We start from the raw sequence: 43,308 nt of genomic DNA, 5'->3' as shown, positions 1-43,308 counted from the left end.
ACGAAGGTGTGCCAGGCGGCGGCGGGGAAGTGCAGGACCGGGCCGTCGGGGTCCTTGGAGTCGCGGACGTGGCCGGGGTGGGCGTCGTCCACCTCGATGCACTCGCCGCCGTCGGCGTTGCTGTAGCTGCTCTTCCGCCAGCGGCGGTTCTCTGCCGGGTGTATCAAGGGCCTGTCCTCTCGGGTCAGCCGGTGCCGAACCGGCCGGCGGTGACTGCGGTGACGAAGGTGTGCCAGGCGGCGGCGGGGAAGTGCAGGACCGGGCCGTCGGGGTCCTTGGAGTCGCGGACGTGGCCGGGGTGGGCGTCGTCCACCTCGATGCACTGGCCGCCGTCGTTGTTGCTGTAGCTGCTCTTGCGCCAACGGCGCGCCTCGGCCGGGGCGTTGAGGTCAGGGTGCATCAGAAGCCAGTCCTTCCAGCATCGATCTGATCGTGAGCTCGGAGTCCTGCGGGGGCAGTGCCTGAGCCCGTAGTAGATCGTAGAGCCACTGCCGCTCCGCGATGTCCGAGGTCGTCTCGAAGATTGTTCCCGCGCGGCTGCTCTCCTCGTACGCGAGCCGGTCGCCGCCCGGCAGCGTGAGCAGCGTCATCGAGGAAGCCTCGGAGTGCCCGCCGGACTTGAACGGGAGCACCTGCACGACCACGTTGGGCAGCGTGGCCGCGTCGAGGATCGCCCGCAGCTGCTCGGCCATCACCGCAGGGCCGCCGTAGAAACGCTGGAACGCGTACTCGTCCAGGATGAACCAGTACCGGCACTCCGAGCTGCGCAGCCGGAGCTGGAGGCCCATCCGGGCCCGGACCCGCTCCTCCACCTCCTCCTCCGGCGCGTAGGGGAGGCCACTGCGCAGCGCGTGCCGGGCGAACGCCTCGGTCTGGAGCAGGCCGTTCACGTTGGGGCTGTAGGACTCGTGGACGATTGCCTGGTCCGCGAGGGTCAGGAACTCCTGGTACTTCGCCGGGTGGTCCTCCCGCAGCGCCAGCGGGAGCAGCCGGACGAAGAGGCCGTCGGTCCGGAAGACCTGGTCCAGCATCTCCGACAGCCCCCGGGGCACCCTGACGTCCCCGTTCTCGACCCGGGACAGCGTGCTGACGGAGAAGTGCACCCCCTCGGCGAGCTTGACGAGGGACCAGCCGAGTTCCGCGCGCCGCCGTCGGATCTCGGCCCCGTAGAAGTGCCGCGCACTCCGAGACGGGTCGACTTCTCGCTCCGGGAAGCTCATGGCCTTCCCCTCCCTGTTGGGCGATCCGCACGCCACGGCCCCCGGGAACCCGCCGTCCGGCGTCCCGTCCACCGGGCGTCTGCGCCGTTCAGCTTAGCGGCGAAGCGTGACGCGACGAGTACGGAACGTGGTAATTCCCTTGGTGGGAAACCCCGCTGAGCGAGGGTCGGACCGCGCGGGCCCCGGCGCCCCGACCGGTCGACGCGCCGGGGATGACCTTTCCCCCGGCTCGGCGGTAGAACGGGGGCATGACCCCCGAACTGCTCGACCGCGCCCGGGCCGTCCTGCGCACCACGCCGGTGGTGGACGGCCACAACGACCTGCCGTGGGCGATGCGCGCCCAGGCCGGGTACGACCTCGACGCCGTCGACCTGACGGCCGACCAGAGCCACCGGCTGCACACCGACTTCGGCCGCCTGCGGGCGGGCGGGGTCGGCGCGCAGTTCTGGTCGGTGTACGTGCCCGCCGAACTGGCGGGCGACAGCGCGGTCAGCGCGACGCTGGAGCAGATCGACTTCGTCCGGGCGATGACCGAGCGCCACCCCGGGCACCTGCGGCTCGCGCTGACCGCCGACGACCTGGAGACCGCCCGCGCCGAGGGCCGGATCGCCTCGCTGATGGGCGCCGAGGGCGGCCACTCCATCAACTCCTCGCTGGCCACCCTGCGCGCGCTGTACGAGCTGGGCGTGCGCTACCTGACCCTCACCCACAACTCCAACGTGCCCTGGGCCGACTCCGCCACCGACGAGCCCGCGCACGGCGGGCTCACCGCGTTCGGCGAGGAGGTGGTCCGGGAGATGAACCGGCTCGGCATGCTGGTCGACCTCTCGCACGTCTCGGCCGACACCATGCGCGACGCGCTGCGGGTCTCCGAGGCCCCGGTGGTCTTCTCGCACTCCTCCGCCCGCGCCGTCTGCGACCACCCGCGCAACGTCCCGGACGACGTGCTGACCGCGCTGGCCGCCAACGGCGGCGTCGTGATGGCCACCTTCGTGCCCAAGTTCGTGCTGCCCGCCGCCATCGAGTGGACGCTCGCCGCCGACGCCAACATGCGCGCCAAGGGACTGCACCCGCTGGAGACCACCCCCGAGGCGATGGCCGTGCAGCGCGCCTACGAGGCCGAGCACCCCCGCCCGACCGCCACCGCCGCGACCGTCGCCGACCACCTCGACCACCTGCGGGAGGTGGCCGGCATCGACCACGTCGGCCTCGGCGGCGACTACGACGGCACCGCGTTCACCCCGTCCGGCCTGGAGGACGTCTCCGGCTACCCGGTGCTGGTCGCCGAACTGCTGCGCCGCGGCTGGTCCGAGGCCGACCTCGCCAAACTGACCTGGCACAACGCCGTCCGGGCGCTGCGCGGCGCCGAGACGGCCGCCAGCCGGCTGCGGGCCGAGCGCCGCCCCTCGATCGCCACCCGGGAGCAGCTGGACGGCGCATGAGCGACGGACTTGACCTCGCCCCTGGGGCAGGCCCGAACGTGGCCGGTGCGGAGGAGGAACGGCTGCTCACCACCGGTGAGTTCGCCCGACGCGGCCTGCTGTCGCCGAAGGCGCTGCGGCTGTACGACCGGCAGGGGCTGCTGCCGCCGGACCGGATCGACCCGGACAGCGGCTACCGCTACTACCGGCCGGAGCGGCTGGCCACCGCGCGGCTGATCGTCCGGCTGCGCGGCCTGGACATGCCGCTGGCCACCGTCGCCGAGGTGCTCGCCCTGCCGGGCCCCGCGGCGGCGGAGCGGGTCGCCGCGTACTGGGCCGCCGTCGAACGGCGGACCGCCTCGCAGCGGACGCTGGCCGACCACCTCCGCGTCCAACTGAGCGGACTCGAAGGGATCGACGAGATGTACCGGATCGAACAGCGGGACGTGCCCGAGCAGCTGGTGCTCACCGAGCAGCGCCGCGCCAAGCCGGAGGAGCTGGACTGCTTCATCCCGGAGGCCACCGCCCGGCTGGCGGCCGTCGCGGCGGCCCACGGCGGCGTCGCGGCTGCCCCGTTCGTGATCTACCACGGGCAGGTCGACGAGGACAACGACGGCCCGGTCGAGGTCTGCGTCCCGGTCGACCCGGCCCGCGCCGCGGGCCTGACCGCCGCGCACCGCGTCGAACCCGCGCACCGGGAGGCGTACACCAGGATCACCAAGGCGCAGGTCGAGTACCCGCAGATCCTCAGCGCCTACGACGCGGTCTGCGCCTGGACGGAACGGAACGGCAGCCCGCGTACCGGCGCGGGCCGGGAGGTCTACTTCGCCGACTGGGCCGCCGCCGCGCCGTCCGACCAGGTCTGCGACATCGCCTTCCCGATCGGGGGCTGAGCCGGCGTCAGAGCCTCGGCAGCTCGATCGCCGGGCAGCGGTCCATCACCATGTCCAGCCCGGCCGCGCGGGTGCGGGCGAAGGCGTCCTCGTCGACGACGCCGAGCTGGAACCAGACGGCCTTCGCGCCCGCCGCCACCGCCTGGTCGGCGACCGGGCCGGCCAGCGCGGAGTTCACGAACACGTCCACCACGTCCACCGGGAAGGGGACCTCGGCGAGCGAGGCGTAGCCCGGCTCGCCGAGCACCGTCTCGGCCTTCGGGTGCACCGGCACGATCCGCTTCCCGGCCCGCTGGAGCACCCGGGCCACGCCGTACGCGGCGCGCGCGGTGTTGTTCGACAGGCCGACCACGGCCCAGGTGTCGCCGGAGGAGGTGAGGATCTTCCGGACGGTGGCGTCGTCTCCGTAGCTCATGCCGCTGAGAACGGACGGCCGGGCCCGGGCATTCCGGGCCCGGCCGTCCGGGTGCGCCCGGGGGCTACTCCACGGGCGGGCGGCCCATCGCCCGGTACGTCCAGCCGGCGGCCCGCCAGGCCTCGCCGTCCAGCACGTTGCGGCCGTCCACCAGGTGGCGCTCGGCGACCACCGCGCCGACCTCCGCCGGGTCCAGCTCGCGGAACTCCTGCCACTCCGTCAGGTGCAGCACCACGTGCGCGCCCTCGGCGGCCTCCAGCGGGGTGGCCGCGTAGGACAGGCCGGGGAACATCTTGCGGGCGTTGTCCATCGCCTTCGGGTCGTAGACCGTGACCTGGGCGCCCTGGAGCTGGATCTGCCCGGCCACGTTCAGCGCGGGCGAGTCCCGGATGTCGTCCGAGTTCGGCTTGAACGCCGCGCCCAGCACCGCGACCCGGCGGCCCAGGAAGCCGCCGCCGCACTGCTCGCGGGCCAGCTCCACCATCCGGGAGCGGCGCCGCATGTTGATCGAGTCGACCTCGCGCAGGAAGGTCAGCGCCTGGTCCGCGCCCAGCTCCCCGGCCCGCGCCATGAACGCCCGGATGTCCTTGGGCAGGCAGCCGCCGCCGAAGCCCAGGCCCGCGTTCAGGAACTTCCGGCCGATCCGGTCGTCGTACGAGAGCGCCTTGGAGAGCTGCACCACGTCGGCGCCGGCGCTCTCGCAGACCTCCGCCATCGCGTTGATGAACGAGATCTTGGTGGCCAGGAAGGAGTTCGCGGCGGCCTTCACCAGCTCGGCGGTCGGGAAGTCGGTCACCACGAACGGCACCCCGTCCGAGATCGGCCCCGCGTACACCTCGCGCAGCACCCGCTCGGCGTGCTCGCTGCGCACGCCGACCACCAGCCGGTCCGGGTGCAGGGTGTCGCCGACCGCGAAGCCCTCGCGCAGGAACTCCGGGTTCCAGGCCAGCTCGGCCCCCGCCCCGACCGGGGCCAGCTCGGCCAGCCGGTCCGCCAGCCGGTTCGCCGAGCCCACCGGCACGGTCGACTTGCCGACCACCAGCACCGGCCGCTCCAGCAGCGGGGCCAGCGACTCCAGCGCGGAGTCCACGTAGCTCATGTCGGCCGCGAACTCGCCCTTGCGCTGCGGGGTGTTCACGCAGAGGAAGTGCACGTCGCCGAAGGCCGCGACCTCCTCCCAGGAGTCGGTGAACCGCAGCCGGCCGCTGGAGCCCTCGTGGCCCGCCACGTGCTTCAGCAGCAGCTCGGACAGCCCCGGCTCGTACATCGGCACCCGGCCCGCGGCCAGCGCCGTGAGCTTGTCCCGGTCCACGTCCAGCCCCAGGACCTCGAACCCGAGCTCCGCCATGCACGCGGCATGCGTCGCGCCCAGGTAGCCGGTGCCGATCACCGTGATGCGGGGAGCCACGCGCGTTCCCTTCGATCCGGGCCGTACCAGGGGTGAGCGACGGCCGCAGCCACTGATGGTAGCCGCACCGCCGGGCGCCGCGGATGCCCCGGTTTCGCGGTTTTCGCTCGAAGGTCTGTACGGAAGGTTCACAATGCCGCCATGACTTCCAAGGGGCGGGGCGGCGGGCCGGACGAGGACCCCGGTCCGCTGAGCATCTTCGGCCGCGACGAGCACGGGGGCGGCGGCGACGACGGTGACGGGAACCACGACGGCGGGGAGTCCGGCGCCGCGGCGGACGGACCGCGCCGTCGGCGGCGGGGGCGGCGGCTGCTGGTGTGGACGCTGGCGGTGCTGCTGGTGCTGGCGGGCGGGGCGTTCGGCGGGCTGCTGTGGGCGGCCGACCACTACGCCTCCTCGGTGCGGCGCATCCCGGACGCCTTCCCGACCGTACCGGCCGCCGAGCAGCCCCCGGCCGTCCCGCACACCGGCCAGACCTTCCTGCTGGTCGGCCTGGACGCCCGCTCCGACCAGCCGACCACCGGCAGGGACGCCAAGGCCCCGGCCTGGCAGGCGGGGGCCCAGCGCAGCGACACCATGATGCTGATGCACATCTCGGCGGACCGGAAGTCCGTCTCGCTGGTCTCCATCCCGCGCGACACCTGGGTGCCCGTCCCCGGCCACGGCAAGGCGAAGATCAACGCCGCCTACTCCTGGGGCGGCCCGGCGCTGACGGTCCAGACCGTCCAGGACCTCACCAAGATCAAGATCGACCACCTCGCGGTGATCGACTGGAACGGCTTCCGGGCCCTCACCGACGCGGTCGGCGGCGTCGACATCACCGTCCCGCGCACCATCGAGGCCAAGGGCGACGCCCGCGAGTGGCTGGCCGGCACCCACCACATGGACGGCGCCGAGGCGCTGCTCTACGTCCGCGAGCGCCACGGCCTGCCCAACGGAGACCTCGACCGCACCAAGCGCCAGCAGAACTTCCTGCGCGCCCTGATGCTCCGGACCATGGACTCCGGCACCCTCTCCAGCCCGGCCAAGCTCACCGGCCTGCTCGGCACCATCGGCGACGTCGCCAGCGTCGACGACCGCCTCAGCAACACCGACCTCTACGACCTGGCCTGGAGCCTGCGCGACGTCCGCCCCGACGGCGTCCACTTCATGAACGCCCCCTTCGGCGGCTTCGACACCATCGACGGCCAGGCGGTGGTCCTGATGGACGACGGCGCCGCGGGCGTGCTGTGGAACGCCATGCGCACCGACCGGATGGACGACTACCTCGCCCAGCACCGCACCAGCGCCGACACCCTCGGCGAGAACGTCAGCTGACCCGCCCGCCCCTGTTGCCCCGGTCACCTGCCGCCCGGGCGGCGGCGACCCTAGGATGAGCACTACTTAACGGTAATTAACGCGAGGGGCGAGCAACATGGCGGGCAACTCCGGGGCGGACTTCGACCTCTACCGGCTCGGCGAGGAGCACGAGATGCTCCGGGAGTCGGTGCGTGCGCTGGCGGAGGCGAAGATCGCTCCGTTCGCGGCGGCGGTGGACGAGGAGGGGCGTTTCCCGCAGGAGGCGTTGGACGCGTTGCGGGCGGCGGACCTGCACGCGGTGCACGTGCCGGAGGAGTACGGGGGTGCGGGGGCGGATGCGCTGGCGACGGTGCTGGTGATCGAGGAGGTGGCGCGGGTGTGCGCGTCGTCGTCGTTGATCCCGGCGGTGAACAAGCTGGGCTCGCTGCCGGTGCAGTTGTCGGGTTCGGAGGAGTTGAAGGCGAAGTACCTGGGGGCGCTGGCGCGCGGGGAGGGCATGTTCTCGTACTGCCTGTCGGAGCCGGAGGCGGGCTCGGACGCGGCGGGGATGCGGACGCGGGCGGTGCGCGACGGGGACTTCTGGGTGCTCAACGGGGTGAAGCGGTGGATCACCAACGCGGGCGTCTCCGAGTTCTACACGGTGATGGCCGTGACCGACCCCGAGAAGCGCTCCAAGGGCATCTCGGCGTTCGTGGTGGAGAAGGGCGACGCGGGGGTGTCGTTCGGCGCGCCCGAGAGGAAGCTGGGCATCAAGGGCTCGCCGACCCGCGAGGTGTACTTCGACGACGTGCGCGTCCCGGCGGAGCGGATGATCGGCGCGGAGGGCACGGGCTTCGCCACCGCGATGCGCACGCTGGACCACACCCGGGTGACCATCGCGGCGCAGGCGCTGGGCATCGCGCAGGGCGCGCTGGACTACGCCAAGGGCTACGTGAAGGAGCGGCGGCAGTTCGGCAAGCCGATCGGCGACTTCCAGGGCGTGCAGTTCATGCTGGCGGACATGGCGATGAAGCTGGAGGCGGCCCGGCAGCTCACCTACGCGGCGGCGGCGAAGTCGCAGCGCTCGGACGGGGACCTGACGTTCTTCGGGGCGGCGGCCAAGTGCTACGCGTCGGACGCGGCGATGGAGATCACGGTGGACGCGGTGCAGTTGCTGGGGGGTTACGGGTACACCCGGGACTACCCGGTGGAGCGGATGATGCGGGACGCGAAGATCACCCAGATCTACGAGGGCACCAACCAGGTCCAGCGCATCGTGATGGCCCGCAACCTCCCCTAGCGGCAGGGTTCCACCCGGCGCGGACCCGCGGCCTCACGACCGCGGGTCCGCGCCGGCCTGCTCGTGCACCCGCTGCCGCTCGCCGACCTTCCGGGCGGGGGCGCCGGCCCAGATCTCCCCGGGCCCGGTCGAGCGGGTGAGGACGGCGTTGGCGCCGACGACGGTGTCGGCCCCGACGGTCAGGGTGCCGCTCTTGCAGACGATCTTCGCGCCGGCGCAGACCACCACGCCGTCCTCCAGCACCACCCGCCGCATCGCGGAGAGCTCCTGCGGGACCCACGGGTCGGCCCGGCCGATGGTGACGCCGTTGTAGAGCGTGACGTTCGCGCCCAGGGTGGTGTACGGGTGCAGGACGGTGCCGAAGCCGCGGTGGAAGACCACCAGGCCGGGGCCGATCTCGGCGGCGGCCGGGACCTCCACCCCGTAGAGGGCCAGGGCCTCCTGGACCAGGCGGCCGACCAGCCGGCTGCGGCGGCGGTAGATGAGGGAGGTCACCAGCGACATGGCGGACATTGTCCCGCCGGCCGACCCGACGCGCCGCCAACGACGCGCCCCGCGACGGCAGTTCGGATTCGCCGTGCGAATTCCGGACGCCGCCCCGGGGCGCTCCCGCTCAGCGGGCGGTCACTTGGTGTCGGGGACGGGGGTGTCGTTCCTCATCGCGTCGAAGACCGCCTTGGACTTCGCCGCGTCCCACTTCACCGCGGACTCGCCGGTGGGGGTGTGGTAGTCGGCGTTTCCGATCGGGACGGTGATGGTCCTGCCCTCGCCGCCGGTGACGCCCTTCATGGCGAGGAACATCGAGCCGAGGTCGCTCAGCCCGGCGTCGTCGTCCACGATCACGGTGTCCAGCCCGGCCGAGACCAGCGGGTAGAAGGTGAACGGGTTGAGCAGGGTGGTCGGCGAGGCGGCCTGCTTGGCGAGGGCGCCGAGGAACTTCTGCTGGTTGCGCATCCGGCCGAGGTCCTGGTCGGCCATCTGGTGGCGCTGCCGGACGAAGGCCAGGGCCTGCTTGCCGTTCAGGGTCTGGGTGCCGGCCTGGAGGTCGAGGCCGGAGTCCTTGTCCTTGACCGGCTGGTCGATGGTCATCTCCACGCCGCCGACGGCGTCCACCAGGCCGACGAACCCGGCGAAGCCGATCTCCGCGTAGTGGTCGATCCGCAGGTCCATGCTGGTCTCGACGGTCTGCACCAGCAGCCGCCCGCCGCCCGCCGCGAAGGCCGCGTTGATCTTGCGGGTGGCGGCCGGGACGGTCTTGCCGCTGCCGGAGGTGTCCTGGTGGGCCGGGATCTGCACCCAGGAGTCGCGCGGGATCGACATCAGGGTGTTCCCGTTGTCCCCGATGTGCAGGATCATCATCGAGTCGCTGCGCTTGCCCTCGGCGGAGCCGGTGTGCAGGTCCTGCTCGTCGGCGTCGGTCAGGCCGGCCCGGCTGTCCGAGCCGACGATCAGCCAGTTGGTGCCCTTGCCGGCCGCCGGCCGGCCCGGGTAGTCGGCCAGCACGTTCTCGTGGTGCAGCTTGCCGTCCGCCCAGAAGTAGGTGCCGATCATGGTGACCAGCAGGGCGAGGACCAGGCCCAGCACCGAGTAGCCGACGACCTTCTTGCGCGAGCGGCGCGGCCGGGCCCCGGGCGCGGGCGCGGCCCCGCCGGGCCGGTTCCCGCCGGGCCGGTTCGTGCCGGGCCGGTTCGTGCCGGGGCCGGGCGGCTGCTGCCCGGGCGGCTGCTGCCCGTACGGGGGCTGGTCACCGCCGTACGGGGGCTGCCCGCCGTAGGGCTGCTGCCCGCCGTGCGGCTGCCGCCCCTCGGCGGGGTACCGGCCCGGGCCCGGCGGGCGGCCGGTGCTCGGACGGTCCTGCTGGGCGGGGCGGGAGAGCGGGACGCCCGCGCCGCGCGGATTCAGCTCCGGCGGCAGCGGCGGCTCGGCCGCCGGTCCGCTCCGGCCCCGCGCCGCGTCGCCCTGCCCGTGTGCGCCGCCCCCCGGGCGCTCCTGCCACGTGTTCATGGGGGAAGGATGCCCGAACCGGGGGCCGCGCAGTGGTCGAGGAGCCCCCGCGGGCCCCGTTGTGGCCGTTTTGATGCAGGGCGCGGACCGTTCCGGGCAGTGTTCACCAGGCGGGCACGGCCTTGACCCGCCGAAACCGGGCGTGTTTGCATGACGGCATGGAGCAGCTTCAGGTCCTCACCCGTCGGCGGCACGTCGACCACGGCCGGGTGTCCTGCTCGCTGTGTCGCGGCTGACGCTCCCGCCGCGCGCACTCACCCCAGGCGACCCGCGCCCCCGCCGCCCCTCTTCCCCCCCTTCTCCGGCCGCGCCCTGCCCGCGGCCGTACGCCCCGAGGTGACTCCATGGCCGTGATCCTGTCCGTCTCCGGTTCCCCGTCCGCGACCTCCCGCACCACCCGGCTGCTGCGCCACGTCGACCGCCGGCTCACCTCGCACGGCCACCGGGTGCGCGCCCTGGACGTCCGCTCGCTGCCCGCCGCCGCGCTGCTCGCCGCGGACACCTCGGACCCGGCGATAGCCCGGGCCGTCGAGCTGTTCGAGCAGGCCGACGGCGTGGTGGTCGGCACCCCGGTCTACAAGGCCGCCTACTCGGGCCTGCTGAAGGCCCTGCTCGACCTGCTGCCGCAGTACGCGCTGCGCGGCAAGACGGTGCTGCCGCTGGCCACCGGCGGCTCCACCGCGCACGTGCTGGCGGTGGACTACGCGCTGCGGCCGGTGCTGAACTCGATGGGCGCCGGGCACATCACCCAGGGCTGGTTCGTGCTGGACCGGCACATCGGGGTGCGCGAGGACGGCGGCACCGAGCTGGAGCGCGAGACCGAGACGCTGCTGACCCCGGTGGTGGACGCCTTCTCCGCCGCGCTCGCCCCCCGGGTGGAGTTCGCCGCCGCCGGCTGACCCCCCGTCAACCCACGTCCCCCGCCCGGGGCCCGGACCCTCAGACCGCACCGCGGCGACCCCTAGGGGAGAGGGCCCGGGCCCCGGACGCTTTCCCGGGACGCGGCTCAGCCCGGTGGAGGACGACCGGCCCCGCCCCCGGCTCCTAGCGTGGACCCACCCCCCAGCCCCACCTCCGGAGGTAGGGCTGGCCCCACCCCGAAGACGGATGCCTGCTGGATTCCGCGACCGGTGCGGCGACCGGAAGGCTGGGGGACGACGGGTGGACCCCAGAACGAGGAGCATTCAGTGACCACGGCAGCGAACGCCGCTCATCTCTCACACCTGCCGGAGCAGGCCGCCACGGCCGCCCAGGCCCGGCAGGTCACCAAGGCGTACGGCGCGGGGGAGACCCGGGTGACGGCACTGGACGCGGTCGACGTGGACATCCAGCGCGCTCGCTTCACCGCGATCATGGGCCCCTCGGGGTCCGGCAAGTCCACGCTGATGCACTGCCTGGCCGGGCTGGACACCGTCTCCGAGGGGCGGATCTGGATCGGCGACACCGAGATCACCGGGCTGAAGGACAAGCAGCTGACCAAGCTCCGCCGGGACAAGATCGGCTTCGTCTTCCAGGCGTTCAACCTGCTCCCCACGCTGAACGCGGTGGAGAACATCACGCTGCCGATGGACATCGCGGGCCGCAAGCCCGACCGGGCCTGGCTGGAGCAGGTGATCGACACCGTCGGCCTGTCCGGCCGGCTCAAGCACCGCCCCGGCCAGCTCTCCGGCGGCCAGCAGCAGCGCGTCGCGGTGGCCCGCGCGCTGGCCGCCCGCCCCGAGATCATCTTCGGCGACGAGCCCACGGGCAACCTGGACTCCCGCTCCGGCGCCGAGGTGCTCGGCTTCCTGCGCCGCTCGGTCGACGAACTCGGCCAGACCATCGTGATGGTGACGCACGACCCGGTCGCCGCCGGCCACGCGGACCGGGTGCTGTTCCTCGCCGACGGCCGGATCGTCGACGAGATGCACAACCCCACCGCCGACACCGTCCTGACCCGCATGCGCCGTTTCGACGGCAAGCGGACGAGCTGAGCCGGGGCCGGACGACATGCTGCTCAAGACCTCGCTGCGGAGCTTCTTCGCCCACAAGTGGCGCCTGGTGCTCTCCCTGCTCGCCGTGGTGCTCTCGGTCGCCTTCGTGGCCGGCACCCTGGTCTTCTACCACACCGCCACCGGCACCTTCGACCGGCTGTTCGCCTCCACCGCCTCCGACCTCTCGGTCTCCCGGGCGGAGGACAGGATGGCCGAGCGCGGCGGCCCCGCCGCGATCCCCACCGTCCCGGTCGAGACCCGGGCGAAGATCGCCGCCGAGCCCGGCGTCAAGGCCGCCCTCGGCCAGGTCATGACCTCCACCGCCACCCTGGTCGACCCGGCCACCCACAAGGTCGTCGGCCCGACCACCGGCGCCCCCACCCTCACCGGCAACTGGACGGACACCCCGCGCAACTCGGTCGACGTCACCTCGGGCCACGTCCCGCAGGGCCCCGACCAGATCGTGCTGGACGCCGACACCGCCCGGAAGTCCGGCCTCGGCCTCGGCTCCCGGCTGCGGATCGTCTCCGACCGCGGCGACCACGACTTCACCATCTCCGGCATCGCCACCTTCCGCACCACCAACCCCGGCGCCGCCCTCGCCTTCCTGGACACGCCCACCGCCCAGCAGGTCCTGCTCGGCACCGAGGCGTACACCTCCGTCGAGGTGTTCGGCGACGGCAGCCGCAGCGACGACCAGCTGAAGACCGCCGCACTGGCCGACCTCGGCAGCGGCTTCCAGGCCAGGACCGCCGCCGAGCAGCGGGCGGAGAACGCGGCGGACGTCGGCTCCTTCCTCGACTTCATGAAGTACGCGATGCTCGGCTTCGCCGTCCTGGCGGCCGGCGTCGGCGGCTTCCTGATCGTCAACACCTTCTCCATGCTGGTCACCCAGCGGACCCGGGAGATCGGCCTGCTGCGCGCCATCGGCGGCAGCCGCTCCCAGGTCAACCGCTCGGTGCTGACCGAGGGCCTGATCCTCGGCGTGCTCGGCTCCACCCTCGGCATCGGCGCCGGCCTCGGCCTGGCGCTCGGCCTGATCCAGCTGATGAAGGCCGCCGGGATGAACCTGGACGCCGGCGCGCTGGAGGTCACCTGGACGGTGCCCGCCGTGTCCTACGCGGTCGGCGTGCTGGTGACGCTGTTCGCGGCGTTCGTCCCGGCCCGCCGCGCCTCCCGGATCACCCCGATGGCCGCGCTGCTCGACCACGCCGCCCCGGCCGAGCCCCGGGCCGCCCGGGTCCGGATCGCCGTCGGCGCCCTGGTCACGCTGCTCGGCGCCGCCGCCCTGGTGGCCGCCGCCTCCGCCGCCGGCGCCACCGGCGGGCTGCTGATCGGCCTGGGCGTGCTCGCCACCCTGATCGGCGCCGTGGTGCTCGGCCCGCTGCTGGTCTCCGGCCTGCTCCGGCTGCTCGGCGGCGCGCTGCCCGCCTTGTTCGGCCCGGCCGGCCGCCTCGCCCAGCGGAACGTGATGCGCAACCCGCGGCGCACCGGCTCCACCGCCGCCGCCCTGATGATCGGCCTGGCCGTGGTGATCGGCGCCTCCGTGGTCACCTCCTCCATGGTCAGCTCGGCCACCGCCCAGATCGACAGGTCCGTCGGCGCCGACTACATCGTGGACGGCGGCCGCTCCGGCCTCACCCCGGCCATGGTCGACGCGGTCGGCCACACCGCGGGCATCGACCACGTCACCCGGCAGAAGGCCGTCCCGGCGGACCTCACCACCCCCGACGGCACCCGCACCGAGACGGTCCTGATCGCCGCCGACCCGAGCTTCACCCGGGACTTCCGGATGCCGCTCGCCTCCGGCAGCGCCGAGGGCGTCTTCACCGGCGGCCTCTCGGTCGACCAGAAGTTCGCCGACGCGCACCACCTGAGTGCGGGCGACACGATCACCGTCGACTACGGCGAGGGCCGCACCCGAGCCCTCCCGGTCGCCGCCGTCCTGAAGACCGGCAACCAGCTCTTCGACGGGAACTTCTTCACCGGCATCCCCACCGTCTCCGCCGCGCTGGACGGCCGACTGCCCGCGGACTCCGCGGTGTTCGCCGGGGCCGCGGCCGGGGCCGACAAGGGCGCGGTGCTCGCCGGCCTGCAGAAGTCGCTGGAGTCCTACCCGCAGCTGACGGTCAAGGACCAGGCCGGCTACAAGGACATGATCAGGTCCCAGGTCGACCAACTGCTTTACATGGTCTACGGCCTGCTCGGCCTGACGATCGTGGTCGCCGTGCTCGGCGTGGTCAACACCCTGGCCCTGTCGGTGATCGAGCGCACCCGGGAGATCGGTCTGCTGCGCGCCATCGGCCTCTCCCGCCGCCAACTGCGCCGGGTGGTCCGGCTCGAATCCGTGGTCATCGCCCTGTTCGGCGCCGTCCTCGGCACCGCGCTCGGCCTCTCCTGGGGCGTCACCGCCCGCTCCGTCCTGGCCGACCAGGGCCTGACCACCCTGACGGTCCCGGTCGGCACCGTGGCCTTCGTCCTGGTCGGCTCGGTGGTCATCGGCCTGGTCGCCGCCCTCGTCCCGGCCTTCCGCGCCGCCCGGATGAACGTGCTGGCCGCCATCGCCTCGGACTGACCCCCGGCCCGCCGCCGCCGCCCGCCCCCGGCTCCCCGGGGGCGGGCGGCGGCGCGCTCCGGCCGGTCGGCGGGCTCAGGACGGGCAGCTGATCGCGCTGCCGTTCGCCGCCCCGGCCACCGCCGCGGCCGTCGGCGTCGCTGCCGCCGTGGGGCCGGGCTGCTCGGCGGCCGGGACGGCCGAGGCGGCCGGGGCGGAGGCGGCGGCGGAGGCCCCGGTGGCGGCCGGGTCCGCCGGGGCGCGGTACGCGCTGCCCGCGACCACCTGGAAGGTCGGCCCCAGGTTCGGGACGGGGACGAGTTCGGCGTCGGGCAGCGCGGCGGCCAGGGTCTTCACCGACTCGTCCCAGCGCGGGTCGTAGCGGATCACCGTCCGGGTGGCGGCCGACCCGCCGCCGGGGGCGTTGGACGGCGTGCCGGTGGTGGCGAAGCCCGCCCTGCGCAGCTCGGCGTCCACCCGGGAACCCAGGCCCTGGACGCCCGTCCCGTTGAGCACCTGCACCCGGACCTGCTCCGGCGGAATCGTTCCGGCAACCGGCGGGGCACCCGCCGCCGTCACCGGCGGCGGGACGGCGGCGGGCGCGGCGGCCGGGGCGGCGGAGGCGGCGGCCGGGGCGGCGGAGGCGGCGGCCCCGGTCAGCGGCCGCCCGGCCCGGACCGCCTCGAACAGCGCCGCCGCGCCCTTCTCGTCCCACAGCACGGTGGAGCCCCAGCCCGGCACCTGGTGGTCCACCTCGGACAGCGGCACCGTGGCGAAGTCCGCGTTCGAGGCCGACAGGTCCTTCAACCGGCCCGCGAAGTCCAGCAGTTCGGCGTTGCCCAGGCCCTTGTCGACCTTCACCGAGCGCAGCACGGTGTCCAGCACCCCGGAGAGCTTCGCCGGGTCGAGCAGGGCGCCCCCGGCGGCCCGGTGCAGCAACTGCGCCAGGAACTCCTGCTGGCGGCGCATCCGCCCCAGGTCGGCGGAGCCGTCCACGTGCCGGGCCCGGACGTAGCGCAGCGCCCCCGCGCCGTCCAGCCGGGTGGTGCCGGCCGGCAGGTCCAGCCCCGAGTAGTCGTCCCGCAGCGGCTTGGCGGTGCACACCTCGACGCCGCCCAGGGCGTCCACGGTGGAGACGAAGGCGAGGAAGTTCACCTCGACGTAGTGGTCGATCCGCAGCCCGGTGTTCTGCTCGACGGTGCGCACCGCCAGCGGCGCCCCGCCCATCCCGTACGCCGCGTTGATCTTGCCCTTGGAGGCGGCCACCTGCCGGCCGGTGGCGGGGTCCTGGTGCGCCGGGATGTCCACGTAGGAGTCGCGCGGGACGGAAACCACGGTGGCCCGGCCGCCGTCCGCGGACAGCTGCACCACCATCATGGTGTCGGTGCAGTGGCAGGACTCGCCGCCCGCGTGCAGCACGTCCTTGAGGGTGGCCTCCGGGATGCCCGCGCGCTCGTCGGTGCCCACCACCAGGAAGGTCGCGGCGCCGTCGTCCGAGGGCCGGTCCGGGCCGCCGCCGATCGCGTCCACCCGGTCCAGCGAGGAGCCGACGCCGTTCAGCACCGCCCACCCGCCGCACGAGGTGGCCAGCACCGCGAAGGAGAGGGCGCCCGCCGCCCAGCGCCCCCGTCTCCGGCGCCCGGACCGCCGCTCCCCGGTCGGTGCGGGCAGGCGGACGGGCGGGCGCTGGTGGGGCATCTTCCGCATGCTAGGCGGGTCGGACGGGTGCGCCCGTCCGGCGCGCCGGACGGGGGAGGACCCCGTCTGACAGGCACGGGGCCGCGCCGGTACGCTCGGGCACGATGAACACCAAGGCTGCTGAGGAGCTGCCGGCGGTCTCCGTGATCATGCCGGTGCTCAACGAGGAACGTCACCTGCGCACCGCCGTCCGCCGCATCCTGGAACAGGAGTACGGCGGTGAGCTGGAGGTGGTGATCGCGCTGGGCCCGTCCGGGGACCGGACCGACGAGATCGCCGCCGAACTCGCCGCGGCCGACCCGCGGGTGCGCACCGTCCCCAACCCCACCGGCCGCACCCCGGCGGGCCTGAACGCGGCGATCCGGGCCAGCCGCCACCCGGTGGTCGTCCGGGTGGACGGCCACGGCCTGCTGACGCCGGGTTACATCGCCACCGCCGTCCGGCTGCTCGACGAGATGGACGCCGCCAACGTCGGCGGCGTCATGCACGCCGAGGGCGAGACCGACTGGGAGCACGCCGTCGCCGCCGCGATGACCTCCAGGATCGGCGTCGGCAACGCGGCCTTCCACACCGGCGGCCTGGCCGGCCCGGCCGACACCGTCTACCTCGGGGTGTTCCGCCGCTCGGTGCTGGAGCGGCAGGGCGGCTACAACGAGGAGTTCGTCCGCGCCCAGGACTGGGAGCTCAACTACCGCATCCGGCAGTCCGGCGGCCTGGTCTGGTTCACCCCCCAGCTCCGGGTCACCTACCGGCCCCGGCCGACCATGCGCGCCCTGGCCAAGCAGTACCGGGACTACGGCCGCTGGCGCCGGGTGGTCACCCGCTACCACCGCGGCTCGGTCAACCTGCGCTACCTGGCCCCGCCGGCCGCCCTGCTCGGCGTGCTGGCCGGCCTGCTGCTCGGCATCGCGCTGCACCCGGCGTTCCTGGCCCTCCCGGTCGGCTACCTCGCGGTGATCGCCTACGGCTGCCTGCGCGGCCCCCGGATGCCGCTCAAGGCCCGCCTGCTCCACCCGTTCGCCCTCGCCACCATGCACATGAGCTGGGGCTTCGGCTTCCTCACCTCCCCGCGCAAACTGGCCCGCCGGGTGATCGCCTCCACCCCGCCCGCCCCGATCGACCCGGTCACCGCCCCGGGCCCGTGACGCCCGGCGCCGGACGGTCCCCGGAACACCGGACGGGGGCCGTCCGCCCGCGCTAGGGTCGCGCCATGACGAGCAGCGCCCCCCGGATCGAGGCCACCGCCGACGTCGACCCGCGCGCCGTGATCGGCCCCGGCAGCACCGTCTGGCACCTCGCCCAGGTCCGCGAGGACGCCGAGATCGGCGCCGAGTGCATCATCGGCCGCGGCGCGTACGTCGGCCCCGGCGTGAAGCTCGGGGACCGGGTCAAACTGCAGAACCACGCCCTGGTGTACGAGCCCGCGGTGCTGGAGGACGGCGTCTTCGTCGGCCCCGCCGCCGTCCTCACCAACGACCTCTACCCGCGCTCCGTCGACCCCGACGGCCGGCTCAAGCGCGGCGACGACTGGCACGCCCGCGGCGTCACCCTCCGCGAGGGCTGCTCGGTCGGCGGACGCGCCGTCCTGGTCGCCGGCGTCACCGTCGGCCGCTGGGCCCTGGTCGCCGCCGGAGCCGTGGTCCACCGCGACGTCCCCGACTTCGCCCTGGTGGCCGGCGTCCCCGCCCGCCGGATCAAATGGGTCGGCCGGGCCGGCGAACCGCTCACCCCCACCGCCCCCGGCCGCTGGCGCTGCCCGCGCACCGGCGAGACCTACACCGAGACCGCCCCCGACACCCTCGCCCCGGACGCGTAGCGACCCGCCACCCGGCTCCGCCAGGGGCCCGGGGAACGGCGGGTCGGTGCCGCCGCGCGCCGGACGCCACCGGAGAGCCCGGGCCGCCGAGGGCCGGTGCGAACGGGAACCCGCAGCAGCGGAACGCCCCGGCACCCGCGGCGACCCCGAGCCCGTCGCTCTCCCCGACCTCGCGTCACTTCGCCTTCGCGGCGCAGACGTTGGTGTCGTCCGCCTGCACCCGCTGGATGTCCTTGGGCGCCTCGGTCGGCGCCGCCGACGCCGTGCTGCCCGCGCCGGTGAAGTCCTTGCCGAGCACCACGACGACGCCGTCCTTCGCGCCGAGCCTGCTGCCGGCCTGCACCGCCGTCGCGGGCAGCCCGAGGGCCGCGGCCACCGCCCGGGCCTCGTCCTCCTGCCCGGCCGGGTAGGTGACCGCGCTGCTCGCCGCCGCGTCCGCGTTGCTGCCCGCGACGGCCAGCTCGAAGCCCCCGGCCTGGAGCGCGCTGGCGGCCTTGCTCGCCTGGCCGGCGGTGCCGCTGCCGTTGCGGACGGTGACCTTGACGCCCGCCGCGTCGACCCGGGGCGCGGCGGGGGCGGAGGAGGCCGGGGCGGTGGGCTCGGGGGCGGCGCTCTGCTGCGGGACGTCGGTCAGCGAGCGGTCGGCGGCGATCATGCCGAACAGCTGCTGGGCGTCGTTCGGCTTGAGGACCAGCCGGTTGCTGTCCGTCGGGTCGTCGAGCACCGGCACCGTGGTGAAGGTGATGTTCTTGGTGTCGACCCGGGAGATGTCGAGCGCCAGGTCCTTCAGCTTGTTGACGCTGCCGATCCCGTCGTCGACGGTCAGCGCCTTGGTGGCGGCGTCGGCCAGGTCCCACAGCTTGCCGGGGTTGGTCAGGGTGTCGCTGCTCTTCATCTTGCGGATCATCGAGGAGATGAACTGCTGCTGCAGCGGGATGCGGGTCAGGTCGCCGCCCAGCCCCACCGCGTGCCGGGTGCGGACGAAGGCCAGCGCCTCCTCGCCCTGCACCACGTGCCGGCCCGCGGTCATCTTCAGGTGCGAGTACGGGTCGTCGATGTCGGTCGAGGCGCACACCTCGACGCCGCCGACGGCGGTCGAAAGCGTCTTCACCGCCTCGAAGTTGACCATCATGAAGTGGTTGATCCGGACGCCGGTCAGCTTCTCGACGGTCTTCCAGGTGCAGCCGGGGTCGCGGCCGTCCTGGCCCAGGCTGGTGTTGAACATCGCCCGGGCCTCGCCGGGGATGCTCTTGTCGCCCGCCTTGCAGTCCGGGACGGAGACCATCAGGTCGCGCGGGATGGACAGCACCGTCGCGTTCGAGCGGTCCTTGGAGATGTGGAACAGCAGCGTGGTGTCCGCGTGCCCGGCCGAGCCCTCGTCGCCGTACTCCCGGCCGAGGCCGACCCGGCTGTCGGTGCCGATCACCAGGATGTTCAGCGCGTCGGTCGCCTGCGGGCGCTCCGACTCCTCGCCGACCTGGACCTTCACCGAGGAGATGTTGTCGTTGAAGTGCTGGTAGACGTAGTACGCGCCGCCGCAGCCCGCGACCAGCACCAGGCCCAGCGAGCCCGCGGTCCACTTCAGGACCCGCCGCCCGCGCGAGGAGCGGCCCTTGCGCCGGGCCGCCCGCCCGCCGGGCACCGCCGTCGCGCCACGGGCCGTCGCGCCGCCCTTTGCCGCCGCGCTGCCCTTTGCTGCCGCGCTGTCCCCTGCCGCCGCGCTCCGGCGGGCGCCCGGCGGGCGGGCCGCGCCGCCGCGTTCGGCGCCGGCCGACCGGCCCGCGTCCAGGTCGAGCCGGAACTCGCCGGTCGCCGGGTCGAGCACCCACTGGTCGGCGGGGTCGACGCCGGGCGGGGTCGAGTCCGCCGAGTCGCCCCGGTTCCGGTGTCCGCTGTTCATCCCGGACACCCTAGACGAGCCCGGCCGCCGAACCGTCCGCGGTGTGATGCCCGTCACCCGGCGAAAGGGTGGAAAACGGCGGCGGCGCGCCCCGTCCGGCCGGTTCCGCCGGGCGGAGCGCGCCGTCGCCGCACTCCACTGCCATCGCCCCAGGACTACCCGCCCCGGCGGCCCGGGGACCTCACCCGAGGCGCAGAGTCACCCGTTCGGAGTCGATCCGGCTCTGCCACTGATCCTCCGTCAACTGCTCGGAGTTGCGGCACAGGACGACCGACGCGCCCGCCGCCAGCGGCGCCAGCAGGCCCGCCTCCAGGCCGGTCCAGTCGTCGAACGACAGCGTGGACAGCACCCGGCTGCCGCTGTCCAGGCCCAGCCGGGCCGCGCCCTCCCGGGCCAGCGCCACGGCCTGCTCGCCGGTCAGTTTCAGCGGCAGCCCGTCCACCACCGTCTCCAGCGCCACCGCCTGCGGGTCCACCGGCGAGTACGGGGCGAACCGGTCGCCCTGCCCGGGGACCTCCGCCGCGTAGTCCAGGAACCCGTCCGGCCGCTGCGGGAACCGCCCGCCCAGCGGGCGCAGCGCCAGCGCCACCCGCTCGCCCGAGCACTCCTGCGCCGCCGCCAGCCCGTCCGGCCCGGAGACCACCAGCTCGGCGTCCTTCGGCTCGCCCCGCGGCACCGCCACCACGCCCACCGACCAGCACGCCAGCAGCCACACCGCGCTCTGCCAGTGCGCCGGCAGCAGCAGCGCCGCCCGGTCGTCCGGCGAGGCGTTCAACTCGTCCTGCAACAGGTTGGCCGTCTTCGCCACCCAGTTGTCGAAGGTCTTCGCCGACAGCTCCACCCGTTCCCCGGTCGAGTCGTCGTAGAAGGTCACCAACGGGCGGGACGGGTCGGCAGCGGACCCCGGGCGCAGGAAGGCCTGCAGCAGCTCGGCGGGGGTGCGGGCGTCGGCAGCGAAAGGCGCAGTCATGGTGCACCCCAGCCTACGTCCTGCCCCCCGCCGGACGGGAGGGTGTCCGGCCCGTCGGACCGCCGCGTCGCGTTACGCTCGCCCCTGCCCCGCACCCGACCTCGAGGACGTACCGATGCCCGCCCAGACCCGGCAGTGGCGGCCCGGCTACCCCCTCGACCTCGGCCGGACCCTCTTCCCGCTCCAGCGCGGCACCGGCGACCCGGCCTTCCGGCGCACCCCCGACGGCGCCGTCTGGCGCGCCTCCCGCACCCCGGACGGGCCCGGCACCCTGCGCGTCCTCCAGCGCGCCGACGGCGTCGACGCCACCGGCTGGGGCCCCGGCGGCGGCTGGCTGCTCGAACAGCTCCCCGCCCTGCTCGGGGCCGACGACGACCCGGCCGGGCTCGCCCTCCCGCCCGGGCCGCTGCGCGAGGCCCAACGCTCCTGCCCCGGGCTCCGGTTGACCCGCACCGGCCTGGTCATGGAGTCCCTCGTCCCGGCGATCCTGGAGCAGAAGGTCACCACCGTGGAGGCCTACCGCGCCTGGCGCACCCTGCTCCACGACCACGGCACCCCGGCCCCCGGCCCCGCCGCCGACCTCGGCATGCGGACCGTCCCCTCGGCCCGCGACTGGACCCTCGTCCCCAGCTGGGCCTGGCACCGGGCCGGGGTCGACCCCAAGCGCTCGGCCACCGTGCTGCGCGCCGCCCGCCTCGCCGCCCGCCTCGAACAGGCCGCGGCGATGCCCCCGGCGGACGCCTTCGCCCGGCTCACCGCCGTCCCCGGCGTCGGCCCGTGGACCGCCGCCGAGACGCTCCAGCGCAGCAACGGCGACGCCGACGCGGTCTCGGTCGGCGACTTCCACCTCCCGCACACCGTCGGCTGGGCGCTGGCCGGCCGCCCCCGCAGCGACGACGCCCAGATGCTCGCCCTGCTGGAGCCCTACCGCCCGCACCGCCACCGCCTGTGCCGCATCCTCCCGCTCACCGGCGCCCGCCCCCCGAAGTACGGCCCCCGGCTGGCCCCCAACGACCACCGCGGACGGTAGGGCGGCTCCTCCGGGGGCGGTGGCCCGGGCCGCCGGAGAGCCCGCCCGGACCGCCTAGCGCGCGGTCAGAAACGCCTAGCGCACGGTCAGGAACGCCTCCGCGTCCCGCTCCTGACGCCCCCTCGGGGCCTCCGCCGCCCGGCCGACCGCGACCGCGCCCATCGGGTCCCAGCTCGGCGGGAGGTCGAGCGCGCCGCGGACGGTGTCGCGGCAGAACATCGTGGAGGACACCCAGGCCGAGCCGTACCCCTCACCGGTCAGGGCGACCAGCAGGTTCTGGACGGCCGCGCCGGCCGCCACCACGAACATCTCCCGCTCGGCGGCGGCCCGCCGCTCGTCCGGGTAGTCGTGGGAGCCGTCCGTCACCAGGCACGGGACGATCAAGTACGGTGCGCCGCGCAGCACTTCCCCGCGCGCGGTGCGCCGCGCGACGCGCTCCTCGCTCCAGCCGTCGAGCTCCCGCAGGTCGCGCTGCCAGGCACCGAGCATGGCGTCCAGCAGCCGGGTGCGGGCGTCCGCCGATTCGAGCAGGACGAACCGCCAGGGCGTGGTGTGGTGCGGGGCGGGGGCGGTGATCGCGGCGGCGACGGCCCGGCGCACCGCGCCGCCGTCGACCGGCTCGTCGGTGAAGGCGCGCACCGTCCGCCGGAGGGTGACCGCCGCGCGGACGGCCTCCGAGGTGCCGAGGCGGAACATGTCCTGCTCGGCGGGGCGGATCAGCGGGCGGGTGCCCTCCCCGTCCGCCGCGGTGACCAGGCCGTCCAGGCCGCGGACGACCGCCACCGGGGTGCCGGTGGCCTTGCCCTTGACCAGGTCGGCGGCGGCGGCGAGTTCGTCGGCGGTGGCGGTGACGGTCAGCCGCAGCTCGTTGCCGTGGCTGTCGACCCGGCCGCGGTGGTCCTCCAGCACGGGCAGCCCGGCGGCGCCGATCGCGACGTCGGTGAGCCCGTTGCGCCAGGGCCGGCCGAAGGTGTCGGTGACCAGCACGGCCAGCCGCCGCCCGGTCAGCTCCTGGAGCCGGGCGCGCAGCCGGCGGGCCGAGCCGTCCGGGTCGACCGGCAGCAGCAGGACCGTCCCGGGCGCGGTGTTGGACGCGTCGACACCGGCCGCGGCCATCACCAGGCCGTTGCGGTTCTCGACGATCCGGGCCGGGCCGCGCCGGGCCACCACCCGGACGGTCTCGGCGTCGATCGCGGCCTCCCGGTCGTCGGCGCGCACCAGCCGGCCCTCGGCCTTGGAGACCACCTTGGAGGTGACCACCACGACGTCGCCGTCCTCGAACCGGCCCGCCTTGGCGATCAGTTCGGCGAGGTCGTCGCCCGCCGCGATCTCCGGCAGCCCGGCGACCGGCAGCACCCGCAGCCCCCCGCCGCCGACGCCCCCGCTCATCCGGCGGCCCCGGCGACCTCGGCGGCCAGCGCCAGCGCGGCGCGCGCCATCTCGGCGGTGGCCTCGACCGAGCTCATCAGCAGCGGCACGGCCCGGCAGGCGATCCCGGCGGTCGCCACCTCGTCCACGGCGGCGGCGTCGGAGGTGTCCACCAGCCAGCCGTCCAGCAGCCCGCCGTCGCGGCGCGCGCCGTAGTGCCGGGCGACGGCCGCCGCGGTGGTCTGCACGCCGATGGCGGCGAGCACCTTGTCGGCCATGCCGCGCACCGGCGCGCCGCCGATGACGGGGGAGAGGCCGACCACGGGGGCGCTCGCGCCGGCGACCGCCTCGCGGATGCCGGGGACGGCCAGGATGGTGCCGATCGAGACCACCGGGTTGGACGGCGGCAGCAGCACCAGGTCGGCCTCGGCGATCGCCTCCAGCACGCCGGGCGCGGGCTTCGCGCTCTCGGCGCCGACCGGGACGATCGCCTCGGCGGCGACGGCGGCGTGCAGCCGGACCCAGTACTCCTGGAAGTGCACCACCCGCGGCCCGTCCGCGTCGGTGATCCGGACGTGGGTCTCGACCCGGTCGTCGCTCATCGGCAGCAGCCGCACGCCGGGCTGCCAGCGGTCGCACAGCGCCTCGGTGACGGCGGACAGCGGGTACCCGGCGGCCAGCATCTGGGTGCGGACGATGTGGGTGGCGAAGTCCCGGTCGCCGAGCCCGAACCACTCGGGCCCGACGCCGTACGCCTTCATCTCCTCCTTGATCGACCAGGTCTCGTCGGTGCGGCCCCAGCCCTGTTCCTCGTGGATGCCGCCGCCGAGGGTGTACATCACGGTGTCCAGGTCGGGGCAGACCTTCAGGCCGTAGAGGTGGATGTCGTCCCCGGTGTTCCCGATCACGGTGATCCGGTCCTCGGGGGTCAGGGCCGCCCGCAGTCCGCGCAGGAACCTGGCCCCGCCGATCCCACCCGCCAACGCAGTGATTCGCATGGCCTCATCCTGCCAGCGCGTCAGTGCACCCGGTGACGCTCCTGGTGCGCGGCGGCCTGCTCCGCGGCGGCCGGGTACCGGTTCATCTCGACCAGGCCGGGCGTGTAGAGGTGGACGGAGACCGCGGGCTCCAGCGAGGCGTTGACCATCTCGTGCAGGTAGCCGGTGGAGAACACCCGCAGGCCGCCGGGGGCCAGGGCGCGCGAGCCCTCGCCGCCGGCCGTCAACGAGCGCTCGGAGAGTTCGCCCTGGACGACGGTCATCACGCCGGAGGAGCGGCCGTGGTCGTGGAAGCCGCTGGACTGGCCGGGCAGCCAGCTGAGCAGCCACACCTCGTAGCCGGGGCCGGTCTCCAGCCGGGCGTACCAGCGGGTCAGCGCGTCGTAGCGGACCAGCGGCTCCCAGCGGGCCCGGTCGGCGGCGATCTCGCGCACCAGCCGGGCGTAGCCGCCGAGCGTGGTGGGGTGCGCGGGCAGGTCGGTGCGGGCCAGGTGCGGGAAGGCCAGCGGGTCGCCCGCGATGGACACGTCGCTCAGGCCGTCGGCCCAGCGGGGCGCGGCGGGAGCGGCGGGGGAGAGGGTGGCGGGAGCGGTGGGCGCGGGAAAACGCCTGCGGTCGCGGTTGCGCTTGCGGAGTCGGGGCATTCGCACGGTGACGTCCTCGGGTTCGGCTGCGGACTTGGGATCAGCCGGGGCCGCGAGGACGTTCAAGGGGGGACTGTCGCGCGGTCGGCCTCTGTTCCGGGGCGGCGCGCGGTGGGACGCGAGCGCCTAGATACAGCGGAGACAGCGGCGACAACACGAGGAGTTCGCGGCAGCACCGAGGAGCGCCTGGCGGCGCCGGTCGGTGGAGGTGGCCGGGAACTCTGACATGCGGGCAAGCACACCGCAAGCGACCCTCCAGTGTCAAGGCGGACTGACGGACATTCGGGTCACATCGGCCCTGAACCACCGGATGGGGTGATAAGCGCCCATTAAGGTTTCGAAGCTAAAGACTCCGGGAAGGGACGCCCTGAGATCGCCCCGGACCGTCCCGGTCGGGAGCGGCGTGCGGCCTGATGGCTGGTCAGGAACCAGGCGTGATGTCCGGGTTGTCCGGATATGTACACTATTCGTAGTGGCTTGGTTCCGGGGAGTGAATCCTCGGCCCAATACCAGAGCTCGGCTTGACTGGGCCAGAGTGACGCAACTGTAATTTCTCTCGTGTCGTTCCGCCGCACCGGCAACGGCAACACCACGGGGACGCCAAGAGGGGCAGAGGAGGCGCGCCAGAATGAGCGAGCTCTTTGAGCTGTTGATCGGTGAGGGCATCGAGGAAGACGAAGAGGAACTCGGCTGGCAGGAGCGCGCGTTGTGCGCCCAGACCGACCCGGAGTCCTTCTTCCCCGAGAAGGGCGGCTCCACCCGGGAGGCCAAGAAGGTCTGCCTGGCGTGCGAGGTCCGGGCCGAGTGCCTGGAGTACGCCCTCGCCAACGACGAGCGGTTCGGCATCTGGGGGGGCCTCTCCGAGCGCGAGCGCCGCCGCCTCAAGAAGAGCGCGGTCTGACCCCCGCAGCACGTCCGGGCATCCGGACACCCGGGCCCGTCCCGGCCCGTGTCGGCGCCTCACCGGTCAGGTGGGGCGCTTTCGCGTTCCCGGGCCCCCGCGGCGACCGGACGCGGTACCCGCTGCACCGTCTCTTCACACCCGCCGGGGAGGATCGCGCCACCCGGAGCCGTTAGTGTGGTGCGTCATCTGCCGTCAAACCCGAACCGGTGGTCCGCGCACCCGATGACTGTCTACAGCCACCAGAGCGGCTTCTCCGCTGCCAGGCCGCCCGCCTACCCGCGCCACTTGGTCACCGCCGTGATCGTCTCGCACGACGGCGCCCGCTGGCTGCCGCAGGCGCTCGCCGGACTGCTCGGCCAGGACCGGCAGGTCCAGCGGATCCTCGCGGTGGACACCGGCTCCACCGACAACTCGCCCCAGCTGCTCGCCGACACCCTCGGCGACTGGCTCCCCGGGAGCGGCCCGCAGATCCTCGGCCGCCGGGTCGGCTTCGGCCGCGCCGTCGGCGAAGCCGTCGCCGGCAGCCACCCGCTGCGCCCCGAGGACCTCTCCTACAGCCTCGACCCGTCCGGCTACGACCCGGTCACCGGCGGCTGGGACGACTTCGGCGACCCGCTCGGCGGCGAGGACGACCTCGGCCGCGGCGGACCGCGCGAGACCCAGCCGGTCGAGTGGCTCTGGCTGCTGCACGACGACTGCGAACCGCAGACCGACGCCCTGCGCCGCCTGCTCCAGGTCGCCGACTCCACCCCGACCGCCGCCGTGGTCGGCCCCAAGCTCCGCTCCTGGTACGACCGCAGGCAGCTGCTCGAGGTCGGCGTCACCATCGCCCGCTCCGGGCGGCGCTGGACCGGCCTCGACCGCCGCGAGCAGGACCAGGGCCAGCACGACCAGGTCCGCCCGGTGCTCGCCGTCTCCACCGCCGGCATGCTGGTCCGCCGCGACGTGTTCGAGGAACTCGGCGGATTCGACCGGGCGTTGCCGCTGATGCGGGACGACACCGACTTCTGCTGGCGGGTCAACGCGGCCGGCCACCGGGTGGTGGTCGCCCCCGACGCGGTGCTCCGGCACGCCGAGGCCGCCAGCCGCGAACGCCGCGCCATCGACTGCGCCTCCGCCCACCCGCACCGGGTCGACAAGTCCGGCGCCGTCTACACCCTGCTCGCCAACTCCAAGGGCCTGCTCTTCCCGTACGTCCTGCTCCGGCTGGTCCTCGGCACCCTGCTCCGGGTGGTCGTCAACCTGGTCGGCAAGGACCCCCGGCAGGCCTACGACGAGATCGCCGGCCTCGGCCACGAACTGCTCCGCCTGCCACGGCTGATGGCCGCCCGGGCGCGCCGCCGCCGGACCCGCTCGGTGGACTCGCTGGACGACCGCACGCTGTTCCCCGCCCCCGGCGCCACCGTCCGGCTCGCCGTCGAGAACGTCGTCGGCTCGCTCGGCATCGGCGGCCCCGACGAGGCCGGCGCCGGCCGGCACGGCTCGGTCGAGTCCGGCCCCGGCGACGACGACACCGACGACCTGGTGGTCGAACAGTTCGCCCTGCTCAAGAAGCTGGTGCGCCGCCCGGCCCCGGTGCTGTTCGCCGCGCTGCTGCTGTTCGCGCTCGCCGCCTGCCGCAACCTGATCGGCTCCGGCCTCCTCCAGGGCGGCGCCCTGCTGCCCGCCTCGGACGGCGCGGCCGGCCTGTGGGACGTGTACGCCGCGCCCTGGCACGGCATCGGCACCGGCTCCACCGCCGACGGCCCGCCCTACCTCGCGGTGCTCGCGATCCTCTCCTGGGCGCTGTTCGACCACGCCGACCTCGCGCTCACCCTGCTCGTGGTGCTCTCGGTCCCGCTCGCCGCGGTCAGCGCCTACCTGGTCTCCCGCCCGCTGATCGCCTCCAAGGCCGTCCGCGCCTGGGCCAGCGCCACCTACGCGGTGCTGCCCGCCGCCACCGGCGCGCTCGCCCAGGGCCGGATCGGCACCGCGGTGCTCGCCGTGCTGCTGCCCCCGCTGGCCCGCGCCGCCGCGATCACCGCCGGCCTCGGCATCCGCAAGGAGACCGCCGCCAAGGGCGCCCGCCCCGGCTGGCGGTCCGCCTGGATGACCGTGCTGATGCTCACCGTCAGCACCGCCTTCGTCCCGCTCACCTGGGCCATCGCCGTCCCGCTCTGCCTGGCCGCGCTGCTGCACGCGGTGCTCCGCGGCGGCGCGTTCGGCTCCGGCGCGCAGGCGGTGCGGCTGCTCGGCCTGCGCGTCGTGGTGATCCTCGGCGTGCCGCTGCTGGTGCTCGCCCCCTGGTCGCTCCAGGTCCTCGCCCACCCCTCCCGGCTGCTGCTGGAGGCCGGCGTCCCCGGCTTCAACGGCCCCGCCGCCGACCCGCTCGGCCTGGTCCTGGTCAACCCCGGCGGCGCCGGCACGCCCCCGGTCTGGCTGTCCGCCGGCGTGGTGCTCGCCGCCCTCGCCGCGCTGCTGCGCGCCGACCGCCGCCGCGCCGTGCTGGCCGCCTGGGGCGCCGCCGCCGCCGGGCTGCTGTTCTCGGTCGCGGTGGCCGGCACCGCCGTCACCCCCGCCTCCGGCGGCCCGCAGACCGCCGCCTGGGCCGGCCCCGCCACCCTGCTGGCCGGGGTCGCGCTGCTCGCCGCCGCCGCGATCGGCGCCGACGGCGCCAACACCCGGGTCTCCGGCATCGCCTTCGGCTGGCGCCAGCCGGTCGCCGCCCTGGTGCTCGCCGCCGCCGTGCTCGCCCCGGTCGGCACCGCCGTCTGGTGGGCCGTCACCGGCGCCGACGGCCCGCTGCGGCGCGGCAGCGACGCCCAGGTCCCGGCGTTCATCGCCGAGTCCGGCACCACCACCGACCGCTCCCGCACCCTGGTCGTCACCGGCGACGCCGAGGGCACCGCCGTCCGGTACGCGCTGGTGCGCGGCGCCGGCCTGACCACCGGCCAGGCCGAGGGCACCGTGGACAGCGCCGCCGACGGACAGCTCTCCCCGCTCACCGCCAAGCTGCTGGCCGGCTCCGGCGGCGACCTGGCCCGCACCCTGGCCGGGTACGGCATCAGCTACGTCGAGGTGAAGGACCCGGTGATCGCCAAGGTCCGCGACGTGCTGGACACCACCCCCGGCGTCACCCGGCTCAGCCTCGACAACGGCGTCGGCCTGTGGCAGATCACCAGCGTCCCCGGCACCCGGGCGCAGATCACCAGCCCCGGCACCGTCCCGGTGGTCGTCCCGGCCGGCGCGCACGACATCTGGACCACCGTCCCGGCCGGACCGGCCGGCCGGCAGCTCCGGCTGGCCGAACAGGCCGACGGCGGCTGGCAGGCCACCCTGAACGGCAAGCCGCTCAAGGCCGTCACCGTCGACGGCTGGGCCCAGGGCTTCACCCTCCCCGCCGAGGGCGGCCGGCTCGACGTCACCCGCGCCGGCGCCGCCGCCCACACCGCCTGGGTCTGGGGCCGGCTCGCGCTCGGCGCGGTCGTCCTGGTCCTCGCCCTGCCCGGACGCCGCAACACCAACGACGACGACATCCCCGAGGAGGTCGTCGCCGCCCAGGCGCTGGCCGCCCAGGTCCAGGCCCAGGCGCCCGCCCCCGGCAGCCGCCGGGCCCGCCGCCTCGCCGAACGCGGCGAGGGCGAGGACCCGCAGGCCGAGCCCGGCGTCTACGCCCCCGGCGTCCCGGCCCAGCAGAGCGCCGAAGCCGACCCGGAGCCCTACCGGCCCGAACCCGAGCCGTTCGCCGACCCGTACCAGGCCGATCCCTACCAGGCCGACCCGTACCAGGCGGACCCGTACCAGCAGCAGGGCTACCCGTCCGACGGCTACGGCTACGACTACACCCGGCACCAGCCCGTCGGCGCGCCCCCGCAGGGCGACGGCCACGACCAGTACGGCCAGCAGCAGGCGTACGGCTACGACACCCCGCCCGCCCAGGGCTGGACCGACCCGTACGCCGCCGGCTACCCGCAGCAGGACGAGCAGCAGCAGCCCTGGCTGCCCGAACAGCAGCAGCCCACCACCTACTACGACCCCAACGACCCCTACGGCGGCCAACCGCGGCAGCCCGGGGCGGGGAGCTGACCGCGATGAAGAAGCCCACCCTGAAGGCGCCCAAGCTCAAGGCACCCGACCTGAGCTCCGTGGCCGGCGGCAGCCGCACCGGCCAGTCCCTGCTGGCCGGCGTGGCCGTGCTCGGCCTGGTGTTCGGCATCGCCGAACTGCGCGCCCCGGCCACCTCCGCCGCCACCGGCGGCGGCAAGCGCACCACCGCCCAGGTCGAGCGCGCCGCGCTGGTCTGCCCGCCGCCGATGCAGGGCGTCACCGGCTCCACCACGCTCACCCTGTTCAGCCCGGAGGGCGGCACCGGCAGCGCCGGCACCGGCCTGCTCGCCGACGCCACCGCCGACAACGTGCTCGCCGCGCAGAACCCCGCGCAGCCCGCCCCGTCCGCCCCGGCCGCCCCGTCGGACGCCGCCTCCGCGGCGGCCCCGGGCGGACCGCCCTCCGGCAGCCCGGCCGCCGCCGTCGACGCCCGGATCTCGCTGGCCAAGCCCGGCCTCCCGGCCACCGGCCCCGCCGCCAACGGCGACACCGCCCCCGGCAGCTTCGCGATCGCCACCGGCAACCTCGCCCCCGGCTTCACCGCCACCCAGCTGACCAGCTCCGAGCAGGGCGGCGCCGGCCTGTCCGGCGCCGACTGCCTGCCCTCCGGCACCAGCTTCTGGTTCTCCGGCGCCAGCACCACGAGCAACCGGGTCGACTACGTCACCCTGGTCAACGCCGACAGCCTCCCCGCCGTCGTCGACCTGCGGATGTACGGCGACAAGGGCCCGATCGACAACGAACTCGCCACCGGCATCTCGATCGCCCCCGGCAAGACCGAGACGATGAGCCTCGCCAGCCTCACCAAGGGCCCCGTCGACAACCTCGCCCTGCACGTGGTCACCCGCAGCGGTCGGATCGCCGCCGGCGTCCACGCCATCGACACCGGCAAGGGCAGCGACTGGCTCGAACCCTCCGCCGACCCCGCCGCGAGCGTCGTCATCCCCGGCATCCCCGACGACGTCACCACCGCCCACCTGGTGATCGCCACCGACTCCGCCGACGACGCCGACCTCAAGGTCCAGCTCTCCGGCAAGAACGGCTGGTTCACCCCTGCGGGCAACGAGACCGTGCACGTCAAGGCCGGCATGACCGCCGCCCTCGACTTCCAGTTCACCGAGCAGACCCGCGAGGGCGCCAGCGCCGTCCGGCTCACCCCCACCAGCGACAGCCACCCCACCCCGATCGTGGCCGGCCTGCGCGTCGACCGCGAGAACAAGGGCAGGACCGAGGCCGCCTGGCTGGCCGGCGGCAACCCGATCGGCGCCCGCGCCTCCGTCGCCGACAACCGGGCCGGCCAGACCAAGCTGTTCCTCACCGCCACCGACAGCGACGCCAAGGTCAAGGTCACCAGCTCGGCCGGCGCGAGCGGCGGCACCCCGGTCAGCAAGGACGTCGACGTCCCCGCCGGCACCACGGTCGGCGTCGACGGCATCGACCCCGCCGGCGCGAACGGCCCCTACGCCCTGACCCTGCAGACCCTCGGCGGCGGCCCGGTTCTCGCCGCCCGCCAGATCACCGTCCCGGCCAAGGACGTGCCCGCCTTCACCACCCAGCAGTTCCGCGACGACCACGCCACCGTGCAGGTCCCGCAGGTGGCCGCCGACCCCGGGGTCGTGCTCGGGCGATGAGCCCGGTGGGGCCCCCGCCCGGGGGCCCTACTCCTCGCCGTAGCGCGGATCGATCGCGTCCGGCGAGAGCCCGAGCAGCTCCGCGACCTGCTCGATCAGGATCTCGTGGACCAGCGCCGCCCGGTCCTCCTTGGACTTGGCCCGGATCTCCACCGGCCGCCGGTAGACCATGATCCGGCTGCGCCGCCCCGCCGCGCCCGGAACCGCCCGGCCCAGCGGCACGGTGTCGGGCTCCGGCTCGCCCTTGGCGGGCAGCGGGACCTCCAGCACGGCGAACTCCACGTCCTCCAGCTGGGGCCAGCGCCGCACCAGGCGCTCCATCGACTCCCGGACGTAGTCGTCGAAGAGCTCGGAGCGGGTCAGCGAGATGGGCACCTGCGGCGGGGCCAGCGGCCCGCGCATGCCGCGGCCGTGCCGGTCGCGGTGCTTGCGGCGGCCGGAACCGGGCGGGGACGGGGGTGTCGAGCTGTCCATAGCAGTGTCGAGCGTAGTCCCTGGATGCCCGGAAGTGGACCACTCCAGCACGGCGCGTAACGGCGAGCGGACACGCGAGCCGGGGGCGGGTCTTCGCGGGCCGGTCCCACTTGCGGTACCGTCCACCCTCGTGAGCTCTGTACGTCGTTGTTCGCGCACCGCGTGCGGCCGTCCGGCCGTGGCGACGCTGACGTACGTCTACGCGGACTCCACCGCGGTGCTCGGCCCGCTGGCGACCTACGCGGAGCCGCACTGCTACGACCTGTGCGCCGAGCACGCCGAGCGCCTGACCGCCCCCCGCGGCTGGGACGTGGTCCGCCTGGCCGGCGACACCGGCCCGCTGCGGCGCAGCAGCGACGACCTAGAGGCGCTGGCCAACGCGGTCCGCGAGGCGGCCCGCCCGCAGGAGCGCACGCCGCGTCAGGGACCGCCCCCCGAGGGCGAGTCGGGCCGCCGCGGCCACCTGCGGGTGCTGCGCTCCCCGGAGAGCTGACCCCGCGCGTCGCGGCGGCTCCACCGGGGCCCGGTACGCTGCCCCTCTGCGGCTCGGACAGGCTGGCGCCGGTGCCGTCCGCAGCACGTCGCAGCACACACACGGGAGCATTCTGGTGCGGGACCTCAAGCAGCTTGTGAAGGCGTACGACGTCCGGGGCGTCGTGCCGGACCAGTGGGACGAGTCGCTGGCGCACGCCTTCGGCGCTGCCTTCGTCGAGGTGGTCGGCGGCAGCGCGGTGGTCGTGGGCCACGACATGCGGCCGTCCTCGCCCGCACTGTCCCGGGCGTTCGCCGAGGGCGCGGCCTCCCGCGGCGCCGACGTGGTGGAGATCGGGCTCTGCTCCACCGACCAGCTGTACTACGCCAGCGGCAGCCTGGACCTGCCCGGCGCGATGTTCACCGCCTCGCACAACCCGGCCCGGTACAACGGCATCAAGCTGTGCCGCGCGGGCGCCGCCCCGGTCGGCCAGGACACCGGCCTGTCGGACGTCCGCGAACTGGTCGAGTCCTGGCTGGACGAGGACGGCGCGGTGCACGTCCCGGCCTCCGGCGCCGCCGTCGGCGCGCTGTCCGCCCGGGAGACCCTGGGCGGCTACGCCGAGCACCTGCGCAAGCTGGTCGACCTGACCGCGATCCGCCCGCTCAAGGTCGCGGTGGACGCCGGCAACGGCATGGGCGGCCACACCGTGCCCACCGTCCTCGACGGCCTGCCGCTGGAGGTCGTCCCGATGTACTTCGAGCTGGACGGCACCTTCCCGAACCACGAGGCCAACCCGCTCGACCCGGCCAACCTGGTCGACCTCCAGGCCAAGGTCCGCGAGGTCGGCGCCGACCTCGGCCTGGCCTTCGACGGCGACGCCGACCGCTGCTTCGTCATCGACGAGAACGGCGACCCGGTCTCCCCGTCCGCGATCACCGCCCTGGTCGCCGAGCGCGAGATCGCCCGCGCCCAGGCCGGCGGCGAGGCCCACCCGACCGTCATCCACAACCTGATCACCTCCTGGACGGTGCCCGAGGTGGTCCGCGACCTGGGCGGCGTCCCGGTCCGCACCCGGGTCGGCCACTCCTTCATCAAGCAGGAGATGGCCGTCACCGACGCGGTCTTCGGCGGCGAGCACTCCGCGCACTACTACTTCCGCGACTTCTGGCGCGCCGACACCGGCATGCTGGCCGCCCTGCACGTGCTGGCCGCGCTCGGCGGGCAGGACGGCCCGCTCTCCGCGCTGACCGCCCAGTACGAGCGGTACGCCGCCTCCGGCGAGATCAACTCCACCGTCGCCGACCAGGCCGCCGTCACCGCCGAGGTGCGCGCCGCCTACGCCGGCCTGCCGGGCGTCACCACCGACGAACTGGACGGCCTGACCGTGGCCGGCCCGGACTGGTGGTTCAACCTGCGCGCCTCCAACACCGAACCGCTGCTGCGCCTGAACGCCGAGGCCAAGGACCCGGCGAAGATGGCCGAACTGCGCGACGGCGTGCTGGCCATCGTCCGCGGCTGACCCGGGGCGTCCCCGCCCCCGTCAGCCCGCCGCTGACTTTTCGGGTGCCCCGGCCGGTAGGGTTGCCACCGGCCGGGGTACTGCTGTGTCACCGGCTTCCCGTACCGCCGTCCTTCCCGAGCCCCGGAGTCCGACCGCCATGAGCCTGCCGTCCTTCCTGCTGGAGATCCTGGTCTGCCCGGAGTGCCGCTCCCCGCTCGACGAGGAGACCGAGGGCGAGGTGCACGAGCTGCGCTGCACCGGCGAGGGCTGCGGCCTGGTCTACCCGGTGCGCGACGGCATCCCGGTCCTGCTGGTGGACGAGGCCCGCCGCCCGTCCTGACCCCTGCCCCGCCAGCCGTTGGAGGCCAGCCGCCATGTTCGACGACTCCCTGCTGGACGACCCGGCCGCCGTGCAGCGCGCCGACCGCCGACGCGAACTGCTGGCCCTGGCCGGGGCGGGCGCCCGGATAAGGATCGCCCTGCGCCGGGCCGACGCCGCCGGCGTCAACACGCTGAACCCGGACGGACGGCCCCGCGCGGTGCTGGTCGCCGGGCACGGCGGGGTGCTGACCGCGGCCGCCGTGCTCGCGGCGCTGGCCCTGCCCAGCTGCCAGGTGTGGCCGCTGCCGCCCGCCGACGCCCGCCCCGGCGGATACGCCTTCACCGACGGCGAGACCTGGCAACTCCCGGGCTGGGCCAACGCGTTGGACCTGATCGTGGTGGCCAGCGCGGGCGGCCGCGAGGGTGGCCTGATCAACCTGGCCGAGCAGGCGTACGCCCGCGGCTGCGCGATCGCGGTGATCGCCCCCGAGGGCTCCGAACTGTTCGAGGCGGCGCTCCAGGTGCGCGCCCTGCCGCTGCCGTTCGAGCCCAGCGCGGTGGAGCCGGACGGCACCGACGCCGAACCCGACCTCCCGGCCGAGGACCCGGCCGCGCTGTGGGCCTTCCTGGCCCCGCTGCTCACCCTGGCCGACCGGATCGGCGCCGCCCAGCTCGCCCCCGGCTCGCTGGAGGCCGCCGCCGACCGCCTCGACGAGGTCGCGGTGCGCTGCCGCCCCGACGCCCAGTCGTACGACAACCCGGCGAAGTCCCTGGCCGCCCGGCTCGCCGAGACCGTCCCGCTGCTCTGGTCCGAGGGCGCCCCGGCCGCCGCCGCGGGGGAGCGGTTCGCGGCGGCCCTGGCCGACCGGGCCGGGCTCCCCGCGCTGACCGCCCGCCTCCCGCAGGCGCTGACCGCCCACCGCGGCATGTTCACCGGCCGGCTCGGCGCCGGGGCCGACCCGGACGACTTCTTCCGCGACCGGGTCGACGAACCGGTGCCGCTCCAGCTCCAGGTGCTGATGCTCCGCCACACCCCCGGCGTGGCCGAACTGGAGCAGCCCGGCTGGCCGGTGGCCCGGGCCCGCCGCCTGGCCGCCGCCCACGAGGTGCGGTGCACCGAGCACGCCTCCAGCCTGGAGGACCCGGTGCAGGCGCTGGCCGAACTGATCGGCCTGACCGACTTCGCCGCGGTGTACCTGGGCCTGGCCACCCGGGGCTGACACGGTATCGTCCCTTCGTCAGTCAAGGCCCGGCAAAGCCCCGGGCCCTCGCGGAGGGATGTACGGGGTTGAGCACCGAAGGCGGCACCAAGGCACTGGTCGCGGCACTGGCCGCGAACCTGGGGATCGCGGTCAGCAAGTTCGTGGCGTTCGCGTTCTCCGGTTCGTCCTCGATGCTCGCCGAGGGCGTGCACTCGGTCGCCGACTCCGGCAACCAGGTGCTGCTGCTGATCGGCGGCAAGCGCTCCCAGCGGGCCGCCACCGAGGAGCACCCCTTCGGCTACGGCCGCGAGCGGTACGTGTACGGCTTCCTGGTCTCGATCGTGCTGTTCAGCCTCGGCGGCATGTTCGCGATCTACGAGGGCTACGAGAAGATCGCCCACCCGCACGAGCTGGAGAACTGGTACTGGCCGGTCGGCGTGCTGGTCTTCGCCATCCTGCTGGAGGGCTACTCCTTCCTCACCGCCTACCGGGAGGCGTCGAAGGACAAGGGCAGCCACGGCTGGTCCGCGTACATCCGCCGGGCCAAGGCCCCCGAGCTGCCGGTCGTCCTGCTGGAGGACTCCGGCGCGCTGGTCGGCCTGGTGCTGGCGCTGCTCGGCGTCGGCCTGACCACCCTCACCGGGGACGCGGTCTGGGACGGCATCGGCACCCTGTGCATCGGCCTGCTGCTGGTGGTCATCGCGCTGGTGCTGGCGCTGGAGACCAAGTCGCTGCTGATCGGCGAGTCCGCGGCCGCCGAGGTGGTCACCAAGATCCGCGCGGCGCTGGTCGACCACGACACCGTCACCTCGGTGATCCACATGCGCACCCTGCACGTCGGCCCCGAGGAACTGCTGGTCGCCGCCAAGATCGGCGTCAACGCGGAGGACAGCGCCGCGGTGGTCGCCGAGGCGATCGACCACGCCGAGGCCCGGGTCCGCAAGGCCGTCCCGATCGCCCGCGCGATCTACCTGGAGCCCGACGTCTACTCCGAGGAGAAGGCCCTGGCGGGCCCCGACGCCGACGCGACTCCGGGCGGACCGGGCCCGAACGCCCACTGAGCCGCGCCCGATCGGTGTAGATTCGTCAGCAGTGCCAAACGTCGCTGCTGATGGCGGTCGATCGGAGCGGGGCTCCGGTCGAGGGAGAGAGGTCCTCCGACGGATTGTGCCGCAGCAGAGGGTCGCTCCCGCGCGCCCTCTGCCGCTCAGCACACCCGTAACCAGGCCCACCCCACGAGGAGTTCGCATGTCGAACCAGCCCACCGGCGACTTCAAGGTCGCCGATCTCTCCCTGGCGCCGTTCGGTCGCAAGGAGATCCAGCTCGCCGAGCACGAGATGCCGGGTCTGATGTCGATCCGCGCCGAGTACGCCGCCTCGCAGCCGCTCGCCGGGGCCCGGATCACGGGGTCGCTGCACATGACGGTGCAGACCGCGGTGCTGATCGAGACCCTGACCGCGCTGGGCGCCGAGGTGCGCTGGTGCTCGTGCAACATCTTCTCCACCCAGGACCACGCCGCCGCCGCGATCGCGGTCGGCCCGGAGGGCACCCCCGAGGACCCCAAGGGCGTGCCGGTGTTCGCGTGGAAGGGCGAGAGCCTGGAGGAGTACTGGTGGTGCACCGAGCAGGCGCTGACCTGGCCCGACGGGCAGACCCCGAACATGATCCTGGACGACGGCGGTGACGCCACCCTCCTGATCCACAAGGGCGTCGAGTTCGAGAAGGCCGGCGCCGCGCCGTCGCCCGACACCGCGGACAACGACGAGTTCCGGATCATCCTGGAGCTGCTGAACCGCACCCTGGTCGAGTCCCCGCAGAAGTGGACCGAGGTCGCCGCCACGATCAAGGGCGTCACCGAGGAGACCACCACCGGCGTCCACCGCCTGTACGAGATGCACCGCGACGGCAAGCTGCTGTTCCCGGCGATCAACGTCAACGACTCGGTGACCAAGTCGAAGTTCGACAACAAGTACGGCTGCCGGCACTCGCTGATCGACGGCATCAACCGCGCCACCGACGTGCTGATCGGCGGCAAGGTCGCCGTCGTCTGCGGCTACGGCGACGTGGGCAAGGGCTGCGCCGAGTCGCTGCGCGGCCAGGGCGCCCGGGTGATCGTCACCGAGATCGACCCGATCTGCGCGCTGCAGGCGGCGATGGACGGCTACCAGGTCACCACCCTGGACGACGTGGTGGGGATCGCGGACATCTTCGTCACCACGACGGGCAACAAGGACATCATCATGGCTTCGCACATGGAGCGGATGAAGCACCAGGCCATCGTCGGCAACATCGGCCACTTCGACAACGAGATCGACATGGCCGGCCTGGCCAAGCTCCCCGGCGTGGTGAAGACCGAGGTCAAGCCGCAGGTCCACGAGTGGCGCAAGGCCGACGGCAAGACGATCATCGTGCTCTCCGAGGGCCGCCTGCTCAACCTCGGCAACGCGACCGGCCACCCGTCGTTCGTGATGTCGAACTCCTTCGCGAACCAGACCATCGCGCAGATCGAGCTGTTCACCAAGCCCGAGCAGTACCCGGTGGGCGTGTACGTGCTGCCCAAGCACCTGGACGAGAAGGTCGCCCGCCTCCACCTCGACGCCCTGGGCGTCAAGCTGACCACCCTGAGCCAGGACCAGGCCGACTACATCGGCGTCCCGGTCGAGGGCCCGTACAAGTCCGAGCAGTACCGCTACTGACACCCTCGTTCGAACGGCGGACGGCCGGTGCACCACGGAGGTGCACCGGCCGTCCGCCGTTCCCGGGGCGGCAAGGGCCGAAAGAGGAGGGCCTAGCGCACCGCCTCGGCGGCCCACCCCGAGACGTCCTGGCCCAGCGCCCGGACCCGGTCCAGCAGGCCCTCCCGGCCGCCCACCGCCGAGAAGTCGACCGGCAGGGCGTACGTCGACAGGCAGACCCGCACGCTGTCCGCCGCCACCCGGCAGGTCTGCTTCGTGTCGCCCGGTTCCAGGTCCGTCGGCCTCGGGTACCCCTGCGGCTCCTCCGCGTCCGGAGTCGCCGTGATCGTGAGCGGCCCGCCCCCGGCGTCGACGAAGTTCAGCTCGGCGCTCCACCAGTCCAGGCTCCGCACGGTCTCCCGCGTGAACATCACCGACGTCCGCCGGAAGCTCTCCGGCAAACCGGAGACCACCACCGGCAGCGGCACCGCGCGGTGGCCGACCACCACCGACTCCGCGATCCTCCGCAGCAGCCCGTCCCGCTCCGCCAGATCGAGGTACGTCCCCGCCAGCGACACCCAGCGACCGTCCGGGACCTGCCAGTACAGCGTCACCGAGTCCCCGAAACTCCCGCCGGAGACCGTCTCGGTGTACGCCCGGCCCCCGCCCACCGGTGCCGCGTCCGCCAGGACCGGTCCGTCCGCCTGCGCACGCGGAGGGTCCGGCAGCTGGCCCGCGGGGAGGACCTTCAGGTACAGGTTCCACCGGAGGGTGTCGCCGCCCAGCGTCCTCGCGGACACCTCGCCGCCGGGAAAGTACTCCAGCTCGTTGATCTCCTCCGGCAGCCAGCCGAAGTCCGCCTCCGTGGTGAGCGTCTCCCGCCCGCCCGGCACCGCCGGCACCGTCAGCGGGGCGCCCAGCAGCTGCGGCAGCGGCGGCGCCGACCGGGTCGGCAGCGCCGGACCCGCCGGACGAGCCGACCCCCCGCCGCCCTCCGGCAGCAGCGACAGCCCTGCGCCCGCCAGCACCGCCGCCACCGCGGCCACCATCGTCAACCGGTGCCGCGTCCGCCGCGCCCGGCCCGTCCGCACCGCCAGCGCCGCGTCCACCGTGCTCGGCGGAGACTGGTCCACCAGCTCCGCCAGCCGCGTGCTCAGCCCCTCGTCCCCGTTCATCCCCTGATCCCTTCCGCCCGCAGTGACGAAGAACGCCGCAGCGACTCCAGCGCCCGCGAACTCTGACTCTTCACGTTGCCGCTGGAACACCCCAGCTCGGCCGCGGTCTGCTCGACCGTGAGATCGCAGTAGTAGCGCAGCACCACCGTCGCCCGCTGCCGGGGCGGCAGCGCCGCCAACGCCTCCCGCAGGTCCAGCGACACCGCCAGGTCGGGGCCCGGGGACGGCGCCCCCTCCGGCAGCCGCGCCGCCGTCCTGGTCCGCCGCCACCACGCCGTCCGCTGCTCCGCCAGGAAGGTGTTCACCAGCACCGTCCGCGCGTAGCCGTCCCGGTTCTCCGCCCGGCTCGCCCGGCCCCAGTGGGTGTACAGCTTGGTGATGCTCTCCTGCACCAGGTCGTCCGCACGGTGCCAGTCCGCGCACAGCAGGTACGCGACCTTCCGCAGCCAGACCGCCCTGGACGCCACGAACGCGGTGAACTCCTCGTCCCGCGCCAGCTCCGCCATCCCGGCAGCCCCTCCCTCCCCAAGACCGGTGGCACGGCCGCGCCACCGCCCCCCTGATGCGGCCCGCCCCGGCAAAGGTTGCACACCGGATTACGTAGGCTTCCCCCCATGCCGAACGGCCGCTACTCCCTCCACGACCCGCACGACGGAACCCCGCTCGGCGAGGAACGCTTCCAGTGCGCCCCCGGCCCGGCCGGCTGGCGCTACGTCGCCAAGCGCTACCGCCCCGACGGCACCGTCCAGGGCACCACCGACCTCACCCTGGACGCCCGGCACCGCCCGATCCGGCTCGAACTCCGCTCCGGCGGCTGGCAGGTCCGTGGCGGCGCGCTGGACGGCGTGCACTGGGTCCGCGCCGCCGCCTCCGGCACCGCCCCCGGCGAGGCCGTCGAAGCGGTCGAGGGCGAGGACCGGGCGCACGCCTTCACCGGCGACTCCCCGGCCTTCCTGGTCGCCACCGCCCGGCTGCTCGCCCTCGACCCCGGCGGCAGCGCCCGGATCCGCCTGGTCTCCTTCACCGGCGACGCCCTCGCCCCCCGCACCCTCGACCAGGGCTGGCAGCTCCACTCCGTCCAGGACCACCCCACCGACAGCGGGCCGCTCCCCGTCGAGCACTACCGGGTCACCGACCTCGACACCGGCGAGGTCCGCGACCTCCACCTCACCGGGGACGTCCTGCTCGGCGCCCCCGGGATCGAACTCGAAGAACTCGACTCCCCGCCCAACCCGCGCCGCCCGCCCGGGGCCTGAGCCCACCGGGGCGGTCGGGTACGGGCTCAGGCCGGGGGCGCGAACCCGGTGCCCGGAGCGGGCTCGGCCGGTGCGGCGGGTGCGGGCGCGGGCGCGGGCGGTGCGGCGGGCGGGGCGACCGGCGCGGCGGGTGCGGTAGGCGGGACGGGTGTGGTAGGCGGGACGGGCGCGGGCTTCCCGAACTCCACCGGCGGCGCCGGCTGCACCGGTGCGGCCCCGTACCCCGCCGGCACCGAGTGACCGCCCTGCGCCGGGTAGGCCGCGAACGCCGCGGCCGACGCCCGCTCCCACTCCCGGCGCTGCCGCTCCATCGACACCGCGCCCAGGTACACCAGCGACGGCAGCCCCGCCGGTACCGGCCACCCCGTCCGCTGCGCCATCTCCGCGGCCAGCCGGTCGCCCAGCCCGGCCGCCACCGGCTGGTCCAACTCGTGCATCCGGCCCAGCACCTGACGCGACGACAGCCACAGCCGGTCCGGCACCGCCGACAGGTCCAGCGCCACCAGGTCCGCGCCCAGCGCGTGCATCACCTGCGGCGGCACCGGCGGCACCGAGCCCTGGTCCCGGGCGCTCTGCGGCAGCCGCTCGCGGACCACCATCGTCCCGCCGAAGATGTCGCCGAGCCGGCGCCCCTGCACCGAGATCAGCGCGGACAGCACCGCGGGCAGCGCGAACAGCCCGAAGTCGATCACCCCGACCAGCCCCCGCACCAGCGCGTGCCGGAACCGGATCGGACCGCCGTCCGTCCGCACCACCCGAAGCCCCAGCGTGACCTTCCCCAGCGACCGCCCGTGCGACAGCGTCTCGACCAGCACCGGCAGCAGCACCGTGCAGAACACGAGCACCGAGATCTGGAACGCCACCGCGGCGGCCATCTCCAGGTCGGAGAGCCCCAGCATCAGGCCCACGCTCAGGACGAAGTACGCCACGACGTACAGGACCCAGTCCAGCAGCCGGGCCAGGGCCCGCGACGGCAGCTGCGCCGTCCGCAGCCCCAGGACGACCGCCTCGCCGGTCACCAGTTCGCTCACGCCATCCACCCGCTCCGCTCCACGGCCCGCCGGCGACCCGCGTCGCGCGATCCGACCCCCTCGATCAACAGCGGCAAACATAAGGCCGCCCGCCCCCCGCAGGTAACCCCGGGCCGACGCTTCCGGGCTGCCCCGCCCCACCGCCCGCCGGCTCTGGCAAGCTAAGCCCCGCAACCAGCCCGGCCGCACACCCACCAGTGCCCGCGGTCCGCCCCACCGCGCCCCCGGAGAGAGCCGCCATGGACCTGGACGTCTTCGTCGCCGCCCACCAGGCGGAATGGCACCGGCTGGAGGTCCTCAGCGGTCGCCGCCGGCTCACCGGCGAGGAGTCCGACGAGCTGATCACCCTCTACCAGCGCGCCACCAGCCACCTCGCCCAGGTCCAGGCCGCCGCCCCGCACCCCGGCATCGAGGGCCGGCTCACCACCCTGGTCGTCCGCGGCCGCAACGCCGTCGCCGGCGCCCGCGCCTCCTCCTGGCGCGACGCCGCCCACTACTTCACCGCCGGCTTCCCTGCGATCCTCTACCGCGCCCGCCGCTGGTGGCTCACCGTCGCGGCGGTCTCCTTCCTGCTGAGCGCGGTGATCGCCTGGTGGACCGGCACCCACCCCGAGATCATCAAGTCCCTGCTGACCCCCGAGCAGTACGAGCAGCTCACCAAGCCCGGCGGCGAGTTCGAGACCTACTACACCGAGCACCCCTCGGCGAACTTCGCCGCCCAGGTGTGGACCAACAACGCCTGGGTCGCCGCCCAGTGCCTGATCTCGGCCGTCCTGCTCGGCCTCCCGGTCCTGTACATCCTGCTGGTCAACGTCCTCAACCTCGGCACCGGCATCGGCACCATGGCCTCCGCCGACCACCTCCAGCTCTTCCTCGGCCTGCTGATCCCGCACGGCCTGCTCGAAATCACCGCCATCTTCGTCGCCGGCGCCCTCAGCCTCCGCCTCGGCTGGACCGTCATCGACCCCGGCCCCCGCACCCGCACCGTGGCCCTCGCCGAAGAGGGCCGCGCGGTCATCGGCTCCGTCATCGGCCTCGCCGCCGTCCTCATGGTCACCGGCTTCATCGAGGGCTTCGTCACCGGCTCCGCCCTCCCCAGCTGGCTCCGCATCGGCATCGGCCTCGTCGTCGAAGCCCTCTTCCTCGTCTACGCCCTGGTCCTCGGCAAGCGCGCCGCCCTGGCCGGCGAGACCGGCGACGTCGAAGTCGCCGACCGCGCCGACCACCAGCCGATGGTCGGCTGACCACCGCGGCGTGGCGCGGTCACGGGCGCCCCGCCAAACCTGGTAGCCTGATGATCAACCCGGCGGGACCATTGACGTGATCCCCATGGGCTAGTAGGTTTGAACGGTTGGGAGGGACTGGACATACAGTCCGCCCGAGCGTAGTGTCTATGACACGGCCGAAGCGAGGCAGCGCGTCCGCGAGGATGCTGGCCCGGTTCCGGCAAAACCCCGAAGCTGAGCAGTGCAGAGCTTTTGATAAGGTCTGCAGCGAAGTCGAAGGAATTCCCACTCCAGCGGGAATGGAAATCAGAGCGAAAAACCTCTGGTAAGCTGGAAACACGAAAGAACGAAGCGCCCGGAGGGTTCGCAGGAATGCGGCTCGAAGGAAGCGTCCGTTCCTTGAGAACTCAACAGCGTGCCAAAAGTCAACGCCAGATATGTTGACATCCCCGGCCTCGAC

At 74.3% G+C, this 43,308-nt stretch carries 38 protein-coding genes; 21 read left to right on the top strand and 17 right to left on the bottom strand.

Translation table 11 applies throughout. The features are described 5' to 3' along the window. The 3 genes from ACIP60_RS36915 to ACIP60_RS36905 form a co-directional block, all read right to left on the bottom strand. On the bottom strand, nucleotides 1-167 hold a 167-nt coding region (locus tag ACIP60_RS36915; protein WP_400693622.1), incomplete at its 3' end, for a DUF397 domain-containing protein. A 17-nt stretch (nucleotides 168-184) separates the two neighbouring features. Further along, complete coding sequence (locus tag ACIP60_RS36910; protein ID WP_400693569.1) at nucleotides 185-400, bottom strand: DUF397 domain-containing protein; 216 nt, start codon at nucleotides 398-400, stop codon at nucleotides 185-187. Then, the gene (locus ACIP60_RS36905; protein ID WP_400693567.1) at nucleotides 390-1,220 is read right to left on the bottom strand and encodes a Scr1 family TA system antitoxin-like transcriptional regulator; all 831 of its coding nucleotides are present in this window, start codon (nucleotides 1,218-1,220) and stop codon (nucleotides 390-392) included. Before ACIP60_RS36905 ends, ACIP60_RS36910 begins: the two co-directional genes overlap by 11 nt. 248 nt (nucleotides 1,221-1,468) lie before the next feature. Between ACIP60_RS36905 and ACIP60_RS36900 the strand changes: the two genes are divergently transcribed. Both ACIP60_RS36900 and ACIP60_RS36895 read left to right on the top strand, forming a co-directional pair. After that, on the top strand, nucleotides 1,469-2,662 hold the full coding sequence (locus ACIP60_RS36900) for a dipeptidase (RefSeq protein WP_400693564.1): 1,194 nt from the start codon (nucleotides 1,469-1,471) through the stop codon (nucleotides 2,660-2,662). Further along, complete coding sequence (locus tag ACIP60_RS36895; protein WP_400693562.1) at nucleotides 2,659-3,534, top strand: MerR family transcriptional regulator; 876 nt, start codon at nucleotides 2,659-2,661, stop codon at nucleotides 3,532-3,534. Before ACIP60_RS36900 ends, ACIP60_RS36895 begins: the two co-directional genes overlap by 4 nt. Nucleotides 3,535-3,541: 7 nt before the next feature. Here ACIP60_RS36895 and ACIP60_RS36890 read toward each other — a convergent pair whose 3' ends face one another. Together ACIP60_RS36890 and ACIP60_RS36885 are read right to left on the bottom strand one after the other, a co-directional pair. Then, nucleotides 3,542-3,949 carry a CoA-binding protein gene (locus tag ACIP60_RS36890; protein WP_400693560.1) on the bottom strand — a complete coding sequence of 136 codons (408 nt, stop codon included), beginning with the start codon at nucleotides 3,947-3,949 and terminating at the stop codon, nucleotides 3,542-3,544. A 64-nt stretch (nucleotides 3,950-4,013) separates the two neighbouring features. After that, on the bottom strand, nucleotides 4,014-5,357 hold the full coding sequence (locus tag ACIP60_RS36885; protein ID WP_400693557.1) for a UDP-glucose dehydrogenase family protein: 1,344 nt from the start codon (nucleotides 5,355-5,357) through the stop codon (nucleotides 4,014-4,016). Nucleotides 5,358-5,498: 141 nt separating this feature from the next. Between ACIP60_RS36885 and ACIP60_RS36880 the strand changes: the two genes are divergently transcribed. Both ACIP60_RS36880 and ACIP60_RS36875 read left to right on the top strand, forming a co-directional pair. Further along, on the top strand, nucleotides 5,499-6,674 hold the full coding sequence (locus ACIP60_RS36880; protein WP_400693555.1) for an LCP family protein: 1,176 nt from the start codon (nucleotides 5,499-5,501) through the stop codon (nucleotides 6,672-6,674). 97 nt (nucleotides 6,675-6,771) lie between these two features. Further along, the gene (locus tag ACIP60_RS36875) at nucleotides 6,772-7,935 is read left to right on the top strand and encodes an acyl-CoA dehydrogenase family protein (RefSeq protein WP_400693552.1); all 1,164 of its coding nucleotides are present in this window, start codon (nucleotides 6,772-6,774) and stop codon (nucleotides 7,933-7,935) included. Between the two features lie 33 nt (nucleotides 7,936-7,968). On the opposite strand, the gene ACIP60_RS36870 is transcribed toward ACIP60_RS36875, so the two are convergent. After that, nucleotides 7,969-8,439, bottom strand: a complete 471-nt coding sequence (locus ACIP60_RS36870; RefSeq protein WP_111557088.1) for a serine O-acetyltransferase — start codon at nucleotides 8,437-8,439, stop codon at nucleotides 7,969-7,971. 120 nt (nucleotides 8,440-8,559) lie between these two features. Beyond that, the gene (locus ACIP60_RS36865; RefSeq protein WP_400693549.1) at nucleotides 8,560-9,939 is read right to left on the bottom strand and encodes an LCP family protein; all 1,380 of its coding nucleotides are present in this window, start codon (nucleotides 9,937-9,939) and stop codon (nucleotides 8,560-8,562) included. Nucleotides 9,940-10,283: 344 nt separating this feature from the next. On the opposite strand from ACIP60_RS36865, the gene ssuE reads away from it, so the two are divergent. From ssuE to ACIP60_RS36850, 3 genes are all read left to right on the top strand, one after another. Beyond that, entirely contained in the window at nucleotides 10,284-10,838 is a 555-nt protein-coding gene (gene ssuE / locus ACIP60_RS36860; RefSeq protein WP_100837995.1) for an NADPH-dependent FMN reductase, read from the top strand. Nucleotides 10,839-11,126: 288 nt separating this feature from the next. Further along, nucleotides 11,127-11,912, top strand: coding sequence for an ABC transporter ATP-binding protein (locus ACIP60_RS36855; protein ID WP_400693545.1), 786 nt, complete (start codon nucleotides 11,127-11,129; stop codon nucleotides 11,910-11,912). Nucleotides 11,913-11,928: 16 nt separating this feature from the next. Next, on the top strand, nucleotides 11,929-14,487 hold the full coding sequence (locus ACIP60_RS36850; RefSeq protein WP_400693542.1) for an ABC transporter permease: 2,559 nt from the start codon (nucleotides 11,929-11,931) through the stop codon (nucleotides 14,485-14,487). Between the two features lie 75 nt (nucleotides 14,488-14,562). Here ACIP60_RS36850 and ACIP60_RS36845 read toward each other — a convergent pair whose 3' ends face one another. Then, nucleotides 14,563-16,164: an LCP family protein gene (locus ACIP60_RS36845; RefSeq protein WP_400693539.1), complete on the bottom strand. Its 1,602-nt coding sequence runs from the start codon at nucleotides 16,162-16,164 to the stop codon at nucleotides 14,563-14,565. A 104-nt stretch (nucleotides 16,165-16,268) separates the two neighbouring features. Between ACIP60_RS36845 and ACIP60_RS36840 the strand changes: the two genes are divergently transcribed. Next, nucleotides 16,269-17,309, top strand: a complete 1,041-nt coding sequence (locus tag ACIP60_RS36840) for a glycosyltransferase family 2 protein (RefSeq protein WP_400693536.1) — start codon at nucleotides 16,269-16,271, stop codon at nucleotides 17,307-17,309. A gap of 65 nt (nucleotides 17,310-17,374) precedes the next feature. Next, nucleotides 17,375-17,980, top strand: a complete 606-nt coding sequence (locus ACIP60_RS36835; protein ID WP_400693534.1) for an acyltransferase — start codon at nucleotides 17,375-17,377, stop codon at nucleotides 17,978-17,980. Nucleotides 17,981-18,155: 175 nt separating this feature from the next. Here the strand turns inward: ACIP60_RS36835 and ACIP60_RS36830 are convergent, their stop codons facing one another. Both ACIP60_RS36830 and ACIP60_RS36825 read right to left on the bottom strand, forming a co-directional pair. Then, the gene (locus tag ACIP60_RS36830) at nucleotides 18,156-19,880 is read right to left on the bottom strand and encodes an LCP family protein (protein ID WP_400693531.1); all 1,725 of its coding nucleotides are present in this window, start codon (nucleotides 19,878-19,880) and stop codon (nucleotides 18,156-18,158) included. 181 nt (nucleotides 19,881-20,061) lie between these two features. Further along, the gene (locus ACIP60_RS36825; protein WP_400693528.1) at nucleotides 20,062-20,850 is read right to left on the bottom strand and encodes a TIGR03089 family protein; all 789 of its coding nucleotides are present in this window, start codon (nucleotides 20,848-20,850) and stop codon (nucleotides 20,062-20,064) included. A gap of 115 nt (nucleotides 20,851-20,965) precedes the next feature. Between ACIP60_RS36825 and ACIP60_RS36820 the strand changes: the two genes are divergently transcribed. Next, nucleotides 20,966-21,880, top strand: a complete 915-nt coding sequence (locus tag ACIP60_RS36820; protein ID WP_400693526.1) for a DNA-3-methyladenine glycosylase family protein — start codon at nucleotides 20,966-20,968, stop codon at nucleotides 21,878-21,880. A gap of 75 nt (nucleotides 21,881-21,955) precedes the next feature. On the opposite strand, the gene ACIP60_RS36815 is transcribed toward ACIP60_RS36820, so the two are convergent. From ACIP60_RS36815 to ACIP60_RS36805, 3 genes are read right to left on the bottom strand one after another with little or no spacing between them, the layout of a single operon-like run. Continuing rightward, nucleotides 21,956-23,269 (bottom strand): coenzyme F420-0:L-glutamate ligase, encoded by a 1,314-nt coding sequence (locus tag ACIP60_RS36815; protein ID WP_400693523.1) that lies wholly within the window; start codon nucleotides 23,267-23,269, stop codon nucleotides 21,956-21,958. Further along, nucleotides 23,266-24,246 (bottom strand): 2-phospho-L-lactate transferase, encoded by a 981-nt coding sequence (cofD, locus tag ACIP60_RS36810; protein ID WP_400693520.1) that lies wholly within the window; start codon nucleotides 24,244-24,246, stop codon nucleotides 23,266-23,268. Before cofD ends, ACIP60_RS36815 begins: the two co-directional genes overlap by 4 nt. 20 nt (nucleotides 24,247-24,266) lie before the next feature. Continuing rightward, the gene (locus ACIP60_RS36805) at nucleotides 24,267-24,782 is read right to left on the bottom strand and encodes a cysteine dioxygenase (RefSeq protein WP_400693619.1); all 516 of its coding nucleotides are present in this window, start codon (nucleotides 24,780-24,782) and stop codon (nucleotides 24,267-24,269) included. A 736-nt stretch (nucleotides 24,783-25,518) separates the two neighbouring features. Between ACIP60_RS36805 and ACIP60_RS36800 the strand changes: the two genes are divergently transcribed. The 3 genes from ACIP60_RS36800 to ACIP60_RS36790 all read left to right on the top strand — a co-directional run bounded on the left by ACIP60_RS36800 (nucleotide 25,519) and on the right by ACIP60_RS36790 (nucleotide 31,511). Beyond that, nucleotides 25,519-25,791 carry a WhiB family transcriptional regulator gene (locus ACIP60_RS36800; RefSeq protein ID WP_014136066.1) on the top strand — a complete coding sequence of 91 codons (273 nt, stop codon included), beginning with the start codon at nucleotides 25,519-25,521 and terminating at the stop codon, nucleotides 25,789-25,791. A 225-nt stretch (nucleotides 25,792-26,016) separates the two neighbouring features. Next, nucleotides 26,017-29,859: a glycosyltransferase gene (locus tag ACIP60_RS36795; protein ID WP_400693516.1), complete on the top strand. Its 3,843-nt coding sequence runs from the start codon at nucleotides 26,017-26,019 to the stop codon at nucleotides 29,857-29,859. A 5-nt stretch (nucleotides 29,860-29,864) separates the two neighbouring features. Next, on the top strand, nucleotides 29,865-31,511 hold the full coding sequence (locus ACIP60_RS36790; RefSeq protein ID WP_400693513.1) for a DUF5719 family protein: 1,647 nt from the start codon (nucleotides 29,865-29,867) through the stop codon (nucleotides 31,509-31,511). Between the two features lie 27 nt (nucleotides 31,512-31,538). Here ACIP60_RS36790 and ACIP60_RS36785 read toward each other — a convergent pair whose 3' ends face one another. Next, nucleotides 31,539-31,985: a metallopeptidase family protein gene (locus ACIP60_RS36785; RefSeq protein WP_100838009.1), complete on the bottom strand. Its 447-nt coding sequence runs from the start codon at nucleotides 31,983-31,985 to the stop codon at nucleotides 31,539-31,541. A gap of 130 nt (nucleotides 31,986-32,115) precedes the next feature. Between ACIP60_RS36785 and ACIP60_RS36780 the strand changes: the two genes are divergently transcribed. From ACIP60_RS36780 to ahcY, 6 genes are all read left to right on the top strand, one after another. Further along, nucleotides 32,116-32,478 carry a DUF3499 domain-containing protein gene (locus ACIP60_RS36780; protein WP_030461916.1) on the top strand — a complete coding sequence of 121 codons (363 nt, stop codon included), beginning with the start codon at nucleotides 32,116-32,118 and terminating at the stop codon, nucleotides 32,476-32,478. A 112-nt stretch (nucleotides 32,479-32,590) separates the two neighbouring features. After that, on the top strand, nucleotides 32,591-33,979 hold the full coding sequence (locus ACIP60_RS36775) for a phosphomannomutase/phosphoglucomutase (RefSeq protein ID WP_400693616.1): 1,389 nt from the start codon (nucleotides 32,591-32,593) through the stop codon (nucleotides 33,977-33,979). Between the two features lie 139 nt (nucleotides 33,980-34,118). Next, nucleotides 34,119-34,301, top strand: a complete 183-nt coding sequence (locus ACIP60_RS36770; RefSeq protein ID WP_030461914.1) for a Trm112 family protein — start codon at nucleotides 34,119-34,121, stop codon at nucleotides 34,299-34,301. Nucleotides 34,302-34,335: 34 nt separating this feature from the next. After that, a complete protein-coding gene (locus ACIP60_RS36765; protein ID WP_400693507.1) occupies nucleotides 34,336-35,502 on the top strand; it encodes an SIS domain-containing protein in 1,167 nt (388 codons plus the stop codon). A 68-nt stretch (nucleotides 35,503-35,570) separates the two neighbouring features. After that, nucleotides 35,571-36,545, top strand: a complete 975-nt coding sequence (locus tag ACIP60_RS36760; RefSeq protein WP_400693504.1) for a cation diffusion facilitator family transporter — start codon at nucleotides 35,571-35,573, stop codon at nucleotides 36,543-36,545. A 187-nt stretch (nucleotides 36,546-36,732) separates the two neighbouring features. Continuing rightward, the gene (gene ahcY / locus ACIP60_RS36755) at nucleotides 36,733-38,181 is read left to right on the top strand and encodes an adenosylhomocysteinase (protein ID WP_400693502.1); all 1,449 of its coding nucleotides are present in this window, start codon (nucleotides 36,733-36,735) and stop codon (nucleotides 38,179-38,181) included. Nucleotides 38,182-38,273: 92 nt separating this feature from the next. Here the strand turns inward: ahcY and ACIP60_RS36750 are convergent, their stop codons facing one another. Both ACIP60_RS36750 and ACIP60_RS36745 read right to left on the bottom strand, forming a co-directional pair. Next, nucleotides 38,274-39,335, bottom strand: a complete 1,062-nt coding sequence (locus ACIP60_RS36750; RefSeq protein WP_400693499.1) for a hypothetical protein — start codon at nucleotides 39,333-39,335, stop codon at nucleotides 38,274-38,276. After that, entirely contained in the window at nucleotides 39,332-39,841 is a 510-nt protein-coding gene (locus tag ACIP60_RS36745; protein ID WP_400693497.1) for a SigE family RNA polymerase sigma factor, read from the bottom strand. The genes ACIP60_RS36750 and ACIP60_RS36745 overlap by 4 nt, the downstream gene beginning before the upstream one ends. A 108-nt stretch (nucleotides 39,842-39,949) precedes the next feature. Between ACIP60_RS36745 and ACIP60_RS36740 the strand changes: the two genes are divergently transcribed. Continuing rightward, nucleotides 39,950-40,591 (top strand): hypothetical protein, encoded by a 642-nt coding sequence (locus tag ACIP60_RS36740; RefSeq protein WP_400693494.1) that lies wholly within the window; start codon nucleotides 39,950-39,952, stop codon nucleotides 40,589-40,591. A gap of 26 nt (nucleotides 40,592-40,617) precedes the next feature. Here ACIP60_RS36740 and ACIP60_RS36735 read toward each other — a convergent pair whose 3' ends face one another. After that, nucleotides 40,618-41,622: an RDD family protein gene (locus tag ACIP60_RS36735; protein ID WP_400693492.1), complete on the bottom strand. Its 1,005-nt coding sequence runs from the start codon at nucleotides 41,620-41,622 to the stop codon at nucleotides 40,618-40,620. Nucleotides 41,623-41,861: 239 nt separating this feature from the next. On the opposite strand from ACIP60_RS36735, the gene ACIP60_RS36730 reads away from it, so the two are divergent. Beyond that, nucleotides 41,862-42,866, top strand: coding sequence for a stage II sporulation protein M (locus tag ACIP60_RS36730; protein ID WP_400693489.1), 1,005 nt, complete (start codon nucleotides 41,862-41,864; stop codon nucleotides 42,864-42,866). Nucleotides 42,867-43,308: the final 442 nt, after the last annotated feature.

Origin of the sequence: Kitasatospora sp. NPDC088783 (assembly GCF_044750705.1) — a bacterium.
Lineage (GTDB): Bacteria > Actinomycetota > Actinomycetes > Streptomycetales > Streptomycetaceae > Kitasatospora > Kitasatospora fiedleri.
Note: the sequence above shows the minus strand (reverse complement) of the source record. Positions and strands in the feature narration are given on the sequence as shown.

Excerpts from the sequence above, each read along its gene's own strand:
- ACIP60_RS36750 (WP_400693499.1), bottom strand. The coding sequence starts at position 39,335 with ATGAACGGGGACGAGGGGCTGAGCACGCGGCTGGCGGAGCTGGTGGAC.
- ACIP60_RS36815 (WP_400693523.1), bottom strand. The coding sequence starts at position 23,269 with ATGAGCGGGGGCGTCGGCGGCGGGGGGCTGCGGGTGCTGCCGGTCGCC.
- ACIP60_RS36745 (WP_400693497.1), bottom strand. The coding sequence starts at position 39,841 with ATGGCGGAGCTGGCGCGGGACGAGGAGTTCACCGCGTTCGTGGCGTCC.
- ACIP60_RS36820 (WP_400693526.1), top strand. The coding sequence starts at position 20,966 with ATGCCCGCCCAGACCCGGCAGTGGCGGCCCGGCTACCCCCTCGACCTC.
- ACIP60_RS36790 (WP_400693513.1), top strand. The coding sequence starts at position 29,865 with ATGAAGAAGCCCACCCTGAAGGCGCCCAAGCTCAAGGCACCCGACCTG.
- ACIP60_RS36740 (WP_400693494.1), top strand. The coding sequence starts at position 39,950 with ATGCCGAACGGCCGCTACTCCCTCCACGACCCGCACGACGGAACCCCG.
- ACIP60_RS36765 (WP_400693507.1), top strand. The coding sequence starts at position 34,336 with ATGTTCGACGACTCCCTGCTGGACGACCCGGCCGCCGTGCAGCGCGCC.
- ACIP60_RS36880 (WP_400693555.1), top strand. The coding sequence starts at position 5,499 with ATGACTTCCAAGGGGCGGGGCGGCGGGCCGGACGAGGACCCCGGTCCG.
- ACIP60_RS36870 (WP_111557088.1), bottom strand. The coding sequence starts at position 8,439 with ATGTCGCTGGTGACCTCCCTCATCTACCGCCGCCGCAGCCGGCTGGTC.
- cofD (WP_400693520.1), bottom strand. The coding sequence starts at position 24,246 with ATGCGAATCACTGCGTTGGCGGGTGGGATCGGCGGGGCCAGGTTCCTG.
- ACIP60_RS36825 (WP_400693528.1), bottom strand. The coding sequence starts at position 20,850 with ATGACTGCGCCTTTCGCTGCCGACGCCCGCACCCCCGCCGAGCTGCTG.
- ACIP60_RS36895 (WP_400693562.1), top strand. The coding sequence starts at position 2,659 with ATGAGCGACGGACTTGACCTCGCCCCTGGGGCAGGCCCGAACGTGGCC.
- ACIP60_RS36875 (WP_400693552.1), top strand. The coding sequence starts at position 6,772 with ATGGCGGGCAACTCCGGGGCGGACTTCGACCTCTACCGGCTCGGCGAG.
- ACIP60_RS36865 (WP_400693549.1), bottom strand. The coding sequence starts at position 9,939 with ATGAACACGTGGCAGGAGCGCCCGGGGGGCGGCGCACACGGGCAGGGC.
- ahcY (WP_400693502.1), top strand. The coding sequence starts at position 36,733 with ATGTCGAACCAGCCCACCGGCGACTTCAAGGTCGCCGATCTCTCCCTG.
- ACIP60_RS36910 (WP_400693569.1), bottom strand. The coding sequence starts at position 400 with ATGCACCCTGACCTCAACGCCCCGGCCGAGGCGCGCCGTTGGCGCAAG.
- ACIP60_RS36830 (WP_400693531.1), bottom strand. The coding sequence starts at position 19,880 with ATGAACAGCGGACACCGGAACCGGGGCGACTCGGCGGACTCGACCCCG.
- ACIP60_RS36795 (WP_400693516.1), top strand. The coding sequence starts at position 26,017 with ATGACTGTCTACAGCCACCAGAGCGGCTTCTCCGCTGCCAGGCCGCCC.
- ACIP60_RS36730 (WP_400693489.1), top strand. The coding sequence starts at position 41,862 with ATGGACCTGGACGTCTTCGTCGCCGCCCACCAGGCGGAATGGCACCGG.
- ACIP60_RS36900 (WP_400693564.1), top strand. The coding sequence starts at position 1,469 with ATGACCCCCGAACTGCTCGACCGCGCCCGGGCCGTCCTGCGCACCACG.
- ACIP60_RS36770 (WP_030461914.1), top strand. The coding sequence starts at position 34,119 with ATGAGCCTGCCGTCCTTCCTGCTGGAGATCCTGGTCTGCCCGGAGTGC.
- ACIP60_RS36840 (WP_400693536.1), top strand. The coding sequence starts at position 16,269 with ATGAACACCAAGGCTGCTGAGGAGCTGCCGGCGGTCTCCGTGATCATG.
- ACIP60_RS36905 (WP_400693567.1), bottom strand. The coding sequence starts at position 1,220 with ATGAGCTTCCCGGAGCGAGAAGTCGACCCGTCTCGGAGTGCGCGGCAC.
- ACIP60_RS36800 (WP_014136066.1), top strand. The coding sequence starts at position 25,519 with ATGAGCGAGCTCTTTGAGCTGTTGATCGGTGAGGGCATCGAGGAAGAC.
- ssuE (WP_100837995.1), top strand. The coding sequence starts at position 10,284 with ATGGCCGTGATCCTGTCCGTCTCCGGTTCCCCGTCCGCGACCTCCCGC.
- ACIP60_RS36850 (WP_400693542.1), top strand. The coding sequence starts at position 11,929 with ATGCTGCTCAAGACCTCGCTGCGGAGCTTCTTCGCCCACAAGTGGCGC.
- ACIP60_RS36890 (WP_400693560.1), bottom strand. The coding sequence starts at position 3,949 with ATGAGCTACGGAGACGACGCCACCGTCCGGAAGATCCTCACCTCCTCC.
- ACIP60_RS36835 (WP_400693534.1), top strand. The coding sequence starts at position 17,375 with ATGACGAGCAGCGCCCCCCGGATCGAGGCCACCGCCGACGTCGACCCG.
- ACIP60_RS36845 (WP_400693539.1), bottom strand. The coding sequence starts at position 16,164 with ATGCCCCACCAGCGCCCGCCCGTCCGCCTGCCCGCACCGACCGGGGAG.
- ACIP60_RS36785 (WP_100838009.1), bottom strand. The coding sequence starts at position 31,985 with ATGGACAGCTCGACACCCCCGTCCCCGCCCGGTTCCGGCCGCCGCAAG.